The sequence below is a fragment of the Asanoa sp. NPDC049573 genome (assembly GCF_040676615.1).
Lineage (GTDB): Bacteria > Actinomycetota > Actinomycetes > Mycobacteriales > Micromonosporaceae > Asanoa.
Genome location: NZ_JBFAPI010000004.1, coordinates 284,051 through 341,017 on the forward strand (window position 1 = coordinate 284,051; position 56,967 = coordinate 341,017).

Below are 56,967 nucleotides of genomic sequence, written 5' to 3' on the forward strand. Positions count from 1 at the left end.
GGCGTCGACACCCTCGTACTCGAACGGCATCGGCGGCATCGACATGAAGACGTCGTCGGTGAGCAGGCCGACCAGGGCGTCGACGTCGGCCGACTGCCAGGCGGCGACGAACTGGGCCACGACGCGCTCCTCCACGGCCGAGCCCGGTGGCGGCGCCGCCTTTCGCGTGGCGAGGGCGGCGCGGGCCCGTTTCAGGGCGCTCTTCACCGACTCGACACTGCTGTCGAGCATCTCGGCCACCTCGGCGGCGTGGAAGTCGAGCACGTCGCGCAGGATCAGCACCGCGACCTGGCGTGGCGGCAGTGTCTGCAGCGCGGTCACGAACGCGAGCGAGACGGATTCGCCCTGTTCGTACCGCTCCTGCGGATCCAGCAGCGCGTCGGGGATCGGTTCCAGCCAGACCACCTCACCGAGGCGGGTCGGCTCGGGCTGTTCCACGTTGGGCACGTCCCACTCCTTGGCCGGCCGCCGGCTGGCCGACCGGCGGGCGTTGAGGCACCGGTTGGTGGCGACCCGGTAGAGCCAGGTGCGCAGCGAGGCGCGTCCCTCGTACCCGGGCAGTCCCTGCCAGGCGGCCAGCAGCGTCTCCTGCAGGACGTCCTCGGCGTCCTGTATCGAACCGAGCATCCGGTAGCAGTGCACCAGCAATTCCCGCCGGTACGGCTGGGTCAGCTCCCGGAACGCCTCGCCGTTCCCGGCCCGCGCCCGCGCCATCACGTCCTCCATGTCTTCACCCTCTCGCTTCTGCCTGTGTCGACACCGGCCCGGGCTAAAAGGGGGCGCCCCCTTCGCGGTTCGTGCGGTGTCGGTATCGGTGACAGCTACCGACCGTGCGAGGAGAGACCCGCCATGGGAAAGATCATCATCAGCGAGAACATCACGCTCGACGGCGTCGTGCAGGATCCGACCGGCGACGACGGCTTCGACCGCGGCGGCTGGTTCGACCAGATCTCCGACACCGACCGCGGCGCGTGGGCCAAGGTCGAACACGAGGAGGCCCTGGCCGCCTCGGCACTGCTGCTGGGCCGGCGCAGCTACGACTGGTTCGCCACCCGCTGGGCCGCGCGCCCGGGCGAGTGGGCCGACCGCCTGCGCGAACTGCCGAAGTATGTCGTCGGCACGACCCTGGACGACCCGAGGTGGTCCAACACGATGCTGCTGCCCGGCGACGCGCTGACCGCGACCACCGCGCTGAAGAACACGATCGACGGCGAGATCGTCGTGTACGCCAGCCGCCAACTGGTGCACACCCTGATCGAACACGACCTGGTCGACGAGGTACGCCTGATGGTCTACCCGACCGCCCTCGGCACCGGCGACCGTCTCTTCGGCGAGACCACCACCGCGAAGCCGATGCGCCTGGCCGACGCCCGCCCGATCGGCGACAGCCTCGCCTTCCTCACCTATCGAACGACCGCTGTCTAGATTCACCGGATCGCCGGTCCCGCCCGCCCGTTCTGGCGGGGCCGGCGCATGCTCCCCTTCAGCGTCGGCGATCGCGGTAGATCGCCTGGCCTTTCCTGAACATGGCCACCTCGATAGCGTCCGGACGCACCGGCATTCCTTCCGCGGACTCCTTTGCGGCCTCGTCGTGGGCAAATTCGAGCCACCGGCGATACGTGTCAAAATGCCACGGACCAGCTTCAGGCATTTCCCAGTGCTCCACCTCGATCAACGCGATGGCTACGAATCGATCCAGGATAAGAGCGCGCCCGGGCGCGCCGCTGGAAGCGGCATCCGCGGCATACAGGAACTTGGTGTAGAAGGACGGCCCGAGATGAGGGAGGTTGAACCTCCCGCTGCGAGCCAGCGCCTGGTATGCGGCCACCGGCCCGCTGTCGCGCAACACCGCCACTGCCCCGGCAAGCTTGTCGGCAAGAACGTCCGGTCTACTCACAGTGAAGGCACGGGCCCGTCGGCCGACCCGGAACCCGAGATCGCCGGTGCCCCAGGCATAGCAGGCTACGAGCAGGCTAACGATGTCATCCGGGTTATCGGTCCTGGCTCTGAGCAGGTCGGCGCGGGTGACACGGTGGTAGCCCCGGCCCCCGGTCGCGTCCGGAAGGCGATGCAGCGAGGCCGTCCACACGTCGTTCGGGATCCGGGTCCGCCACCAATCGGGCCGGAAGTTGAATCCGTGGTCGAGTACCTCCTCGTCGCTCCAGAACGGATCGCCGCCAAGTTGATTCCTGAGTCGCCCCACCGTCGCCTCCTTTCGTGCGGAGAATCGCCGAACCCTACTGACGAAATCAGGTGCCGCACCTCCCCCACTCGGGTGACGAAGAGACGTCGGCAAGTTGGCTGTTTCGAGGACTGTGTGGAGATTCGATGCTCGCTAACGTGCAGTTAGGTGCGCGGGAAGGAGTCGGAAGTGATCAATCGGCGCTGGGACGCAACGGTTGCCAATGAGCATCTGTTCGTCAGGCGTCGACGATTTCTGCCGTGGTCCAAGCCGGAGGTCAGATCGATACCGCTGGCGGCGATCCGCGACGTCCGCTCCCTCTCCGCATCCGACCAGCGGCAGCTATGCGCTCAGGTCACGATCCACCATCCGGCGCCGCCACATCTGGCCGGGGTCTACAAGGTCCGGTTCACGCCGGAGTCCTGGGCCCAGCTCGCGAACGTCCTGGCCCGCCGCGCCGCGGCAACGGAGCCCCGGCCGCCCGTCGCGGAGCCGACGCGGCCCGCGCCCGTCCCACGGTTGCCCGCATCGACGTCCAGACCCGCGCCGGTGCGCAGCACTCCCGCGCCCATGGGCGAAGGGGCACGTCTTGTGTGGCTCTGGAAGGCGAATGGAAAGATCCATGGTTCCCTGGCGCCGGCGGGCGGGGCATCGCCACGGCGGTTGGATCGCGCCGGGCTTGCCCGCCTCCTGCTCGCAGAACCCACCAGATCATTGCCCGCGATCCGGGCGCTCACCGGTCTCGACGACGACACGCTGGCGTTGGCCCGGATGCGAGGGTGGCAGCGGGCCGACACCAGGGTCGTCGAACTCGGAGCCGCCGACGGCGCCGGACGCCAAACCACACCGCTGCACCGGCCCGCGGCCGTGCACCCTGACGGCAGCATCCGGACGGTCTCCGGAGGCCTCCCGAGCCTGGGCAAGCGACACAGCTGACTTCCACGACGTCGCTTTCTAACGCGAAGCTGGTGACGGCGAGCCCGCGCCATCGAGCGACACGTCGCGCAGCCCGAGCCAGAGGGCCGCGCCCAGCAGGACGCCGGCCACGCTGTCGGTGAGCCAGTGGAAGCCGAGGTAGGTGATCGCCGCCGAGACGATCAGCACCGGTGCGATCAGGATGGTGCGCCGGACAATGGTCGGGAGTGGCCGGCGCAGCGCCCGCTCGACCAGCACCACCAGGACCGGATACCAGATCATCGTGTTGACGGCGTGGCCCGACGGATAGGACCAGCCGGCGTCGTTGGCGAACAGTTCGACCGCGTCGGGCCAGGGTGCGTGCGGTGCGGACCGGTCGGTCGCCACCTTCAGCGGCACCACCGCCACGTAGCTGGTCGCCGCGGTGACCAGGACCAGCAGCACCGGCCGCGCGGTGCGGTCGCGCGCCGCCAGCAGCAGGGCCACGACCAGCAGGATGGCCGCGATCAGGTTGGCCGAGCCGAGAAAGTAGACGGTCTTGGCCACCAGCCGGGCCGGCTCGGGCCGGTGCGCGTCGCTCCAGTCGCGGACCGCGAGGTCGGCGTCGAGGAACGCGCCAGCGGCCAACACCCAGGTCAGCACCGCGAAACCGGCGACCAGCGCCAGTGCCGCACGCCACCCGGGCCGGCCCATTCGAGACAGCGTAGCCATGGACGGCCGTCCACACTGCCCCGTGGCATGACCACCCGGCACGCCGGGTAAAGAGAGGACATGAAGCCGAATTGGACGATTTACCCCATCGTCGCCGCGGCCACCGCGATCCTGCTGGCGATGGTCGTCCGCGACAGCCTCGGCCCGGGCGGCGCCTGGGTGTTCGTCGTCGTCCCCCTGCTCGCGGTGCTCGCGGTCGCCATGGCCGTCCGCACCCGCCGGAGCTAACAGCGCGGCTCCAGCACCTACGACGGCGATCTCGCGGGACCGCAGCGCGGCGTAGGCGAGGCCCTTGTCGATCGTGCGCCAGCGGTTCCAGAGGGGCGCCCGTTCGTCGCCCACAGCAGCCCGCCGGTGGACCTGCCGGGATCCCCGGCGCACGTCGACCCGCGCCGGACCTTGACCTTGTAGGCCATCGCGACCGCCTCCGCGCCTCGGCGTGACCGACCCGCTAGTGGCGCAGGCCCAGCCGTGCGTGCAGGCGGGCCAGGCGCCGCGGCGACCACCAGTTCCAGCGGCCCAGCAGCGTCATCGTCGCGGGCACCAGGACGCAGCGGACCAGGGTCGCGTCGACGGCCACCGCCACGGCCAGGCCCAGGCCGATCTGCTGCACCGTGCCGATCCGGCCGGTCAGGAAGCAGCTGAACACGATGACCATGAGCAGCGCGGCCGAGGTGATGATGCGGCCGGAGCGTTGCAGGCCGCGGCGGACCGCGAGGTCGTTGGGCACGCCCTGGTCGACCTGTTCCTTGATCCGGGCGAGCAGGAACACCTCGTAGTCCATCGACAGGCCGAACGCGAACGCGAACACCGTGACCAGCACGAACGGGCTGATGCCGCCGACCACGTGGGTGTGCAGCAGGCCCGACAGCACGCCGTGCTCGAAGACCGCGCTCAGCACGCCGAAGGTGGCGCCGAGCGAGATCACGTTCATCACGACCGCCTTGACCGGCACGACCAGCGAGCCGGTCATCGCCCACAACAGCACGACCATGGCGACCAGGGTCAACATGATGGCGTACGGGAGCCGGGAGAGCAGCAGTCCGTTGAGGTCGGTGTGGATCGCCGCGATGCCGGTGACCCACGAGTCGACACCGTCCGGCCGGTCGGTCCGTGCGACGTCCACCAGGCGCAGCGCGGCCGGGCCCTCGGCGTCACCGACCGCGTCGATGTCGACGGTCGCCACGCCCGGCGCGATCTGGTCGGCCTGCCGCACGCCGGCGATGTCGGGCGAGTGCAGCGACCGGGCCCACGCCTCCAGCGTGGCGGCGTCGGTGCGGGCGACCACGGTCAGCGCCGGCTGGTCCGGCTGGCCGAACTCGGCGGCCAGCGTGTCGATCACCCGGACCGACTCCAGCGAGCGGGGCAGGCCGTCGAGGTCTTCCACCTTGACCTTCATGGTCAGCAGCGGGAAGCCGGCGGCGATCAGCACCAGCGCGGTCGCCAGCGCGGTGACCAGCGGCCGGCGCTGCACGCCACGGGCCAGTCCCCAGAAGAAGCCGCCGTCGGTGTCGCCCGCGGCGACCTGCCGCTTCGACGGCCGGATCCGCCGCCGGAACAGGCCGACCAGGGCCGCGGTGAAGGTCAGCGACATGAGCAGGGCGACCAGCGCGACGGACACCCCCGCGGCACCCAGCGCGGACAGGCCGGTCACGCCGAAGACCAGCATCCCGGCCAGCGCGGCGGCGGCCGTCAGGGCCGAGAACAGGATGGTGCGGCCGGCCGTCGCCCACGCCGCCGCGATCGCGTCGAGCGGCTCGCGGCCGGCCGCCAGTTCGTCGCGGTAGCGCGCGACCAGCAACAGTCCATAGTCGACGGACAGGCCGAGGCCCATCAGGCTGACCACGGTGACGGCGTTCTGGTCGAGCGTGGTGACGGTGGAGAAGAAGAGCAGCACGGAGAACGAGCCGGCGATGGAGACGATCGCGCCGAGCACCGGGACCACCGCGGCGAGCAGGCCGCCGAACACGAAGACCAGCACGAGCAGGGTGATCGGCAGCGACAGCTGCTCGGCGAACGACAGGTCCTTCTGGGCCTGGGCGTTGGCCTGCTTGTTGACGAGCCGCCCGCCGCCGACCTCGACGGTGGCGTCGGCCTGGCCGGCCGCCACCAGCGCCGGCCCGAGGGTGCGCAACTCGGCCTCGACCGCGTCGGTGGCGGTGCCGAGGGCGTCGCCGTCCAGCTCGCCGAGCCGGGCCTGGACGAGCAGTCCGCGGCCGTCCGTGGCGCGCAGCGCGGCGGCCGCCGGGCTGTCGGCGAACGGCGTGACCACGCCGGTCACCCCGGCGACCGCGGCCACCCGGGCGGCGCCGTCGGTCACGGCCGTGCGTACCGCCGGCGCCGCCGGGTCGATGCCCCGGACCACCGCGACGATCGCACCGGAAGACGTGGACGCGTCGGCGATGACGTCGCTGCCCGCGACCGATTCCAGCGACGACGGGCCCTGGCTGTCGTCGAGGCCGGCGAACACCGGACCGGCGGCGAACCCGCCGGCGACGACGGCGACCAACCAGAGGCCGACCACCGCCCAGCGGTGCCGGAAGCACCAGCGGCCGAGCCGGCCGAGCAGCGGTGTGCGGGCCGGTGCCGGCGCCACCTCGGTGCGGGTCGCCGGAGTCGTCTGCGTCATACCGGAGATCCTGCTACCGGGATCACCGACGCCGCCTCCGGGGTCCGCCCGGACCGGACCCCGAGCCCGAAGTTGGGGGAAATGGTCAGGTCAGCCGGATGGACAGACCCTTGCCGCCGAACTCCGCGCACACGTACGCCGGTTCACGCTCGGTGCCCAGTCCCGGCTCGTGCCGGTAGCCGATGTCGTCGAACTCCCGCAGCTCCTTGGCCCCGGTGGTGACCATCCAGCGGGCGAACGCGCCGCGCGCGATCTTCGCGTGCACGACGACGAACTTCGGCTCGCCCGTCTTCGGGTCGGCGGTCAGGAACTTCGGGGTGACGATCCGCTCCGGGTCGACGAACTTCGTGACGGTCCTGCTGTATTCGGCCGCGGCCAGGTTGACGATCGGCCCGCGGGTGGGCAGCTGTTCGGCGATCGCGCGCCCCCAGAACTGGTAGAGGTTGCCGCTCGGCAGGCGATAACCCATTTCCAGCCGGTACGGGCGGATGCCGTCGAACGGCCGCAGGATCCCGTAGAGGCCGGACAGGATGCGGATGTGCGCGTCGGCGTAGCGGCGCTGCGCGGCGGTGAACGAGTCCACCTGCAGCCCGCTGTAGATGTCGCCGACGAACGACTCGGCGGCCGGCGCCTGCGCGGCGGTGTCGGTGTTCCAGTCCGCGTACTGCTGCCGGGTCTTCTCGGCCAGCTCGGGCGAGACGCTCATGATCTTCGCGAGCTTCGCCGCCGGCACCGCCCGCAGCTCGTCGACCAGCTCGCGGGCCTTGTCGATGAGCACGGGGGTGCCGGTCGGCCTGTGCCCGGTGCTCGGCGCCCGCATCGTCTTCGAGCTGTGCATCAGGATGATCACAAGACCATTTTGCCTGGTACGGCGGCCAGCGCCCCACCCGGGACGCCGGCCGCCGGTGCCTACTCGTTGCGGGCCGTCTCCGGGCCGGTGATCCGTCGGAGCAGCGGCAGGGTGGCCGCGATGATCGCGAGGGACGCGACCAGGCCACCGGCCACGATCACGTAGTAGCTCGCATCCGGCGCGTGCAGCGCGTAGTCGAGTTGCGCCCGCAGGAACAGCGCGGCCGCGAGGAAGCCGGCCCCGATCGCCACCGCGGCGACGACCAGCAGCGGCACGGCGCTCTCCAGGGCGACGACCGCGCGCAGCATCCGGATCCGCACACCGGTCAGCCGCAGCACGCTGAACGGTCGCTTGCGGTCGGTCAGGCCGGCGATCACGCTGACCGCCAGGCTGCACCCGGCGATCGGCAGGCTGGCCAGGATCACCACGGCGGCCAGCCGCTGGAACTGCACGAGAATTCGCGCCGAGTCGGCCTCCCACTCCGCCTCGGTGGACGGGAACCGGCCCCAGGGGTTCATCGTCGCGAGCACCGTCCGCACGCGTTCCTTCGCGGCGGCCGACCCGTCGGTCTGCACCACGACCGAGAGCAGCCGTAGCGAGTCGAGGTCGGTGATGTCGGACGCGGGCCAGACCCGCTGGCCGGGCGATGCGCCCGGTTCGCGCGGGCCGATCAGGTCGTTCCACACCGCCGCCGTGCCGGCGCCGTCGGGGCATCGGCCGAACTCGGGCGTGCGCGCCAGGTCGGTGCAGCTGATCAACCCAGGACCCTGCGGGTTGTCGGGATCGCTGGAGATCTCGCGCAGGTTTTCCCGCACCGGGATCACCGCTTTCACACCCGTGATGGCCGAGAGGCCGGCCGGAATGTCTGCTATGGACGGTGTGGGCGTGCCCGGGACGAGTTCCTCGGGCCAGAAGGTCTGGGACATCGAGGTCGCCGCGACCGAGTCACCGGCCGGTGTCGTGCGCTCGGCCACATACGAGGTGATCGCGCCGCTCGCGGCGGTCGTCACGAACAGCGCCACCACCAGGCCGCTGACCGCCCGGAACGCGGCCATCGGGTCGTCGCTCAGCCGCCGTCCCGCGATCAGCGCGGCGGGGCGCTGGGCGCGGTTGGCCACCAGCCGAGCCGCGCGCATGGTCAGCCACGGCCCGGCGAGCACCAGGCCGGCCACCATCAGCACCGCGCCGGCGATGTAGGCGAACGTCTGGCCGTCGGTGGTCGCCGGCTTGCGGCCGACGAACCAGGCCAACTCGGCGATGCCGGCCATCAGCGGTAACAGCCGCCAGGCACCGGGGGGCTTCGGGGTGACCCGGCGGGTCACGCCGAGCGGCGAGATCCGGACCCGGCGCAGTGCGAGCCGCGCGGCGATCGCGGCGCCGACCGGGATGCCGACCACCACCGCGAGCACGTCGACCAGGGTCAGCGCCAGGTCACTGGGGAAGAACGTGGCGCCGGTGAACGGGATCGTCGCAAGGCCGGGTCGCAGCGCGAAGAAGACGCCGAAGCCGAGCAGCGTGCCGGCGAGTGCCGCCACCGTCGACTCGACGGTGGCCAGCACCGAGACCTGGCGCGGTGTGGCGCCGATCAGCCGCATCGCGGCGAACCGCTGCTCGCGCCGGGCCGCGGAAAGCCGGGTCGCCGTGCCGATGAAGATCAGCACCGGGAAGATCAACGCAGCGGCGATCACCGACAGCGACACGGTGAACATCGTGTTGTCGAGTCCGATGATGCAGCGGTTGCAGTCGGCCGGATCGGTGGTGAGGATCCGGCTGACCTTCGCGGCCGCCGGCTGGGCGGCCAGCACGTCCGCCGGTTGACCGACGACGATCAGCAGGCTGTCGGGCGACGGCAGCGCCGCGGCGCCGATCACCCCGACCTCACGACCGGGGAAGCGGTCGCCGAGCTCGGCGGCCGGCGTCGTGCGCAGGAGGTCGTGCAGGGCGGGCGAGGCGTAGAACTCCCCCGGCCCGGGCAGCGCGGCCAGGCCGGACGGCACCGGTGCGGCCGGGCCGGTCGGGGCGACGTCGACCCGGCCAAGTTGCTCGCCGTGGAAATAGTCTTCGCGGATCAGCCACCAGGCCGGGTCGACGCCGGCCACCGCCGAGGTGGTCGACGGGTCGGCGCCGGTGTTGAGCCAGGCGTAGCGCAGGTTCTGCGTCTTGGTGGCGTTGATGCCGGCCAGCGTGGCGAGCAGCAGCCCGGTGCCGAGTGCGACCGCGGCGGCGACCACGACCAGCCGCACGGCCGCCTCGCGACCACCGGCGACCGCGAGGCGCAGACCGAGCCCGATCACGACGGCACCACGGCGGGGGTGGTGACCTTGCCGTCGCGGACGATGACCTCGCGGTCGGCGTACGCCGCGACCCGGGCCTCGTGGGTGACCACGACAACGGTCGTGCCCTGCTCGCGGGCCGCACCGACCAGCAGGTCCATCACGTGCTCGCCGGTCAGCGAGTCGAGCGAGCCGGTCGGCTCGTCGGCGAACAGCACGCGGGGTCGCGCGACCAGCCCGCGGGCCAGCGCGACCCGCTGCGCCTGGCCGCCGGAGAGCTCACCGGACCGGCGCTCCTGCAGGCCGTCGAGGTCGAGCCGGCCGAACCAGGCGCTCGCTTCGGCGACCGCCGCCCGCCGCCGGGTGCCGGCCAGCAGCAGGGGCAGGGCCACATTTTCGACCGCGGTCAACTCGGGGACGAGCTGGCCGAACTGGAAGACGAAGCCGAACTCGTCGCGGCGCAGGGCACTGCGGGCGCCCTCGTCGAGGGTGTCGACCCGGCGGCCGGCGACGTGGATCTCGCCGGCGTCGGGCACCAGGATGCCGGCCAGGCAGTGCAGCAGGGTCGACTTGCCGGAGCCGCTCGGGCCCATCACCGCGAGCACCTCGCCCTCGGCGATGGTGAGGCTGGCGCCGCGCAGGGCCGGGGTCTCGCCGAACGACAGGGCCACGTCGCGCGCGTCGATCATCATTTGGTCACCGCCGAGGCCAGGGCGTCGAGCCGGGCGACGGTGGTGTCGATCCAGCGCAGGTCGGCCTCGAGGTGGAACAGGCCGTGGTCGGCCAGCAGCGCGTCGACCAGGTTGCCGCCCCGCTTGACCTCGGTCAGCTCGCGCATCCGGGCCAGGTGGGCCCGCCGCTGGGTGTCGAGGTATTCCTCCGCCGGCCGGCCCAGCATCAGCGCCAGGACCACCTTGGCGAACAGCACCGTCTGCAGGTGCGGCTCGGGCTCGAGCGGCTCGACGAGCCAGGCGTCGACCTCGGAGGCGCCGGTCTCGGTGATGACATAGCGCTTGCGCTCCGGCCCGTCGCCGGGCTCGACGGCGATCACCACCTTGCCGTCGCGGGCCAGCCGCGAGAGCGTCGCGTAGACCTGCCCGAACGGCAGCGGCTTGCCCCGGCCGAAGAACGTGTCGTAGTCGCGCTTGAGGTCGTAGCCGTGGCTGGGCTCGCGCTCCAGCAGGCCGAGCAGCGTGAGAGGAACACTCATGCGGAGCACCATACACCACATGTATACGCTGAGCGTATACGCCGAGGGTGCATAGTCGGATGACACCTCACGGCAAGCTCGCGGACACCCGGACCCGCCAGAATCCCCAGCGTGCGGGCGTTCGGTGAGCTGGAGGCGGCGGTCATGGACCGGCTGTGGGCGCGCGACGCGCCCGCGTCGGTGCGGGAGGTCTGGACCGACCTGCGGCCCGAGCGCGAGCTGGCCTACAACACCGTGCTGACCGTCGTCGACAACCTGCACCGCAAGGGCTGGTTGGGGCGCGAGCGCGACGGCCGGGCCTTCCGCTACACGCCGCTGTCGAGCCGTGGCGACTACGGCGCCCGGCTGATGCGCGACGCGATGGCCGAGAGCGGTGACCCGGCGTCCGCGCTGGCCGGCTTCGTCCGGCAGCTCAGCCCCGAGGAAGGTGCCGAGCTGCTCCGGATGCTGCGCGAGTCGGCGTGATCGCCGCCAACCTGCTGGCGCTCACCCTGCTGATCGGCTTCGCCGGCGGGCGCTGGCTGCCGGCGGCGGGCTGGGTTCGGCGCGCGCCGCGGCTGGCCATCGCCGCCTGGTGCGTGCTGCTCGGCACGGTCGGTTCGGGCATCCTGGCGGCCGGCGTCGCGGTGCTGCTGCCGAGACCGCCGGTGGTCTGCGCGCTGCTGGTCTGGTGCGTCCACCCGGACTCCCCCGCCGCGGCCCTCGCGCTGCGGGTCGCCGGTGACACGGTCGCGATCGGCGTGGCCGGCACGCTGCTGCCCGCGCTGGTGCGGGCCGGCTGGGTGCTGCGCGCGCAGGTCCGCTCCCGGCGCCGGCACCGCGCGATGCTCACCCTGGCCGGCCGGCCCGACGCCGGCCTCGGCGGCACGGTCATCGAGCACCCGCGGGCGGCGGCCTACCTGGCGCCCGACCGCCGGGTCGTGGTCACCAGCGGCGCGCTCGCCGAGCTGACCCCGGCGCAACTCGGCGCGGTGCTGGCTCACGAACACGCGCACGCCGGTGGCCGGCACCAGCTGCTGCTCGACGCGGTGCGGCTGGCCGCGCGGGCACTGCCCGGGCTCCGCCTGACCCGGGTCGCGCAGCAACAGATCGGCCGGCTGGTCGAGTTGCGGGCCGACGACGTCGCGGCCCGGGCGCACGGCCGGCGGGCGCTGGCGGCGGCGCTGGTCACCATGGCGGCGGGCGGCACTGCGTCCGGTCTGGTCGCGGCACACGGTGGTGACGTGGCCGAACGGCTGCGCCGGCTGCTCGTACCCCCGAAGCGGCTCGGTCCGTGGCGGGCGGCCGGGATCGGCGCCGCGTTGCTGGTCATCGCCGTGCTGCCGGTGGTCGGCCTGGCGCTGGACGGCTGGTGGCCGGGCGTCGTGCGGTGCGTCTGGCTCGGCTGAGTCTCTATCTCCTATCGAGGTTAGGAGTTCGCCGCGGGTGCGCGGCGCGTTCACCACCGGTTCATGGCGGCCTCCGAGGCTCAGTGGCGCACGCCGAGCAGTGAAATATGGAAGGGCCTCACCATGTCCAATGCTGAATCCGGCTACTCGCGCCGGCAGCTCGTCAAGTACGCCGGGGTCGGCGCGACCATCGTCGCCGCCGCCCCGCTGATCGGCGGCACCGCCGCGCAGGCCGCTTCGAAGGAATCGGGCTCCTCGACCGCCCGGGCGTGGCGCGCCGGCGACCACCACATCCACTCGGAATACAGTGGCGAGTTCGACACCTCGACCAACCCGCCGACCTTCCACAAGGGAGCGGACGCGGTATACCCGATCGTCACCAACGCCATCATGGCGAAGAACTTCGGCCTCACCTGGGCGATGTGCACCGACCACGGCGGACCGACGCACTCGAAGGTGAACCTGGAGCAGGCCTACCCCGACCTGCTGCGCTCGCGCAAGCTGGTCCCCGAGGTGCTGCAGTTCTGGGGGATGGAGTTCGACACCCCGCAGATGGACCACCACACGCTGATGATCCCGCGGCACGACGACGAGGCGAAGCTGCTCTTCGAGCTGGAGAGCCGGTTCAACAAGTTCGACGCGTTCCCGACCGACCCGTCGCGGGACACCGAGGCCAAGTTCGTCGAGTTCCTGAAGAGCGCGGCGTCGCACCGGCAGAAGCCGATCGTCATCGCACACCACGCCGCCCGTTCGGCCAGCGGTCTCGGCGTCTACGGCCAGGACACCCCGCGCGAGTTCCGCGCCGGCAACAACGCGGCGCCGGATGTCTACATCGGGTTCGAGGGCGCGCCGGGCCACCAGGCCGGCCCGCTCAACGGCGGCGCCCGCGGCGGTTACGGCAGCCACCCGACCTACGGCGGCTTCGACCAGATGACCGCCCGCGTCGGCGGCCTGTGGGACTCCCTGCTCGGCGAGGGCCGCAAGTGGTGGATCACCGCCACCTCGGACTCGCACGTGCACTGGACCCGCGGCGGCTCGGACTTCTGGCCGGGTGAGTACAGCAAGACCTACGTGTACGCCCGCCAGGACTACGCCGACATCATGGACGCGCTGCGCAACGGCCGGATCTGGGTCGTCACCGGCGACCTGATCAGCGCGCTCGACGTCACCGCGCGCAGCGGCGGCAAGTCGGCCAACGTCGGTGAGGAGATCACCGTCAGCCGCAAGAACCGCAACGACGTGGAGATCGAGATCCGCTTCCGCGAGCTCCAGGGCGTCAACGGCAACGGCGACCGCCCGGCGGTCCGCCGCGTCGACCTGATCGTCGGCAGGATCACCGGCCTGGCCGCCGACGTCAACTCCGACACGAACAAGACGACGAAGGTGGTCGCCCGCTTCGGCCGGTCCGACTGGCACCGCGACGGCAAGGACTTCGTCGTCAAGCACACGATCAAGAACGTCGAGGGCGACCTGTACGCGCGGGTCCGCGGCACCAGCACCGACGAGCTGGAGCCGGCCGCCGACGGCCTCGAAAGCCCCTGGGACGACCTGTGGTTCTACTCGAACCCGGTGTTCGTCAGCGTGCGCTGACCGCGCTCCCCTGACAGGCGTGCCGCCTGGCCGGCCCGTCACCCGTTCCCGGGTGGCGGGCCGGCGTCATGCCGGCCGCAGGCCCGTGTAGCTGGCGATCTCCCGGCCGGCCGGGTCGTAGGCGACCAGCCGCCCGTGGGCCAGGCTCGCCGACCGGAACGAGAACACCCGACCGTCCTGGTACGCCGACAGCAACGGGATCTCCCGTGGGCGGCCGCCCGGGCCGGAGCGGTATTCGAGGCGGGCCACGGCCGGGCCGACCACGCCGTTGACGCGGACCTTGGTCTTCTCCGCGACCACGCCGAAGCGGATCGACCGGTCGCCGATGAAGGCCGCGCAGCTCGCCTGGTCGCGGCAGACGTAGAAGTAGCGCGGGTTGGCGGTGTCGGCGATCCGGTAGGCCTTGAACGTCGGGTCGGCCGAGGCCGGCAGCGGCTGCACCGCGACGACGGCGACCGCCGCCACGGCCGCACCGGCCAGGGTCCAGCGGCGGGCGGCGCGGCGGGCGGTGCGGTGCGCGGTCACCGCGGCCGCGCCGAAGCCCAGCGCGCAGATGCCGACGGTGCCCAGCGCACGGGCGTTCTCCAGCACGAACTGCACGCCGGGGGTGAACGAGACGCCGGCCAGCACCACGCCGAGCGAGAGCACCATGGCGGTGAGCAGGGCGGCGCCGGCCGCCCGGTGCACGGCGCCGCGGGTGCCGATGAGCAGCATCGCGGCCAGCACCGGCCAGAGCTGGTGGTGGGTCCAGGACACCGGTGACGCCGCGACCGTGGCACAGCCGACCAGCACGGCGGCCTTGGTCGGGTGCCCTTCGAGCGCGAGCCGGCGGGCGCGCAGCAACGCCACCACGCAGAGCAGCGCGACCAGGGCCGCCCAGACCAGTGGGAGGGCGGTGGTCGGCAGGCCGACGCGCAGCAGCATGCCCTGCACCGACTGGTTGCCGAGGGAGGCGAGATTGCCGATCCTCGCGGTCTCGAACATCGTGCCGGTCCAGTAGGTCCAGCTCGCCGACGGCAGCACCAGCGCGCCGACCGCGGCGGCGGCCACGAACGCGCCGGCCGCGCGGCCGGCGTCGCGGTAACGGCCGGCGGCCAGGAAGTAGACGACGAACAGCAGCGGGGTGAGCTTCACCGCCGCGGCCAGGCCGACCAGGCAGCCGCGGTAGCGGGCCGGGGTCAGGCCGAGCGCGTCGACCAGCGCCAGCAGCACGACGAACACGCTCACCTGACCGAAGCGCAGGTTGCTCTGGGCCGGTGCGGACAGCAACAGTCCACACGCGACGGCGGCGGCCAGCTCCGGCCGGCCCCGCCCCACGGCGGCGGCGATGGCGGCCAGCGCGCCGACGGTGGCGACGAGCCACAGGATCTGCAGCAGCCCTTCCGGGACGAACCCGATCGGCCCGAGCGCCAGCGCCGCGAACGGCGGGTAGGTGAACGGCCCGCCGTTCTCGGCGACGTAGTCGTAGAGCGGCCGCCCGGCCCGCAGGTGCGTGATGGCGCCGTAGTAGATGTGCAGGTCGGAAAGGCGGTCCGGCCGTCTCCACACCAGCGCGCAGGAGACCACGGCGACGACCCCGAACAGGGACCAGAGCAGCACCGCCCGGCGGCCGGCAGTTCCCATACCGGCAATCTAGCGGGTCGATGCCTTCCTGCGAGGTTTGTCATCGGAGATCACCACCGTACGAGGGGGAAGGCCGGACGGTCACCCGGTCGCCGTCGCATGATGGGTGGATACGGCTGGCGCGCACCGGTGACCGATACCGATCAGGAATCGAGAAGACCGATGGCGGAACCCTTCTATGCCTCCAAGACCGAGTACGTCGACCGCGCCCTGTTGGGGTACGCGCGGGACCAGGCCGGCGTGGTCGAGTTGAACACCGATCCGATCTACGTGCGGGCCGTCGATCCTGACCCGCGGCGGCAGGTCGGGTTGCTCTCCGGCGGCGGATCCGGGCACGAGCCGATGCACACCGGGCTGGTCGGGCGCGGGATGCTCGACGCGGCCGCGCCCGGGCGGGTGTTCTCCTCGCCGCACAACCGGCAGGTCTACGAGGGCAGTCGCGCCGTCGCCGGGCCCGGTGGCGTGCTGCACATCGTCAAGAACTACACCGGCGACCGGATCAACTTCGGCATCGCTGCCGAGCGGTTGCGGCATGACGGCATCCCCGTGGCCCGCGTGCTGGTCGACGACGACGTCGCCACCGAGAGCCAGCAGACGGCTACCGGGCGGCGTGGGACCGGCGCGACGGTGTTGACCGAGAAGTTGCTCGGCGCCGCCGCCGACCAGGGCGCCGGGCTCGACGAACTGGTCGCCCTCGGCGAGACCATCGTCGGGCGGTCGCGCAGCATCGCGGTCGCCTCGCTGGCGCAGACGTCGCCGGTCACCGGCGAGCCGGGCTTCGCCCTCGAACAGGGCGAACTCGAGTACGGCGTCGGCATCCACGGCGAACGGGCCCAGCACACGATCCCGCGGCCGCCCCTGGAGGAACTGGTCGGCCGGATGGTCGACGACGTGGTCAACCACCTGCCCGCCGGCACCGCGGTGCTGCTGTTCGTCAACGGCCTGGGCGGCACCACCTACATCGAGCTCTACAACGTGTTCGCGGAGGCGGTCGACGCGCTGGCCCTCCGCGACATCACGGTGGAGCGCAGCCTGGTCGGCCCGTACACGCCGGCACTGGATATGAAGGGCTTCTCGATCACGATGACGATGCTGGAGCCCTCCATGGAGGCCCATCCGTCCGGCGGCTGGACCGCGCTGTTCGACGCGCCCGCCTGGACCGCCGGATACCGGAAGTGAGGCCGGCCATGTTGATGAACCTCTACCTGGAGGCGGCCGACCAGGCGTACGGCGAACTGACCCGCCTCGACCAGGTTGCCGGCGACGGCGACTACGGCGACAACCTGCGCGAGGGCCTGCGCGGCGCGGTCACCCGCATCCCGGTCGACGCCGACCTGGCCACCGAGTTCGAGGTGACCGCCACCTACTTCCTCGACGAGGTCGGCGGCACCAGCGGACCGCTGATCGGCCTGCTGTTCAACGACGTCGGCAGCAGCCTCGACGGCGCCGCCGACGAGGACACCGCGCTGGTCGCCGGCCTCGACGCGGGTACGGCCGCGGTGTCGCGGGTCGGCGAGGCCAAGGTCGGCGACCGGACCATGCTGGACTGCCTCGGCCCGACGCTCGGCGACGTTCACGCGGCCCGCCCGCCGCTGGACTGGACGATGGTCGCCAACCAGGCGTTCGACCACGCGCGGGCGACCGCCGACCTGACACCGCGGATGGGCCGCGCCTCCTACGTCGGAGAACGCGCCGTGGGTACGCCCGACGCCGGCGCGATGGGCATGGCGCTGCTGTTCTGGGCGTTGGCCGTCTACCGCGACCCGGGCAGCCGCGGCCAGTTGCCCGACCCAGCGCACCTGGTGTGACGCACCGCGGCCGCCCGGCGCTCTCCTGGCGTGGGGTGCGGCGCACAACCGACATCGACCTGGCGGCCACGCGCCGCCGGGGCCGGGTTGTGCGCCGGCCACGCGGGTGGAAAGGTCAGCAGGCGACCGGCGTCCACCCGTGGAGGATCCTTCCGTGCCCGACCAGCACTGCCAGGGTGTGCCGTGGTCATGACGTCCAGGCGGCCGCCGCACCCGGGTGACGACCGCTGGGCCGCGCACCCGGGCGACGACCCGCTGCCCGCCGCGCTGGCCGGCGACGAGACGGCGTTCCGGTCGCTCTACCGGCTGGTCCATCCGGGCCTGCTGCGCTACCTGCGGCTCCTGGTCGGCACCGATGCCGACGACGTCGCCTCCGAGACCTGGCTACAGGTCTGCCGCGACCTCCCGTCGTTCAGCGGCGACCTGGCCGGTTTCCGGGGCTGGTGCGCGACGGTCGGGCGGCACCGCGCGCTCGACCACCTGCGCCGCACCCGGCGCCGCCCGGAGACGGTGGCGGCCGAGGAGCGGCTGGCCAGTCTGGCCGGCGTCGCCGACACGGCGGCGGCGGCCAGCGACGCGCTGGCCACCGAACGGGCGCTGGCACTGATCGCGACCCTCCCCCGCGACCAGGCCGAGGCGGTGCTGCTGCGGGTCGTGGTCGGCCTCGACGCCGCGACCGCCGGGCGGGTGCTGGGCAAGCGCGCCGGCGCGGTGCGCACGGCTTGCTACCGCGGGCTGCGCAAGCTCGCCGAGACCCTGGACCACGACCATGCCTGACCGTTTCGGCCCAGCCGAACCCGCCCGCGACCCGAACCGCGACCCCGACCGCGACCTCAGGCCCGACCTCAACCGCGACCCCGACCGCGACCTCAGGCCCGACCTCAACCGCGACCCCGACCGCGACCTCAGGCCCGGCCTCAACCGCGACCCCGACCGCGACCTCAGGCCCGGCCTCAACCGCGACCCCGACCGCGACCACGATTCCGACCGCGAGTCCGGCCTCGATCCGGACGTCCGGTTCGAACTCGAGCTCGACAAGATGTTGGACGGCGGCCCGCCGCCGGCCGGGCTGGCGGCGCTGGCCGCGCTGCGCGCCCCCGCCCACCCCGCCGAGTTGCGCGGCGAGGACGCCGCGGTCGCCGCCTTCCGGGCGGCTCGGGGAGCGGAGCGGGCACAGCCGGCGGCACCCGCGCCACCGCGGAACCGTCGGCGGGTCCGGGCGATCGGCCGGGCACTGACCGTCGCGATCGCCGGCACGGTGCTGGCCGGCGGCGGTCTCGCGGTGGCCGCCGCGACCGGCACCCTGCCCGGCCGCGCGCCGGCGCCGCCGGCGGCCAGCGATCCGGCCGGGCCGGCCGGCCCGGAGCACGACCGCCCGACCCAGGCGCCGCACCCGGCACCGGCGCCGCCGCAGACGGTGGGGCCGCAGACGGTGGGGCCGCGGACCGTGGGGCCGCCGGTACCGACGGACGCCGTCCCCGGCAACGGGAACGGGAACGGGAACGGGAACGGCTGGGGCCGCGACCACGGCACCGGCAAGCCCTCGAAGGAGCCGAAGCCGTCGAAAACATCGAAAAGCCCGCAGGACAAGCCGCCGAGGCCGCCGAAGTAGCGACCGCCCGGGGCGCCGCCGGGCGCCCCGCGACGGGCCGCGCTGGCCATACTGGTCGGGTGAGTGAGACCGGACGGACCGAGGCGTTCAGTGACGGCGTGCTGGCGATCGCGATCACGCTGCTGGTGCTCGACCTGCGGGTGCCGGTGCGCGACGCGCTGGAGGGCTCGCTCGCCGACGCGCTCGGGCACGAGTGGCCCAGCTACGCCGCGTACGTCACGAGCTTTCTGCTCATCGGCATCATCTGGGTCAACCACCACGCGGTGTTCGAGTTGCTCGGCGCGATCGACCGGGTCGCGCTCTTCCTCAACCTGCTGCTGCTGATGACCGTCGCCGCGATCCCGTTCGCCACCTCGTTGTTCGCCGAATATCTCACCGCCGGCGGTTCCGCCGCCCGCACCGCCGCGCTGGTCTACTCCGGACTGTTCCTGGCCATGTCTTTGGCTTTCACGCTGCTCTACCGCTACGTGGCCGGGCGGCCCGCACTGCTCGCCGCCGGCGTCGACCCGGTCGCGCTGCGCCGGTCGGTGGTCCGGTTCAGCACCGTCGGGCTGGTCCTCTACGCGCTGACCATGGTGATCGCGGTGTTCAGCGCGCAGGCCACCCTGGCGGCGCACTTCGTCATCGCGCTCTACTACTGCTTCCGGCAGACGGGGTCGCGACCGCGCGCGGCGAGCTGAGGATCTCGCCGTGCACCATCGAGAACCAGCCGTCGTCGGCGGCGGCCCATTCGCGCCAGGCGTCGGCCATCCGGGTCAGGTCGGCGCGGTCGGCCAGGCCCAGCGCGACGGCCCGGTCGGCGATGGCCGACCCGGTCACCCGGTCGGCCCACGACCCGCCCCACCACGCGCGGTCCTCCGGCGTCGCGAAGCACCAGGACGACGTCGTCGCGACCGGGTCGAGCCCGGCGGCGCGGGCCCAGGAGAACAGCCGGCGGCCGGCGTCGGGCTCGCCGCCGTTGGCCCGGGCGACCGCGCGGTAGAGGTCGCGGAACTCGACCAGCGCCGGTAGCTCCGGCCACCAGGTGAACGTCTCGTAGTCGCCGTCGCGGGCCGCGATCACCCCGCCGGGGCGGCACACCCGGGCCATCTCGCGCAGCGCGGTGACCGGGTCGGTGACGTGCTGGAGCACCTGGTGCGCGTGCACCACGTCGAAGCTGTCGTCGGCGAAGCTCAGCGCGTGCACGTCTTCGACCGCGAACTCGATACGCACCCCGCGCTCGGCGGCCTCCGCTCGGGCCAGGTCGAGGGCCGCGGGCGCGTTCTCCACCGCCGTCACCGAGCCGACCCGGGCGGCCAGGTCGGCGGTGATGGTGCCCGGCCCGCAGCCGACGTCGAGCAGCGTGGCCGACGGTGTCAGCGACGGCAGCAGGTAGGCGGCGGAGTTCTCGGCGGTGCGCCAGCGGTGGGTGCGCAGCACCGACTCGTGGTGCCCGTGTGTGTAGACGACCATGCGGTCGACCGTACGCCGGCTATCCCGGGATCCGGGAGGGCTCTCCTACTTCCTGGGACAGTGCCTCGACCAGCGCGCGGGTCAGCGGGTCGCGCGAGCGGCGCCGCGCGGTGGCCACGCCGATGCGCCGGGACGGGCGCGGCGGCTCCAGCGGCACCATCGCGAGCCCGTTGGCGTCGGCGATGAGCGCGGTGCCCGGCACCAGGCTGACCCCGACGCCGACCCGCACCAGCGCCTGCGCGAACACGTAGTCGGTGCCCCGGCAGGCGACCTCGATCTGGAAGCCGGCCAGCGCGGCGTAGTGGTCGATCATGTCGGTGGCCGACAGGCAGCCCTGCACCCAGCGCTCGCCGGCGAGGTCGGGCAATGCGACCGACTCGCGGCCGGCCAGGCGGTGGCCGGCCGGCAGCACTATCCACATCGGATCGTCGAGCAGCGGGGTCCAGGTCAGCCCGGAGCGGTCGTCGGGCGCGACCGGCGGCGGCCCGTCGAAGTGGTACGTCAGCGCCAGGTCGGCGGCGCCGGAACGCACCTGCAGCAGGCTCTCGTCCGGCTCGGCCTCCAGCACGGTGAGCGTCACCTCCGGGTGCGCCGCGGAGAACCTGATCAGCGCCCCGGGCAGCAGGCGCTGGCCGCCGCTGGCGAACGTCGCGATCGTCAGCCGCGGACCGGCCGCGCCGAGCCGCGCGATCTCGCGCTCGGCGCAGTCGAGTTCGGCGGCGATCGTGTCGGTCGCGTCGACCAGCACCCGACCGGCGTCGGTGATCTCGATCCCGCGGGTGCTGCGGCAGACCACGGCCGTGCCCAGCGACCGCTCCAGCGCGCTGATCTGCTGCGAGACGGCCGACGGGGTGAGCCGCAGCGCGGCCGCGGCGCGGTTGAAGCTGCCCTGGCGGGCGACCTCGCGGAAGACCCGGAGACGCTGCACGTCGATCATCAGTTTTCCTTAACACGAGCATCGCAAATCACAACTACCGCTAATCACGGTACGGCGTCAGGCTCGTCCTGTGAATCGTCGAGCCTGGATCCTCTTCGCCCTGGTCGCCGTGCTCTGGGGCATCCCGTACCTGCTGATCAAGATCGCCATCGACGACCTGTCACCGATGGTCGTGGTCGCCGGCCGGGTCGCCATCGCCGCAGCGATGCTGGTCCCGGTGGCCGCCGTCCAGGGCACGCTGTCCGCGTTGCGCCGCCACCTCGGCGCGGTGGTCTTCCTGGGCGTGGTGCACATCGTCGGCCCGTTCCTGCTGATCACCTACGGCGAGCAGCACATCAGTTCGTCGTTGACCGGCCTGCTGATCGCGATCGAGCCGGTGCTGATCGCCCTGCTGATGGTGCGGGCCGAACCGCTGACGCCCGTTCGGATCGCCGGCCTGGCGCTCGGCCTGGTCGGCGTCGGCGTGCTGGTCGGGCTCGACGTCTCCGGCGACCGCTGGGGCCTGCTCGGTGCCGGCATGATCCTGCTGGCGACGCTGCTCTACGCGGTGGCGACGGTGTTTGTGCAACGGCGCGCGTCGGACATCCCGCCGACCGCGCTGGTCGCCGGCACGACCACGGTCAGCACCGTGCTGCTGGCCCCGTTCGCGGCGTTCGCGCTGCCGGCCGCGCCGGTCAGCGGCGGCGCCTGGGCCTCGCTGGTCGCCCTCGGCCTGCTCTGCACCGCGGCCGCCCTGCTCGCGTTCTACCGGCTGATCGGCGAGGCCGGACCGAGCCGCGCCGGCCTGGTCACCTACGCCAACCCGGTGGTGGCGGTGCTGCTCGGCGTCGCGATCCTCGACGAACCGCTGCGGGTCAGCACCGTGTTCGGCTTCCTGCTGATCGTCGCCGGCTGCTGGTTGTCCACCCGCCCGAGCACCCCGGCGCCGGCGCCCGCCGTCGACACCCCGGCGGCCGCGCACTAGGTTCACGATCATGCGAGCCCCGACCCGCCGCGACGCCGGCTTCACCGCGCTCTTCCTCGGGTTCTTCGCGTCGGCCTGGTTCGGCTGGGCCCAGGCCGGCGCCGAGTCCGGCTGGCTGACCGCCGGCAGCTTCGTCTCGGTGCTGGTCGCCGCCGTCGGCCTGGTCACCGGCCTGCGCGCACCCGCCGACGGCTCGGCGATGAAGGACCGGGCGGCCAGCCGGCGCTACGGGATCATCGTCGGCATCGAGTTCGCCGTGATCTTCGTCGGCGCGATCGTCCTGGGCCGGCTGGGCCAGCCGGACCACATCCCGGTCTGGGTCGCGTTCGTCGTCGGCGTGCACTTCGTGCCGCTGGCCCCGGTGCTCGGCGACCCGCTGCTGCGCCCGCTGGCCGCGGCGACCTGTCTCGTCGCGCTGGCCGGCCTGATCACCGGGCTGGCCTCGTCGGTCAACTCGGCGCTGGTGGTCGGCCTGGCCGAGGGCCTGCTGCTGCTCGGATACTCCCTGCAGGCCCTGGCCCGTGGCGCACGCCGGCCGGCACAATCGTCCGTGTGACCACATGGGAGTACGCCCGGCTCGAATACCGGGCCGCCGGCACCTACGGCGCCGACGAGTTCATGGACTGGAACGCCACCTTCCACCACCCGGGCGGCGCCCAGCGGTGGGGCACCGACGAGCGCTTCAACGACATGCGCCACCTCAACCGGGCGGGAGCGGCGGGGTGGCAGGCCTACCATCGCAGCGCGACCTACTACCCCAACGAGCCGCACCGCCTCTACGGCGTCACCTACTCCCTGCGCCGGCCCGTCGAATAGTCAGCGGTCACCACGTCGCGAAGACCCGGGCCTGGCCGCCGGAGCCGCCTTCGTAGGGGATCAGGCCCGCCATCACCGTCGCGCCGTGCCGGGGCAGGCGGTCGAGGTTGGCCACGTTCTCCACGCCGTAGCGGTCGGCGCCGAGCAGGGCGAGGTGGGTGTCGAAGGTGGTCGAGACGCCCGGATCGATGCTGAGCGTGTCGACGCCGAGCGAGCCGATCCCACGCCGGCGCAGCAGCCACTCGCAGGCGTCGACGCCGAAGCCCGGGAAATGCAGGGTGCCGGCCGCGTCCGTGCCGCGGTAGGCGTCCGGGTCGCCGACCTTGGCGCCCCAGCCGGAATACATCAGCACGGCCGCGCCGCGGGGGATGCGGTCATAGCGGCGTTCGTAGGCCAGCAGGTCGTCGACGGTGACCGTGGTGTCGGGGTCGCGCGCCGCGCGGCGGGCGATGTCGATCACGACGGCCGGCGAGACCAGTTCGTCGATCCGGATCTCGGTCGACAGCCGGCCGCCCTCGATGAAGTGGCCCGGCGCGTCGACGTGGGTGCCGTAGTGTTCGAGGATCCGCCACTCCTGCATGTAGTAGCCGGCGTCGGGGATCGTGACGAAGGTCCGGCGGGCCGGCTCCTCGCCCGGCGTGAACGCCGGGAACGTGGTGGTCAGCGGGTAGGTCAGGTCGGCCAGCCCGCGCCCGTGCCGGGGTGCGGCCTGGGCCGGCGAGGCGGCGGCGAACGTCGCGCCGGCGGCGGCCAGCGCGCCGCCGATCAGGGCCGCCCTGCGGGTGACGGCCGGTGTGGTCTGTCGTGGACACTCAGGCGTCGTACACATGCCGCCCATCACATCATTGACACGGGCCGATCGCACGTGTGAACCTCGGCGGCGAGGCCGAGTGCGGGAAGCCGGGCCGGTGCGGCGCCAGGGCAGGGGTGCGCCGCGCGTTCGTTCCGCTCCCGCGCGCCCGCCGGCTGTCAGCGGCCTCCTCCGCTGTGCGCGACGACGCACACCGAGAGGCAGAACCATGCGCTCATCCCGCACCTGGGTGCCGGCCCTGGCCGCGACCGTGTTGGCCGCGGCGGCCGCCCTCACCTTCGTCGCGCCACGGCCGGCACTGGTGCCGACCGCGGCCGCGACCGACGCGTACGCCTGGAAGAATGTCCGGATCGACGGGGGCGGATTCGTCTCCGGGATCGTGTTCAACCCAGGTCAGCGCGACCTGATCTACGCGCGCACCGACATCGGCGGCGCCTACCGCTGGAACGCCGCCGGCGGCGCCTGGGTGCCGCTGCTCGACTGGGTCGGCTGGGACCGCTGGGGCTGGAACGGCGTGCTCAGCATGGCCGCCGACCCGGTGCAGACCAACCGGGTCTACGCCGCCGTGGGCATGTATACCAACAGTTGGGACCCCAACACCGGCGCGATCCTGCGCTCCACCGACCGGGGCGCCTCCTGGCAGGCGTTCAACCTGCCGTTCAAGGTGGGCGGCAACATGCCCGGCCGGGGGCAGGGCGAGCGGCTCGCGGTCGACCCCAACGACAGCCGGATCGTCTACTTCGGCGCCGAAGGGGGCAACGGGCTCTGGCGGAGCACGGACTACGGCGCCACCTGGGCCCGGGTGGCCGCGTTTCCCAACACCGGCAACTACGCGCAGGACCCGTCCGACCCCACCGGCTACCTGACCGGCAACCAGGGCGTCACCTGGGTCGACTTCGACCAGTCGACCGGCACCATGGGCAGCGCGACGCGGACCATCTACGTCGGGGTGGCCGACAAGCAGAATCCGGTCTACCGCAGCACCGACGCGGGTGTGACCTGGCAACGGATCCCCGACCAGCCGACCGGTTTCCTGGCGCACAAGGCGGTGGTCGACCCGGCCGGCGGCTTCCTCTACATCGCGACCAGCGACACCGGCGGCCCGTACGACGGCGGCAAGGGCGACGTCTGGAAGCTGTCCCGGTCGACGGGAGCGTGGACCCGGATCAGCCCGGTGCCGTCGACCAGCTCCGACGACTACTTCGGCTACAGTGGACTGACCATCGACAGGCAGCACCCCGGCACGCTGGTGGTGGCCACGCAGATCTCCTGGTGGCCCGACGTGATCTTCTTCCGCACCCGCGACGGCGGTGCCACCTGGTCCCGGGTATGGGACTTCAACGGCTATCCCGCCCGGGTCAACCGCTACACGATGGACATCTCCGCCAACCCCTGGCTCGACTTCAACACCGCGCCCGCGCAGCCCGAGCAGACGCCGAAGCTGGGCTGGATGACCGAGTCGCTGGAGATCGACCCGTTCGACCCCGACCGGCTTCTGTACGGCACTGGTGCCACGCTGTACGCCACCACCAACCTGACCGCCTGGGACAGCGCGAGCGGCACGTTCACGGTCCGGCCGATGGCCCGTGGCATCGAGGAGACCGCCGTGCTCGACCTGGCCAGCCCGCCGTCCGGCGCGCCGCTGGTCAGCGCGCTCGGCGACATCGGCGGCTTCCGGCACGACGACCTGGCCACCGTGCCGGCCAGCTTCCACGACACGCCCAACCTGGGCAGCAACACCAGCCTGGACTTCGCCGAGGCCAACCCGTCGGTGATGGTCCGGGTCGGCAACGGCGACCGCGCGGCCAACCCCAACCTCAACCGGATCGGCGTCTCCACCGACGGCGGCCGCACCTGGTACCAGGGCCAGGAGCCGGCCAGCGTCACCGGCGGCGGCACGGTGGCGATCGCGACCGACGCGAGCGCGGTGGTGTGGAGCCCGCAGGGCACCGGCGTGCAGGTCTCGACCACCCGGGGCAGTTCCTGGGCCGCGTCGTCGGGCATCCCGGCCGGCGCGCTGGTCGAGGCGAGCAGGACCAACCCACAACGCTTCTTCGGGTACGCGGCCGGCCGCGTCTACGCCAGCGCCGACGGCGGGCGGACGTTCACCGCCGGTGCGTCCGGGTTGCCCGACGGCGGCAAGCTGAAGACGGTCGGCGGTGACGTCTGGGTGGCCGGCAGCGCCGGGCTCTACCGCTCGACCGACAACGGCGCGACGTTCGCCCGGGTGTCCACCGTGTCCGCGGCGGTCAACGTCGGCTTCGGCAAGGCGGCGCCGGGCCGCTCCTATCCGGCGGTCTTCCTGGTCGGCACCGTCGACGGCGTGGCCGGCGTGTTCCGCTCCGACGACACCGGCGGCTCGTGGGTGCGGATCAACGACGCGCAACACCAGTACGGCAACGCGGGCGAGGCGCTCACCGGCGACCCGCGCGTCTTCGGCCGGGTCTACCTGGGCACCAACGGCCGCGGCATCCTGGTCGCCGACCGCACTGGCCCGGAGCCGACCGCGAGCCCGACGGCCAGCCCGACAGCGACACCGACCGCGACACCGACGCCGACCGCGACACCGACGCCCACCGCGACGCCGACGACGGGGCCGACACCGACAGCGACCGCCGGGCCCGGCGGGTGCGCGGCCACCTACCGGGTGACCGGCTCGTGGCCGGGCGGGTTCCAGGGTGAGGTGGCGGTCCGCAACACCGGCAACACGCCGACCTCGGCCTGGACGGTGACCTGGACATATCCGAGCGGCACCCAGATCACCCAACTCTGGGGCGGCGACTACACCGCGTCGGGCCCGGCCGTGACCGTGCGCAACACCACGTGGAACGGCACGCTGGCGCCCGACGGCAGCACCACGTTCGGCTTCCTCGGCACCGGCACCGCGGCCATCCCGGCCACGGTGACCTGCCAGCGGAGCTGACGGCCGCGCTACCGCGCCGCTCCCGGGCGGCGCGGTAGCGCCACAACAGATCATCCGCCGGGCCCGGGTCGGGCCGCCAGCGGCAGCACGCTTGACGTCCAGTACCACGTCTTGACCGACCACGTCGCTTGAAAGCGTCTCATGTGGTCGGCACCCCGCCCCACTGAAGAGGATGCGTGCGACGATCGGGAAGACGGCGTGCTGCCGGTTCGGCGTGCGCCACAACGGCCGGCGGCGCACCCCGGTGTCGTCAAGAACGCTCGGTGTGGACGCCCGGGCGGCCCTCCTCCACGACGAAGCTGGCGATCGTCGAGACCGCGGCGTCCGGTGTGGACACCTGGGGCACGGCGCGGTAGTCGCTGCGCCAGGTGTGGTTGTCGACCGTGCAGCGGACGTAGCCGCGGCGGGCGTCGTAGAACTTCATGTGCGGGTTCGAGGCCAGCCACTCGGTGCCCCGGGTGTCCATCGGAGCGCCGTCGCCGCCCGAGGTCACCGAGGTGCCGAGGAACTCGACGCCGACCGTACGCGATGCCGGGTCGTCGAAGTTCTGCTTGAGGTCGGCGACCATGCTGCAGTGCGCGTCGCCGGTGATGACGACCATGTTCTCCACCCGGCGCTCGACCACGCCGTCGAAGAGGCGCTGGCGGGCCGGCTCGTAGCCGTTCCAGTTGTCGTTGGGCAGCAGTTCGCCCGGCCCCGGATCGCGGTCGGCCTTGGCCATCACCGTCTGCTGGGCCACGATGTTCCAGGTGCCGGCCGAGTGGCTCAGCCCGTCGATCAGCCAGCGCTCCTGCTCCGCACCGAGCATCGAGCGGGCCGGGTCGTCGAGCGCGGCCTGGTCGGTGACCTGGTCGCTGCGGTACTGCCGGCCGTCGAGCAGGTTGAACTCGGCCAGCCGGCCGTAGCGCAGGCGGCGGTAGATGCGCATGTCGGCACCGCGCGGCACGGCCGACCGGCGCAGCGGCATGTGCTCGTAGTAGGCCTGGTAGGCGGCGGCCCGGCGGCGCAGGAACGACTCCGGGTCCTGCGCGGGGTCCTCGGAGAACTCGTCGGCGTAGTTGTTCTCCACCTCGTGGTCGTCCCAGGTCACCGCCCACGGGAACCGGGCGTGCGCGAGCTGCAGGTCGGCGTCGGTCTTGTACTGCGCGTGCCGGATCCGGTAGTCGGCCAGCGAGAAGGTCTCCGTGGCCGGCAGGTGGGCCCGGCCGAGCGTGCCGGCCGCCGGGCCCTCGTAGAGGTAGTCGCCGAGGTGCACGACCAGGTCCAGCTCCTCGGCCGCCAGGTGCCGGTAGGCGGTGAAGTAGCCGGTCGGGTAGTTGGCGCAGGAGACGAACGCGAACGCCAGCTCGCGCGGGCGGGCGCTGGCCGCGGGCGCGGTGCGGGTGCGGCCGACCGGGCTGACCGCGTTGCCGGTGCGGAAGCGGTAGAAGTATTCGCGGCCGGCGCGCAGGCCGTGCACCTCGGCGTGCACGGCGTGGCCGAGCTCCGGGGTGGCCCGCTCGACGCCGCGCCTGACCACGTGGCGGAACCGGGTGTCCTCGGCGACCTCCCACGTCACCGGGACGACGTGTGGCGGCATCCCACCGAGGCCGTCGGCGGCCACCGGGTCCGGCGCGAGCCGGGTCCAGAGCACGACACCGTCGGGCAGCGGGTCGCCCGAGGCGACGCCCAGGGTGAACGGGTCGACGTGGTGCGTAGCGTTCGCCAGGGCCGGAGCCGAGCTGACGCCAGCGACGGTGGCGGCGAGTCCGACGCCGGTGGCACCGGCAAGACTGAGGAGTTGACGACGGTCGATACGGGGTTGCATGGCAGGCTTCGCCCTCCGATGGACAACGCGTACCCCATTGATGATCACGATTTAGGTGTGTGCCGGGTTGCGGCGGGTTGAGCGCAGGTTGACGGTTTGCCGGCGCGCCGTCGTGGGGCGCGGGGGCGGGGGCGCCCGTACCCTGGCGCTTTGTGTCGACCGTGTGGGCCGTGCTGCTGCTGGCCGTCGTGCTGGCGTTCGCGGTGGTCCGCCCGCGCGGGCTGCCGGAGGCGACCGCCGCGGTGCCGGCCGCCGCGATCGCGATCGGTGGCGGCCTGGTGCCGTGGGCGGCCGCGCGGGACGAGATGATCATGCTGGGCCCGACGGTCGGTTTCCTCGCGGCGATCCTGGTGCTGGCCCATCTGGCCGACGCGTGGGGCGTGTTCGCGTTCGCCGGCGGGCTCGCGGCCCGGGCGTCCCGGGGCAGCCCGACCCGGTTGCTGACCGTGGTCTTCGCAATCGCCGCCGCCGTCACCGCGGTCCTCAGCCTGGACGCCACCGTCGTGCTGCTCACCCCGGTGGTGTTCGCGACCGCCGCGGCGGCCGGCGTGCGGGCCCGGCCGCAGGTCTACGCCTGCACCCACCTGGCCAACGCGGGCTCGCTGCTGCTGCCGGTGGCCAACCTGACCAACCTGCTGGCCTTCGGCGCGACCGGCCTGACCTTCCTCGGCTTCGCCGGGATGATGGCGCTGCCCTGGCTCGCCGTGCTCGCGGTCGAGTACGCGGTGTTCCGCTGGTTCTTCGCCGGCGACCTCGCCACGCCGGCCCGGCCGGCACCGGTCGAGCCCGCGCCGGCGCCGCGCTTCGCGCTGGCGGTGCTGGCGCTGACCCTGGCCGGCTTCGCCGCCGCCGAGCCGATGGGAGTGGCGCCGGCCTGGATCGCCGCCGCCGGCGCCGTCGTCCTGGCCGTGCCTCTGGTGGTACGCGCACCCGACCGCCGCCGCACCGCGTGGGAGGTCGCCCGCGCGACCAACCCGCTGTTCTGCTTCTTCGTCTTCGGCCTCGGCGTGGTGGTGCTGGCGCTGCGCCGGCACGGCCTGGACGACCTGATCACCTCGCTCACTCCCGGCCACGCCGACCTGCTCGGCCTCCTGGCGGTGGCCGGCCTGGCCGCGCTGCTGGCCAACCTCGTCAACAACGTGCCGGCCACGCTCGTGCTGGTGCCGGTCGTGGCGCACTCCCCCGGCCTGGTGCTGGCCGCGCTGATCGGGGTCAACGTCGGCCCCAACCTGACCTACGTCGGCTCGCTGGCCACCCTTCTCTGGCGGCGGATCCTGCACGCCCGCGACCAACCGCCGGCAACGAGCGCCTTCCTGCGCCTCGGCGCGATCTCGGTGCCGGCGTGTCTGCTCGCGGCGGTTGTCGCGCTATGGGTGGCTCTGAAACTATCCACAGTGTTATGAAGGTGGTCGTCTGGTTGGCCGAGGGCACCTGGCAGGCGTGCGTCGACGCCGCCGCCGAGGTGGCGCCGCCGTCCGCGTCGATCGCGCTGCTGCACGTCATCGACCCGGCGCTGGCCTCCGACGTGTCCGACGCGTTCGCCGGCCTGGTCGGGCGCGGTACCCGCGGCGACCCCGGTGCCGCCGTCGGCGCGGCCGCGGCCCGGGCCGCCGAGCAGTTGCTGGCCGCCGCGGCGGCGCGGCTCGACCGGCCGTCGTCGCCGGTGCGGCGGACGGGGCGGCTGGAGCGCGAGGTGGTGGCCGCGGCCGAGGGCGCCGACCTGCTCGTGGTGGCCCGCGACGGCCCGGTCAGCCGGCTGGGGCCGCGCAGCCTCAACCCGCCGACCCGCTTCGTCGTCGACCACGCTCCGTGCGCGGTGCTGCTGGTCTGGCCGACCGCGCCACCCGCGGTCGACACCATCCCGCCGCCACCGCCGCACAAGGCGACGCCACCCCACAAGGCGGCACCACCCAAGAAGGCGGCACCGCCGCACAAGGCCGCACCGCCGCCGCCACCGCACTGACTTATCGGTCGCGCCGATGTCGGCTTATGGTTTCGGTCGTTGCCGGCGAGCCGGTGCGGTGTTCCCTGGCGGCATGCCGAGCGCGGGGCCCCGTGGCGCCCACCGCCGCCGCCGCCTGCCAGCTTCGCCCGCTGCCGCTCGACGCCGTGCGGATCACCGACGGTGACGATCTTTCGGGATTCGTACCCGGGCGATCTGTGATTGCGAAGATCAACCGATGGACTGCCCGTCCGTGGGGCGGCGAGGCTCAGTCAACGCGCCGGCTCGGAAGGGACGGGAGCCATGACCAGAAATCTCACCCGCCGACAGCTGCTCGCGGTCGCCGGACTCGGTGCGACCGCGGCGCTCACCGGATGCTCCACGGTCGCCGGTGGCCTGACCACCTCGCGGGAGACGGGAACGCTCGACTTCTGGAACCTGTTCGGCGGCGGCGACGGCGTACGCATGCAGCAGATGCTCGACGGTTTTCGGGCCGAACACACCGACATCGAGCTCGCCGCGGTCACGCTCGCCTGGGGCAACCCCTACTACACCAAGCTGTCCCTGGCCACCCTCGGTGACCGCCCGCCCGAGGTGGCCATCTCCCACCTGACCCGGATGAAGAACCTGGTCCGCGCCGACCTGCTCGAGGAGTTGCGCCCCGAGGACCTGGCCCGGCACGGGATGACACCCGACAAGTTCAACCAGCGGGCCTGGGAGGCGGCGCTGGTCGACGGCAAGGCCTACTGCATCCCGATCGACACGCACCCGTTCGTGATGTTCTACAACACCGACATCTGCCAGAAGGCCGGCCTGCTCGACGCGGCCGGCAAGCTGACCCCGTTGGACAGCACGGAAGCGTTCACCGACGCCATGCGCAAGGCGAAGGAGGTGACCGGTGCCTATGGCGGCGCGCTCGCCTTCGTCTCCGAGACCTCCACGCCGTGGCGGATGTTCCAGTCGTTCTACTCGCAGCTCGGCGGCCAGATGCTCGCCGAGAGCGGCACCAAGGTGGTGATCGACGATGCGAAGGCCACCCAGGTGCTCGAGTTCATGAAGAAGCTCACAGGCGACGGGCTGTTCCCGAGCCCGATCGACTACCAGGGCTCGATCGCGATGTTCGCCAACGGGCAGAGCGGCTTCCTCTTCCAGGGCGAGTGGGAGATCACCACCTTCCAGACCGCGAAGCTGCCGTTCAGCATGACGCTGTTCCCGAACGTCTTCGGCGGCGGCGGCAACTACGCCGTGCAGGCCGACTCGCACACGTTCGTGCTGCCCCGCCAGCCCAACCGCGACGCGGCCCGGCTCGACCGGTCGCTGACCTTCGTACGGTCCATGTTGGACCAGAGCAAGACCTGGACGGAGGGCGGCCACGTGCCGCTGTGGCTGCCGTTCGCGGAAAGCTCCGACTACGCCCGGATGAGCCCGCAGTCCAACTACGCGTCGGCAGCGGACGCGGCCGCTTACGACGCCGAGGGCTGGTATTCCGGGTCGGGCTCGAACTTCGAGATCATCACCGGTTCGGCCATCGGCGACGTGCTGTCCGGCGCCGCCACACCGCAACAGGCCATCGCCCAGATGCGCGGCAACCTCGAGCAGCTCGCCGGCACCCCGTCACCGTTGTAGCACCTGCGTCGTGGGAGGCACCCCGTGTCCACGCAGACATCAGCACAGACCGACGCCGATGCCCGCCGGGGCATCGCGCCGACCGCTCCGCGTCCGAGCGCCGCACCGCGGCAGGGTCGGCCGGCCGCGGCGTTCCTCGCCCCGTTCGCCGTCCTCTACCTGCTGTTCGTCATCGGGCCCGCGCTCTACGGCCTGGTGCTCAGCTTCACCGACGCGAGCCTCGTCAAGCCCGGGCTCAACGGGTCCGCCGGCTTCGGCAACTACGCGGAAGCGTTGGGCAGCGCCGACTTCTGGTCGTCGCTGTGGCACACGCTGTGGTTCACGATCCTGACCACTCCGCCGCTGGTGATCCTCGGCTTCGTGCTCGCCCTGCTGGCCAACCGGATGACCCGGGGCACGTGGTTCTACCGCCTGGCCTTCTTCGCGCCTTACATCCTGCCGTCCGCCGTGGTGGCCCTCATCTGGATGTGGCTCTACACACCGGCGCTCGGCCTGTTCGACACGGCACTGACCAAACTGGGCATGACCGCGCCGAGCTGGCTCGGTGACGCCGCCTGGGCGATGCCGTCGCTGGCCATCACCACCGTCTGGTGGACGCTCGGCTTCAACTTCGTGCTCTATCTCGCGGGCCTTCAGGAGATACCGCGCGACCTCTACGAGGCGGCCGCGATCGACGGCGCCGGCCCCTGGCAGCAGATCCGCGGCATCACCATCCCGATGCTCGGCCGCACCACCACGCTGGTCGCCGTACTGCAGGTGATCGCGTCCCTCAAGGTCTTCGACCAGATGTATCTGATGACCAGCGGCGGCCCGAACTTCGCCTCGCGCTCGATCCTGCAGTACGTCTACGACCAGGGCTTCACCAACTACCGCGTCGGTTACGCGGCCGCGGTCTCGATGCTGTTCTTCCTCGTGGTCCTCGCGGTGTCGGCGGTGTGGTTCACGCTCGTCCGCCGGCAGGAAAGGGTGGTGTGACGATGGTGACCGCCGAACTGACCATGGACCGGATCCATCGCCGCGAGAAGCTGTTCAACCGGATCTGCGCCGGCGTGCTGATCGCCTTCGCGCTGCTCTGGCTGATCCCGTTGCTGTGGGCGGTCGACACGGCCGTCAAGCCGAACGCCGAGACCACGCGGACGACGTGGCTGATCGACAACCCCACGTTCGACGCGTTCACCCGCACCCTGCGCGAAACCGACATGTGGAGCTGGTACGGCGCCTCGTTCATCGTCTCCAGCCTCGCCGCGCTCGGCACCGTGGTCGTCGCCAGCATGGCCGCGTTCGCGCTGTCCCGGATGCGGTTCCGCCACAAGAACATCGTGTTCTGGGCGATCCTGGCCGGCATCATGATCCCGGGCCAGGTGCTGATCGTGCCGTGGTTCCGCGAGTTCGACGCGCTGCGGCTGCTCAACACCTACTGGGCCGTGATCCTGCCGCAGATCCCGGCCGCCATCGCGGTGTTCATCTTCAAGCAGTTCTTCGACGGGCTGCCCCGCGACCTCGAGGAGGCGGCCCGGATGGACGGCGCCAGCTTCTTCCGCGTCTACCGCCGGATCGTGCTGCCGCTGGCCCGCCCGGCGGTCGCGGCCGTCGCCATCTTCACGTTCGTGACCACCTGGAACGACCTGCTCTGGCCGTTGCTCGTGCTGAGCAACCCCGATCTGATGACGGTGCCGGTCGGCCTCGCGACGGTCCAGGGCGCCTTCGGCATCCGGTACGCGGACACCATGGCATCGGCGATCCTCGGCGCGATCCCGCTGGTGGCCGTGTTCCTGCTCTTCCAGCGCCAGATCGTGCAGGGCATCGCCGGTTCGGGTCTCAAGGGCTGACATCTTCTCTGGGGGTTCGTTTCGTGCACTTCGCATCGCTCACCGTCGACCCGGCCTTCCGCGTCGGGGAGGTCGACCCGCGGCTCTACGGCAGCTTCGTCGAGCACCTCGGCAGATGCGTCTACGAGGGTATCCACGAGCCGGGCCATCCCGACGCCGACCAGCACGGGTTCCGGCGCGACGTGGCCGCGCTGACCCGCGAGCTGGGTGTGCCGATCGTGCGCTATCCCGGCGGCAACTTCGTCTCCGGCTATCACTGGGAAGACGGCATCGGGCCGGTGGCCGAGCGGCCGACGCGGATCGACCTGGCGTGGCGCACGATCGAGCCCAACCAGGTGGGTGTCGACGAGTTCCAGCGGTGGGCGGATTCGGTGGGTGCGGCCACCATGATGGCGGTCAACCTGGGTACCCGCGGCATCGACGCGGCCCGCGGCCTCGTCGAGTACTGCAACCATCCGTCCGGCACCTCCTGGTCCGACCGCCGGCGGGCCAACGGTGCGGCCGACCCGTACGCCATCAAGGTCTGGTGTCTGGGCAACGAGATGGACGGCCCGTGGCAGATCGGCCACAAGACCGCCGTCGATTATGGACGGTTGGCGGCGGAGACCGGCAAGGCGATGCGGCTGGTCGACCCGTCGATCGAGTTGGTCGCGTGCGGCAGTTCGTCGCGGGCGATGCCGACGTTCGGTTCGTGGGAGGCGACGGTCCTGGCGGAGACCTACGAGGTGGCCGACTACGTCTCGATGCACGCCTACTATCAGGAGCGCGACGGCGACCGCGACAGCTTCCTGGCGTCGGCGGTCGACATGGACGCGTTCATCGACGCCGTGGTGGCGACGGCCGACCACGTCCGGGCCGTCGGCCGGCACCGCAAGCGGATCAACATCTCGTTCGACGAGTGGAACGTCTGGTACCAGAGCCGGTTCGCGGGCGAGAGGAACCTGTCGATCCAGCGGACCCCGCGCCTGATCGAAGACGTCTACTCGGTGACCGACGCGGTGGTCGTCGGCAACCTGCTGATCAGCCTGCTCCGGCACGCCGACCGGGTGAAGATCGCGTGCCAGGCCCAGTTGGTCAACGTGATCGGCTTGATCATGACGGAGCCGGGCGGCCCGGCGTGGCGGCAGAGCAGCTACCACCCGTTCGCGCTGACGTCGCGCCACGGCCGCGGCACGGTGTTGCGGGTCGAACCAAACAGTCCCGTGTACGAGACCGCGATCCACGGCCCGGTGCCGGTGTTGGACGCCGTGGCGGTGCAGTCCCCCGACGGCGTCGTCCTCTTCGCGGTGAACCGCGACCAGCGGCAGGAGTTGACGCTGGACGTGGACCTGCGCGCCCTGCCGTCGCTGACGGTGGCCGACCACGTGGCGCTGTTCGACGACGACCCCGACGCGGTCAACGACGCGACCGACCCGGACCGGGTCACACCGCGCCGTCTCGATCCACCCAAGGTCGACGGTGCCGGCGTCCAGGCCGTGTTGCCGCCGCTGTCCTGGAACATGATCCGGCTGACTACAGCGCCATGAGGCCCGCCGAGGTCGGGGAGAACCCGCAGGATTCCAGGTAGAACGCGCGCAAGCCGGGCTCGAAGTCGACGTGCAGCCAGGTGCACCCGGCGGCCCGGGCCCCGTCGGCGGCGGCCGCGACCAGGCCCGCGCCGATCCCCTGCCGCCGGGCGACCGCCGCGACGACGGTGTCCAGGACGAACGCGTGCGTGCCACCGTCCCAGGCGACGTTGACGAAGCCGACCAGCGCGCCCTCGGCACGAGCACAGACCCACCCGAGACTGTGCCGATCGACCCGCCCCCGCCAGTCGACCGGGGCGGGCGGATGGCCGAAGCCCTGCGCGTGCAACGCGCCGATCTCGGGGTTGTCGAACTCACCGCGCCAGCGGTAGGTGACCGTCACCCCGGTCAGCCTGCCAGGTCGACGTCGGGCTCGCGCGGCTCGCACCAGCACCGCGCGGCCGCGGTGCGGTCAGCTCGCCAGGTCGACGCGGGGCTCGCGCGGGTCGCGCCAGCCACCGCGGATGGCGAGTTCGCGGGCGGTGGCGACCATTGCCAGTGCCTCGCGCGAAGGGTGCTCCGCACGCCACAGGATCGACCACGGGTAGCGCGGGACGGCGGGGGCCAAGGGGCGCCAGCGGGCCGGCGCGGCGAGGTCGGCGGTCGAGGCGGGTACGCACATCACGCAGGCGCCGCCCGCCACCAGGTCGACGGCCGCGCGCAGGTTCTGGACGCTGCCGCGGTGTGCGGTGGGCACGAAGCCCGCCGTGCGGCAGATCTCGGCCACGAACTCGGCCAGTTCGGGTGCGCGGGACTCGTCGGGCATCAGCAGGGTCTCGCCGGCCAGCGCGGACACCGGCACGGCCGGCAAGCGGGCGAGGCGGTGACCCTCCGGGACCAGGACGCCGAGCGGGTCGAGGCGGAACAGCTCCGACGCGATCTGCGGCGGCGCAGCGCAACTGCGGCCCACCCCGACGTCGAGGCGGCCGTCGGCGAGCATCCGGCACTGCTCGGGGACGCCGGCCTGGACCTGGTGGATCTCCAGGTCGGGGTGGCGGGCGCGGAGCGCCCGCAGCACCGGGCGGGCGGCCTCGTAGCCCTCGTCGAGCAGGCCGACCCGCAGCGCCGGCGGCGCCGAGGTCAGGCCCTGGGCCAGGCCGGCGGCCCGGTCGACGTGCTCGATGATCTGGCGCGCCTCCAGCAGGAAGCGCGCGCCGGCCGGGCTCAGCTCGATGTGCCGGGTGGTGCGGTGCACCAGCTCGACGCCGAGGGTGCGTTCGAGCCTCTGGACCTGCTGGCTGAGGGCCGATTGGACGATGTGCTCGCGGGCGGCCGCGCGCCCGAAGTGGAGCTCCTCGGCCAGCGAGATGAAGTAGCGCAGCTGGCGCAGCTCGATGCGCGCCGCGGCGACGGCGTCCGGGACGCCGGAGGTCGGTCGGTTGACGATTCGGCGAGGGAAGGCGGGGGATGCGCCCAACTCGGCCATGTCGGCGCGCCTCTCTCTTCAATGCACATGAATGTTAGCGCTAACATTCATCGAATGAACGTGAGATGTCAAGCGTGTGACCTGGCGATTATGAAACGGTTCAGCGGGTCGAGCTCTGCCGGACCACCAGCTCGGCCGGCATGACCGCCCGCCGCTGGATCGGGTGCACCGGCCGCCCACGTGCCGCGCAACGGCCGGTGCACCGGTGCGCCCGCGCGGCGCGACTCGGCCCGCTAGCCGAGGACCCGCTCCTTGCCCTCGACCCGGTCACCCGGGCAGGCGACGTACCACACCATGGACACGCCTGGTTGAGTAGGTGCCGGATGATCCGATGGGCGCCGTCTTGCTGGTCGACGCTGACCGAACCCAGCCCGGGCACCGCACGGCAGCTCGCCGGCCAGCGCGGCGGGGTCCTCGATGGCCTTGAGCACCCGGGCCCGGGTGTCGGGACGCACCAGCGGGTGGTCGTTGAGCGCGCGGGAGACGGTCTGGTGGGACGGGCCGACCGTGCGCGCGACATCGGCCATCGTGGCAGGCCCTTCGGCGGTTCCCGGCACTGGTCACCTGCTACCGATCACGGCCGATGGGCGGAATCGACATTCAGCGCGGGTCGATGCCGATGGGCGCGAGCAGATCGGCCGTGCGGTCGAGCAGTTCGCGCTGGACCGCCGGGTCCTCGGCCGTGGGACTGGGCCGGGTCGGTTCGCGCTCGTCGAAGTAGCGGCCGTTGATCGAGCCTGGCAGGCGTGCGACGTGCAGGATGTTGGCCGCACCGCGCTCCGGTGGGGCGCCCTCGATCGAGAACATCTGCGACAGCAGGCGCGACCGGATGACGCCCGGATGCATGCTGGCCACCTGCGCCCTCTCGCCGTCGAGCCGGCCGGCGAGCCAGCAGGAGTAGGTGACGATCGCTAGCTTCGACCGGGCGTACGCGGTGACCGCGGAGTAGCCGCCGCTGGCCAGGCCCAGGTCGTCGAGGCCGAGGTCGACGGTCAGGTGGGTCGCGCTGGCGATGTTGAGCACCCGGCCGACGAAGTTCCGCAGCGTCGTGCACAGCACCACCGTCGACAGGTAGTTGGTCTGCAGGGTCGCCTCGATGCCGTCGGCCGTACGCTCGCGCTGCGGGGCGCCGGGCCGGGCGGCGTTGTTGATCAGCAGGTCGACCCGGCCGGTCGCCGCCACCTTGACGTCGGCCGCGAGGCCCGCCACCTGGTCGAGGTGGCAGTAGTCGGCCTGCAGGTAGGTGACCCGGCCGGCGAGACCGTCGAGGAGCCCGGCCACGTCGCCCCGGGGCTGCGGGCCATGCAGGATCAGGTGGCCGACCCGGCCCGCGAGTTGGAGCGCGGTGGCGCGGCCGATGCCGTCGGTGGCACCGGTCAACACGACGGTGCGATCGGTCAGGTCCATCAACGGTCAACGCTAGCGCGCGGGGTCCTTGCCGTTCCGGCAAAGGAGATTGCCGCCTGGTCGCGGCGGCCGCGCACCACACCGGCACGTCCGGGCGTGTCCGCGATATCCTGCTGCGCGCACAACCGCCTACGGTGAGAGAGACCGGCGATGACCCTGCCCGACCTGTCGACCCTGCGGTCCCGCCGCCCGCCCGCCGACCGGCCCCGTGGTCCCGAACTGGCCCGGGTCGACGACAGCGAGGGACCCGGCGGGCTGCGGCTGCGCCACTACCGGCCGCACGCGCAGGCCCGGCCGCTGGTGGTGTTCGCACACGGTGGCGGTTTCGTGATGTGCGACCTCGACACCCATGACCGCACCTGCCGCCGGATCGCCGACGCGTGCGACGTGGAGGTGCTGGCCGTCGACTACCGGCGCGCGCCCGAGCACCCCTACCCCGCGGCCATCGACGACGTGGCCGCGGTGCTGCGCTGGGCCGCGCCGGTCGCGGTGGCCGGCGACAGCGCCGGCGGCTACCTGGCCACGATGGCCTGCCTGCGGCTGCGCGACGCGGGCGAGCGGCTGCCGGCCGCGCAGATCCTGATCTGCCCCAACACCGACCTGACGCTGGCCCGGCCCAGCGTCGTCGAGAAGGGCACCGGCTTCGGGCTCGACGCCGACTTCCTGGAGTGGGTGGTCGCGCAGTGGACGCCCGAACCCGCGGACCGGGCCGCGGCCAGCCCGCTGTTCGCCGGCGACCTGCGGGGCATGCCGGACACCCTGATCGTGACCGCCGAACACGACGCGCTCCGCGACGAAGGCGACGCCTACGCGGAACGGTTGGCAGCGGCGGGGGTACGCGTGCTGCACCGCCAGGAGCCCGGCCTCGTGCACGGCTTCATCCAGAACATGGACCTCACCTCGCCCGCGGCGGCGGCCGCGCACGATCGACTGTTCGCCGACATCCGGACCTTGACAACGGGGCGGGTCTAGAGTGGACGATGCGGCGTGCGGATTCTGGTGGTCGGTGGCAGTGGTCTGATCGGCGCCCATGTCGTCGACGTGTTGCGCGAGCGCGGGCACCGGGTGACCACGGTGGCGCGCACCGCCCGACCCGGCGTCGACCACGCCATCGACCTCGCGTCAGGGTCCGACCTGCGGCCGTTGCTCGCGGGCCACGACGGTGTCGTCCACGCCACCCGCACCGAGGAGCAGCGGCCGGTGGCGACGCCGATCCATCCACGGTTCCGGCGGGACATGGTCGAGCCCGTGGAGCGGCTGTTCGGCGCCGCCCGCGCGGAAGGCCTGACCCGCGGGGTGGTGATGGGCTCCTACTACACCTACTTCGACCGGCTCCATCCACAGTGGCGGCTGGCCGAGCGGCACACCTACGTCCGGTGCCGGGTCGAGCAGGCCGCGGCGGCGCGGGCCGCGGGCCTGCCGGTGGCCGTGGTCGAGTTGCCGTTCGTCTTCGGCCGGGCCGGCGATCGGCTGCCGAACTGGTCGCCGCCGCTGGAGCGCTGGGCCCGGTCGCGCACGCCGCTGCTCGCACCCGTCGGCGGGAGTGCCGCGGTCTCCGCGCGCAGCGTCGCCGAGATCGCCGTCGGCGCGCTCGAACGGGCCAGCGACGACGACCTTCCGGTCGCCGACGAGAACCTCACCTGGCACGAGATGCTGACCCGGATCGCCGCGGCGGTCGGCCGGCCGCGCCGGGTGCGTCGCCTGCCCGCGGCCGTGGTCCGCACCGCGTTGGCTTCCGGCGGCCTGCTCCAGGCCCTGGCCCGCAAGGAGTCCGGCATCAACCACCGCTACCTGGCCGACCTGATGCTCGCCGACCTGTTCGTCGAGCCGACGACAGGCCGCGCGCTGGAGCCCGCACTGCGCGAGACGTTCGACGGAGCGCGCTGACTCGTGCCCTGGCGATCACCGTGAGCCGAGGCTGGCGCGCACCTCGGCCAGCAGCGTCAGGGTGGTCGCGAGGGCGGCCGGGTCGAGGGTCCGCTCCAGGTCGCGGGCCCAGGCCGCCCGGCGCGGCTCGATCTCGGCCAGCGCGGCCCGGCCGGCGCCGGTCAGGGTGAACAGCGGTGCCCGCGCGTCGGCCGGGTTCGGTGAGCGGGCGACCAGGCCGGCGCGCTCCAGCCGTTCCATCCCCTCCCGGGCGCTCTGCCGGCGCAGGCCCCGGCGGCGGGCCACGGCCGCGATGGTCGCCGGCCCGTCCTGCAACGCGCCGAGCAGCAGCCAGCGGGCGGCGGTCAGGCCCAGGTCGGCGACCAGCGCGTCGCCCTGTGCGGTGAAACCGCCGGAGACCGCGACCACGGCGTCGACCAGCCGGGTGACCGCGTCGCCCGGCCGCGGGTCAGCATCCATCGACCATGCGGTGCCCCCGTCGCCCGGCCGCGGGTCAGCATCCATCGACCATGCGGTGACCCCGTCGGCCGGCCGCGGGTCAGCATCCATCGACCATGCGGTGACCTCGTCGGCCGGTCGCGGGTCAGCTTCCATCGACCAGGCAGACCAGGTGGCCGTCGGGGTCGCGGACCACGGCCATCCGCTCGCCCCAGGGCTGCGCGGCCGGCGGGTCGACGACCGCTCCCCCGCTGCCCTGCCAGCGGGCGACGATGGCGTCGAGACCGGGCACCACGAACGAGGCGGCGACCGAGGTGTCGCTGGGGGCGGTCGGGCGTTCGTGCAGCAGCACCGAGACGCCCTCGCCGGCCGCCAGCGTGGCCAGGCCGGCGCCGGACGCGGCCACCGGGAGATCGAGCAGGTCGCCGTAGAAGGTCAGCGCCCGGGGCAGTGAGCCGGTCGAGATCACGACGCGGGAGAGGTGGGTCATGCTCCCACCATAACGACAGGTGCCTGTCAAAGCTAGGTCTCGACGGTCAGGATGCCGTTCTCCAGCACCGCCGGGGTCAGGTGGCGGTAGCCGATCGTGTCGAAGGCGACCGTCAACTCGTGGTCGTCGCGGGACAGCAGGGTGCCCTCGCCCCACAGCTTGTGCCGGACCCGGACGGCGTCGTGCTCGGGCTCGTGCCGGCGGCCGACCTGCGCCTTCGACGGTTCGGGGGCCCGCTCGTCGTTGTCGCACGCGCCGCACGGGGGTTCGTAGTGCTCGCCGAAATAACCCAGCAGGTCGGCGCGGCGGCAGCGGACCGTCTCGGCGTACTCCCGGGCAGCCTCGATCCGGGACTTCAGGATCGACTGTTGCCGGCCGCCTTCGCGCGACACCAGGGCGAACGCGTCGGGCGGCAGCCGGTCGGGCTTGACCATGCCGTCACTGCCGTCGGGCTCCAGGAAGCCGAGTTCCTCGAGTTCCTCGACCACCCGGAGCACCTGCTGGCGGCTGACCTTGCTGGCGCCGACCACGTCGGCGACGGCGACCCGGCCGGGCGCGGCCTCGATCGCGTCGATCACCTTGTGCAGCGTGGTCGGCGACATCCGGGACCGGGCGGCGAGCAGGCGCGGAATGCGGATCGTCCGCTCGTCGTAGACCACCACCGCGCGGGCCGGTTGCCCGTCGCGGCCGGCCCGGCCGATCTCCTGGTAGTACTCGTCAAGGCTGCCGGGCACGCCGGCGTGCACCACCGTGCGGACGTCCGGCTTGTCGATGCCCATCCCGAACGCGCTGGTCGCCACCACGACGTCGATCCGGCCGGCCAGGAAGTCGTCCTGCACCTTCGCGCGCCGGGCCGCCGGCAGCCCGGCGTGGTAGGGCGCGGCCTGGTAGGCGTCCAGGCTCAGCCGCTCGGCCAGCGCCTCACAGCGCGCGTGGGTGAGCGCGTAGACGAGGGCCGGCGCGTCGTTGGCCAGCACCACCTCGACCGTGCGGTCGTCGATCGCCCGATCCTCCGGCAGGCCGTGCCGGGTGCGCCGGACCGCGAGGTGGATGTTGGGCCGGTCGAAATCGGTGACCACGATCTTCGGCGTACGCATCTTCAGTTCGCGGGTGATGTCGGCCTGCACCGGCGGCGCGGCGGTGGCGGTCAGTGCCAGCACCGGCGGGCCGTCGAGCGACTCGACGATCGACGGGAGCCGCAGGTACTCCGGGCGGAAGTCGCGGCCCCACTGGCTGACCAGGTGGGCCTCGTCGACGGTGAAGAGCGTGACGCCCGAGATCGCGCCGATCGACTCCTCGTTGGCCAGTTGCTCGGGGCCGAGCATCACGAAGTCGACCCGCCGCTCGCGCAGGCCCTCGAGCGCCGCCCGCCGCTCGCCCACGTGCTGCGACGAGTTGAGCATGACCACGCGTACCGGATCGCCGGACGGCTTCTTCTTCTTGGCCAGGCCGGCGAGTTGGTCGCGCTGCAGCGCGATCAGCGGCGAGACCACCACCGTCAGCCCGCCCAGCACCAGCCCGCACACCTGGTAGATCGCGCTCTTGCCGCTGCCGGTGGGCAGCACGGCCAGGGTGTCGCGGCCCGCGGCGACCGACTCGGCGGCGGCCCGCTGGCCCGGCCGCAGGTCGAACCCGAACACGGCCCGGGCCACGCGGTCGATCTCTTCCATCAGACCGAGGCTACGTCAGCCCGTCGCCGGCCGAGCCCGTTAGCGGCTCAGCCCAACAAGGGATACGGGATGAACGTGCTGCGGTTCTCGTCAAGATCGAGCCGGCGGCCGATCGGGGCGGCGGCGCGCTGCGGGCAGGTCAGCCGCTCGCAGGTGCGGCAGCCCGGCCCGATCGGGGTGGCGCCGTCGACCGCGTCGAGATCGACCCCGGCCGAGTAGACCAGCCGGCCGGCGTGCCGGATCTCGCAGCCGAGGCCGATCGCGAACGCCTTGCCCGGCTGGCCGTAGCCGGCGTGCTGGTGGATGACCGTGCGGGCGATCCACAGGTAGCGCTGGCCGTCGGGCATCGCCGCGACCTGAGTGATCACCCGGCCGGGCGCGTTGAACGCCTCGTAGACGTTCCAGAGTGGACACGTGCCGCCGGACCGGGAGAACGGGAACCCGGTCGCCGACTGGCGCTTGGACATGTTGCCGGCGCGGTCGACCCGGACGAACGAGAACGGCACCCCGCGCGCCTTGGGCCGCTGCAGGGTCGACAGGCGGTGGCAGACGCTCTCCCAGCCCATCCCGAAGTGCTCGGTCAGCAGGCCGATGTCGTAGCGCATCCGCTCGGCCGTCGCGAGGAACACCCCGTAGGGCAGGATCAGCGCGGCGGCGAAATAGTTGGCCAGCCCGACCCGGGTGAGAATCTGCGTCTGGATGTCGTCGAACTTCTCTTCCTCGATGATTTCGTCGATCGTGTCGGCGAACTCCAGCATGCCGATCTGCGCACCGAGGCGAATCGCCTGTTGACCCGGTCGCAATGACATCGACAAATGCAATGTGCGGGTCTGCGGATAATAGCGGTGCAGGTCGCCGCCGAGCTTGTCGTGGTCTTCGCGGACGATCCGCACGCCGTGCACGTCGGCCAGCCGGGCGCGCAGCGTCTCGATCGTCTCGCCGCGCCGCACGCCGATCCGGCCGGCCAGCTCCTCGGCCGCCTCGTCGAGCGCGGGCACGTAGTTCTGCCGCCGGTAGAAGAAGTCACTGACCTGGTCGTGGGGGCTGCGACCGGCCACCACGTCACGGTCGCCGGCGACCTCGGCGAGCTGCTCGTCGGTCTGCCGGTAGCGCCGGTAGAGGTCGATCACCGCCTCGGCGACCTCGGGCAGCTTGGTGGCCAGCTCGGTCAGGTCGTGCAGGCTGGCCCGGGCCGGCAGCGCCTCGCGCAGGTCGGCGATCAGCCGCGGCGTGTCGTGCGGCGCGAAGAAGGCCGGGTCGACGCCGAACACCTCGGTGATCCGCATCAGCACCGGGACGGTCAGCGGGCGGGTGTCGTGCTCGATCTGGTTGAGATAGCTCGGCGAGATGCCGAGTTGCCGCGCGAGATCGATCTGGGAGACCGCCCGATCCTCGCGGAGCCGGCGCAGCCGGGCACCCGCAAAGGTCTTGCCCACTCTCCCTCCCCTCGGGTTTGCGCCGCGAGGCGCGTATTGACCGCAGGCCTCACCTCCACCATCTGGCGCGATGTTAGCACGTTGCTAAAGGGGCATTCGCAACTTCGCAAAATCGCGCCTGGACTTTTCAATAATTGGCTCGTTCCGTGCCTCGCGAGTCCTTTTGGAACTGTGCGACGGTGACCGCCAGAGGCTTTTCGACGTAAGGAGTCGGCGATGACCATATCGGCGGAGCAGTTGCGGCAGGAGTGGGCGACCGCGCCGCGCTGGCGCGGTGTGGAGCGCACCTACAGCGCGGACGACGTGGTCCGGCTGCGCGGTGCGGTCCAGGAAGAGCACACGCTGGCCCGCCGGGGTGCCGAACGACTCTGGTCCCTGCTGCACGACGAGGACTACGTCAACGCGCTCGGCGCGCTCACCGGCAACCAGGCGGTGCAGATGGTGCGGGCGGGGCTCAAGGCCATCTACCTGTCCGGCTGGCAGGTCGCGGCGGACGCCAACCTGGCCGGCCAGACCTACCCGGACCAGAGCCTCTACCCGGCCAACTCGGTGCCCGCCGTGGTCCGCCGGATCAACAACGCGCTGCTGCGGGCCGCGCAGATCACCACTGCCGAGGGCGACACGGAAACGGAGTGGCTGGCGCCGATCGTGGCCGACGCCGAGGCCGGGTTCGGTGGCGTGCTCAACGCGTACGAGCTGATGTCCGCGATGATCACCGCAGGCGCGGCCGGCGTGCACTGGGAGGACCAGCTCGCGTCCGAGAAGAAGTGCGGCCACCTGGGCGGCAAGGTGCTGATCCCGACCGGGCACCACATCCGCACGCTGCAGGCGGCCCGGCTCGCGGCCGACGTCGCCGGGGTGCCGAGCCTGATCGTGGCGCGCACCGACGCGCACGCCGCGAACCTGCTCACCACCGACATCGACGAGCGCGACCAGCGGTTCCTGACCGGTGAGCGCACCGCCGAGGGCTTCTACCGGGTGCACGCGGGCATCGAGCCGTGCATCGCGCGCGGGCTGGCGTACGCCCCGCACAGCGATCTGATCTGGATGGAGACCAGCACGCCCGACCTGGAGGAGGCGCGGTCGTTCGCCGAGGCGATCAAGTCGCGCTATCCCGACCAGTTGCTGGCCTACAACTGCTCGCCATCGTTCAACTGGCGCAAGCACCTCGACGACGCGACGATCGCCAAGTTCCAGCGGGAGCTGGGCCACATGGGGTACGCGTTCCAGTTCATCACCCTGGCCGGCTTCCACGCGCTCAACTACTCGATGTTCGACCTGGCGCGTGGCTACGCGGCCGACGGCATGCCGGCCTACGTCGAGCTCCAGGAGAAGGAGTTCGCTGCCGAGGAGCACGGCTACACCGCCGCCAAGCACCAGCGGGAGGTCGGCACCGGCTACTTCGACCTGATCAGCACGGTGCTCAACCCGACCGGCGAGACGACCGCCCTACGCGGTTCAACTGAGGAGGCGCAGTTCTGATGAGGATCGAGGTCCAGGGCAACGGGTACGACGAGATCCTTGACCCGAAGGCGCTCGACTTCCTGGTCGCGTTGGATAGCGAGTTCGCCGGCCGCCGGGTGGCGCTCCTGGACACCCGGCGGGCCCGGCGGGCCCGGTACGCCGCCGGCCAGCTCCCGGGCTTCCTGCCCGAGACGGCGCGGATCCGCGACGACGACAGTTGGCGGGTGGCCCCGCCGGCGCCGGGTCTGGTCGACCGGCGGGTGGAGATCACCGGCCCGCCGGACCGGAAGATGACGGTCAACGCGCTCAACTCCGGTGCCCGGGTGTGGCTCGCCGACTTCGAGGACGCGCTGGCACCGACCTGGGACAACCTGATGGGCGGCCAGGCCAACCTGATCGCGGCGCTCGACGGTGAGCTCGACTTCACCGACCCGTCGTCGGGCAAGCGCTACGCCGTCGGCCCCGATCCGGCCACCATCGTGGTGCGGCCCCGCGGCTGGCACCTGGCGGAGAAGCACATCGTGGTCGACGGCCGGCCGATCTCGGCGAGCCTGGTCGACTTCGGGCTCTACTTCTTCCACTGCGCGCAGCGGCAGATCGACGCGGGCAAGGGGCCCTACTTCTACCTGCCCAAGCTGGAGAACCACCGCGAGGCTCGGCTCTGGAACGACGTGTTCACCTTCGCGCAGAACTATCTGGGCATTCCGCAGGGCACCATCCGGGCGACCGTGCTGATCGAGACGATCACCGCGGCGTTCGAGATGGAGGAGATCCTCTACGAACTGCGCGAGCACGCGGCGGGGCTCAACGCGGGTCGCTGGGACTACATCTTCAGCATCATCAAGCAGTTCGGCCAGCGGTCCGACTTCGTGCTGCCCGACCGCGCCGACGTGACGATGACGGTGCCGTTCCTGCGGTCCTACACCGAGCTGCTGGTGAAGACCTGCCACAAGCGCGGCGCGCACGCGATCGGCGGGATGGCGGCGTTCATCCCGAGCCGTGACCCGGCCGTCAACGAGGTGGCGTTCGCCAAGGTGCGGGCCGACAAGGACCGTGAGGCCGGCGACGGCTTCGACGGCTCCTGGGTGGCCCACCCGGGCCTGGTGCCGACCTGCGCCGAGGTGTTCGACGGCGTGCTCGGCGATCGGCCGCACCAGCTTGACCGGCGCCGCGACGAGGTCGCGGTCAACGCCGACGACCTGCTCGCCGTCGACCTGACGCCGGGCGCGGTCACCGCCGCCGGCCTGCGGTCCAATGTGGCTGTCGCGCTGCGCTATTTCGACAGCTGGCTGCGCGGCACCGGAGCCGCCGCCATCTTCGACCTGATGGAGGACGCGGCGACCGCCGAGATCGCGCGCTGTCAGGTGTGGCAGTGGGTGCACCACCGCACCCCGCTGGCCGGCGGCGACGTGGTCACCGAGGACCTGGTCCGGTCCATCGTGGACGAGGAAGAGGCCGGCCTGCGACCGGCGGCCGCACGGATCTTCCTGGAGACCGCGCTCGCCGAGGAACTGCCGGCGTTCTTCACGCCCGACGCGTACGCCCGTTATCTGGTGTGACGCTTGCCGGTGATCCCGGCGGCAGTGGCCTCGGCGGGTAAGGCAGCCGCCGGGGCCGCTGCCCGTCAGGCGGCCTGACCCGGCAGCGCGGCGAGCACCGCTTCGTCGATCTCGCTCGGGTCGAGCCAGCGGTCGAACCGGGCGACCGCCGCGCCGTGGTCGGCGACCCGCACGTAGACGGTGGTGGCGGCGCCCTTCCCGGCGGACCAGACGACGGCGAGCTCGTGGTGCTCGTGCCGGCCCTCGACCACGGCCAGCGACAGCCTCGCCGCGGGCAGCCAGTCGACGCCGTCGGTGCCCGGGTGCAGCCGCCAGCCGGCGCCGTCGGCCCAGCCGCGCAGCGCGGCCCAGCGCCGTGCCGCGGAGCCCTTGCGCCAGGCCGCCACCGCGACACTCGCCGCAACGGCCGCCACCAGGGCGATCAGGGCAAAAGCCACCACCCGAGGGTACGCCGCGCGGCTCGCCGTAGGGTGTGACCGGTGACCGAACTCGCGGCCGCCGCCGGCATTTTCGCCGGCACCAACGTTGACGACCTGCTCGTGCTGACGGTGCTGTTCCTGGCCGCCGCCCGCTCCGGCCGGCCGCGGCCGTGGCAGATCTGGGCCGGCCAGTACGCCGGCATCGCACTGCTGGTCGCGATCTCCGGCGCCGCCGCCCTCGGGCTGACGCTGCTGCCCGATCGCTGGGTCGGGCTGCTCGGGCTGGTGCCGCTGGCCCTCGGCCTGCGCGGCCTGGTATCGGCGTTCCGGGACCGCGGAGCCGACCCGCCGGCGGTCGCGACCGGGTTGGTCTCGGTGACCGCGGTGACCGTCGCCAACGGCGCCGACAACATCGCGGTCTACACGCCCGTGTTCCGCACCGCGGGCATCGGCGGCAGCCTGGTCACGATCGCGGTGTTCGCGGTGCTGACGGCCCTCTGGTGCGCCGCCGCCGGCTGGCTCGGCGGGCACCGGCGGGTGGTCGAGGTGATCGGTCGCTGGGGGCACTGGCTGGTGCCACTGGTGTTCGTCGCGATCGGCCTGACCATCCTGGCCGGCCTGCTGTGACGCCTAGGCCGTGTCCTGTCGGTCATCGTGAGCCGAGACGGAGGCCAGCTGTCGTCTGGTGGTGGCTCGGGGTTGCCGGGATACCGGTGTTGTATCTCGGTGATCCCGAGACGCCGCCAGGCGGCATCTGGGCCCGTCGCAGGCCGCGATGATCGGCAGGACACGGCCTAGGACCAGGGCAGTGCGGAGCGGTGCCGCCAGTAGTCGTCGGGGGTCTCCGCCGCCGGCAGGTTTCCCGAGTCGGTGATCTCCAGCGCCCGCAGGTTGCTGGCGAGTTGGGCGGTGGTGGCGGCGCCGGAGAGCACGACGTCGACCCACGGCTGGGCCAGGGCGTTGGCCAGCACCTCGGCGTCGCGGTCGGCCAGCCGCCCGTTCGCGACCGCCTCCTTGATGATCACGTGCCGGCCCGCGGCGTGCGCCTCCTCCAGCGCCGGGCCGGCCGACGGTTCGAGGGGGTTCCAGGTGGCCTGGACGGCGTTGAACAGCGGCGCCCCGTCGACCTCGACGGCCAGCGCGGTGCGGATCGCCTCGGCCTGCCGCGCACCGCTGGTCGAGATCCCGATCGTCACGCCGCGGGACGCCAGGTCGGCGAGGTGGCGGTGCAGGACCGGGTCGGTGAGCGCGGAACTGTCCGGCGTGACGGAGTGGATCTGGTAGAGGTCGAGCCGCTCACCGAAGAGGGCCCGACTCTCGGCGACCTGCCGCTCGAACGTGGCGACGCCGTGGTCCTTGGTCTCGTGGACCTTCGCGTCGACCCGCCACCCGGCGACGTAGGTGTAGCCCCACTTCGACCCGACCACCACGTCGGGCCGGTCGTCGAGCCAGCTGGCCAGGAACTCCTCGGCCCGGCCGTAGGAGCGGGCGGCGTCGAAGTAGCGCATCCCGCTGGCGTACGCCGCGTCGAGCACGTCGTGGGTGCGCCGCCGCATGGCCTCGACGGTGCGCTCGGCCGGCAGGTCCCGGTCGCGCCCGAGGTTGATGTAGCCCGGCCGCCCCAGGGCGGCGAGCCCCAGCCCGATCCGGTGCGCCGGCACGCTCAGATCCAGTCGATCAAATCCCACCCGGACAGCATGCACCCCGCGGTGACGGCAGCCCGGCAACGGCGGGCAAAGTCACGGTCGCTTCGGCCCCGCGAACGTGAAGGAGACTCGCGGACGTGGGCTGCTCGGTAGCCTATGTGGAGTTTGTCACCGTTGGACGGGGGGCGTATGGCCGCGATCAGACGTGCTCGTTTCCGGCTCCGCACGGCTTCGGCCGTGGCGGCCGCCGGCCTCTTGGCGCTGTCCGTGGGGGCCCGGGGGGCGGCGGCGTCGGACGGCCCACCCGACGAGGAGGGCGGCATCGCCTGGACGGCCTGCGACGGGCTGGACGAGCGCTTCGAGTGCGCCCGGGTGCGGGTCCCGCTCGACTGGAACCAGCCCGACGGCGAGCAGATCGAGCTCGCGGTGATGAAGCACCTCGCGAGCCGGCCCGAGGAGCGGATCGGCTCGATGTTCGTCAATCCCGGCGGGCCCGGCCAGAGCGGCGTCGGCCTCGTCCGCGACAGCGGCGACGACATCGACGCGTGGGGCGGCGGCCGCTTCGACCTGGTCGGCTGGGACCCGCGCGGCACCAACGACAGCACCCCGGTGCGCTGCTTCACCAGCGACGCCGAGCGCGACGAGTTCTGGGCCGGCGTGTCCGTCCCAGACACGCCGGCGGAATCGGCCGCGTACGAGCAGAAGACCCTCGATCTCGCCAAGCGCTGCGGTGAGGTGAGCGGCGACCTGCTCTCGCACATCACCACCGCGGACACCGCGCGCGACCTCGAGCGGCTGCGCGGCCTCGTCGGAGACGAGCGGCTCACCTACCTCGGCCTGTCCTACGGCACCTTCATCGGGCAGACCTACGCCAACCTGTTCCCCGGCCGGGTGCGTGCGATGCTGCTGGACGGCCTGATCGACCCGGTCGACTCCAGCACCAGCGAAGAAGCCAACATCGCCAACGGCGTCTCGTCCGCCGACGAGGTCTTCGAGCAGTTCATGATCGCCTGCCAGAACGCCTCCCCCGGCGAATGCGCGCTCGCCGGGCACGACGAGCCGGTCAAGGACCGGGTCGCGGCGCTGTTCGAGCGGGCCCGCCAGACGCCCATCCCGGCACCGGGAGCCGACCCGCCCGGCGAGCTGAGCTACGGCGACCTGCAGGTCTCGACCTTCAACCCGCTGCGGCTCCCGCTCACCTGGCCCCAGTTCGCGGAAGACCTCGACGCCGCCGCCGAGGGCGACGCGTCGGCGCTGTTGACGGCCGCGCGGGCACTCCAGTCACCGGTCGGCATGATCGCCTCGACCACCTCGGCGGCGATCTCCTGCGCCGACGCCCCGGCCCGGGTCCCGGTGTCGGAGTGGCCCGAGCAGATCGCCCGGTTCACCGACGCGGGCAAGCTGTGGGGCTCGGTGCTGGGCTGGTGGCTGTGGGCGCCGTGCGCGTCGAACTGGCCGGCCCAGGCGCCCGGCCGCTACACGGGCCCGTGGAACGCCACGACCGAGAACCCGATCCTGCTGATGGGCGCCCGCTACGACCCCGGCACCCCCTACCGGAACGCCGTCTCGGCCGAGCAGCGCCTGGGCAACGCGGTCCTGGTCACCCTGAACGGGTACGGCCACCCGAGCTACCAGGTGCCCAGCACGTGCCTGGACGAGATCCGCGAGCACTACCTGGTCGACCTGGTCACCCCGGCCAAGGGCACGGTCTGCCAGCCCGACGAGGCGCCGTTCTCCTGACCGCGTCGACATCGCGCATCCGCCGCCGGTCAGCCCGGCAACGGGTGCGCGATGTCGTTCGCGTGGTCGGTGACCGACGCGCCGGTCACCGTCGCGCGCAGGGGCAGGATTTCCAGACAGCGGCGTACGGCCGCGCCCATCAGCGGGTTCGGCACCCGGAGCGAGACGGTGCAGTGCGGGATCCAGCGGCCCGGCCGGTATTGGTCCCAGACCTCGACGCCGCCCGCCGCGAGGCGGTCGTGCACCGCCCGGTGCCGGTCGAGCAGCGCGGCCGTCGGTGTGACGCCGAGCCAGAGCACCCGCCCGACGAACTGGCCGACGAAGTCGAGGTCGAGCGCCAGGCCGCGGCCGACCGGGGCATCGCCGAGCGCCGCCGCCACCGCGTCCGGCGACAACCGGCTCGCCGCCGCCAGCGAGACGTGCGGGCGGTGTTTCGAGTCCTGCAGAGACGCCAGCGTCGGGATGCCCTCGGCCTCCAGCGCCTGCCACAGTGCCCGCAACCGCCGGGTGGCATCGGTGTCGAGGTAGAGCTCGAGCGCGGCGACCAAGGTCAGCGGGCCGCCCTGATCCGGACCAGGGTGCCGGCCGGGCCGCTCTCGATGTGCAGGTCGTGGCTCGTCTGCTGGGCGATCCACAGGCCCATGCCGCCAGTCGGCGACGGGGTCGGGCGCTCCTGACGGGTCAGGTAGTCGGCGGCCGGGAAGCCGGTGCCGCGGTCGCGGACCTCGCAGACCAGGTCGTCACCGGCGGAGATGACGCGGAGCCGGCCGGCGCCGCCGCCGTGCCGGATCGCGTTGGTCATCACCTCGTTGACGGCCGCGATGAAGTCGTCGGCGGTCTCTTCGGCCATGCCGTGGCGCGCCGACTCGTCGGCGACCCGGCGGCGCAGCGCCGCCACCCCCGCCCGGTCGAAACCGGTGTCGACGAGCACCACCGGCTCGGGCGGCGCCGGCGGGCCGAGCCGGCGGATCGCCAGCAGCGCGGTGTCGTCGCTGGGCCGCTCCTCCCCCACGGTCAGCATCAGCGCGGTGCAGACCTCGTCGGGCTCCCCGGGCCAGACGGTGGCGCGCAGCCGCTCGAGGCCGACGTCGATCGACTCGCTGCGGCGCTCGATCAGGCCGTCGGTGTAGCAGACCAGCAGCGCGCCGGGCGGGAAGTCGACCACGGTGGTGCGTCGTCCGGTGGCCGGCCGGCCCATGCCGAGCGGGACGTCGGTCGGTGCCGGCAGCAACTCGGCGTTGCCGGCCGAAGACACCAGCACCGGCAAGGGATGCCCGGCCACCGAGAGGTGGATCCGGTCGCGCTCCGGCGGGATCATCGCGTAGACCACGGTGGCCAGGTTGCCGGTCTCGAAGTGGTGCACCTTCGCGTCGAGGTGCTGCAGCGCGTCGGCAGGGTCGGCACAGACCAGGGCGTAGGCCCGCAGCGCGCTGCGCAGCCGGCCCATCACCACCGCCGACTGGAGGCCGTGGCCGGAGACGTCGCCGACCACCACGCCGAGCCAGCCGGACGGGAGGGTGAACACGTCATACCAGTCGCCGCCGACGCCGGAGTCGTGGCCGGGCAGGTAGCGGGCCGCCATCTCCACGCCGGCCACCTCGGCCAGCGCGGTCGGCAGCAGGCTGCGCTGGAGCGCGAGGGCGGTGGTGCGGTCGATGTTGCCGGCGCGGCTGTGTGTGGCCACGCTGGCCCGGTCGGCGACCATCTCCAGCAGGCGCACGTCCTCGGAGGTGAACGCGCGCGGAGCGTTGCTGCCGACGTGGAGCACACCGGCGAGCTCGCCGCCGCCGAAGATCGGGACGCCGAGGACCGAACGGACCTCGCGGCCCCGCACCAGCGGGCTGGTGTCGCCGTCGAGGGTGACGTCGTCGATCACCATCGGCCGCCGGTCGCGGGCGATCCGGCCGGCGAAGCCCCGCCCGATCGGCAGCCGCAGCCCTTCCTGGAAGTCGTCGCCGAGCCCCATGGCGGCGGTGGCGACCAGTTGCCGGGCGTGGGCGTCGAGCAGCAGGATCACCGCGGTGTCGACCCCGAGCAGGTCACGGACGCGGTCGAGCAGCTCGGCCAGCAGGTCGTCGACGTCGAGCCGGGAGAGGGCGGCGTCGGTGACGGCCTCGAGCCGCCGGAGCCGCTCATCGCTGTCGGTTGCCGCATCGATCACCCGAACAGCGTAAACCCGGAGGCGGTGGGGAGTGCCAGCCCGGCACTCCCCACCAGGTCGGTCAGCTTCCGAACACTTCCAGGTTGAACAGGGAGTAGCCGTACGCCGTACCCCGCGCGGTGCCGTTGATCCGCACGTAGCGGCCGCTGGCGTCGAGCCCGGTGTTGTCGTCCTCGCCGCCGTTGCCACCGGTCACGGACCGCACGGTGGTCCAGGTGGTGCCGTTCGGCGAGGTCTGTATCTGGTACGCCGATCCGTAGGCGGCCTCCCAGAGCAGCCGGACCCGGCTGATCGAGTAGGTCTGCCCCAGGTCGACCTGGATCCACTGCGGGTCGCCGAACGCGCTCGACCAGCGGGTCGTGGTCGACGCGTCCACCGCCAGCGAGGCCGGGAACGCCGCGCTCTCCACGCTCGAGGCCGTCGCCGGCTTGCCCTGCGCCACGTTGGTCGCCGCCGGCGGCTGGCCGCCACCGCCGTAGACCTCGAAGGAGAACAGCGAGTAGCCCCAGGCCGTGCCGCGCGCGGTGCCGTAGATCCGGACGTACCGGCCACTGGCATTCAGACCGGTGTTGTCGTCCTCGCCACCGTTGCCACCGGTGATCGTCCGCGCGACGGTCCAGGTGGTGCCGTTGGTCGAGGTCTCGATCCGGTAGGCGGACCCGTACGCGGCCTCCCACTGGAGCCGCACGCGGTCGATCGCGTACGTCTGCCCGAGGTCGACCTGGATCCACTGCGGGTCGGCGAACGCGCTGGCCCAGCGGGTGGTGGCCGAGGCGTCCACGGCCGCCGACGCCGGGTAGGCGTCGGCCTCGACGCTCGACGCCGTCGCCGGCTTGTTGAGCGCCAGGTTCGTGCCGGTCGGCGGGGTGCCGCCGGAGGTGAAGGTGAACGAGTCGACGTTGAACAACGCCGCTCCGCCACCGCCGGTGAACACCAGGAACAGCGGCCCGGACCCGCTGGGCGCGGTGATCGTGCCGGACACGTCGGCGAACGTGTCGAACGATCCGGTCGCCGCCACCGTGGCCGTGCCGACCACCGCGCCGGTGGCCGAGCCGGACCGGATGGTGATCGTGCCCCCACCGCCGGCCGGTGCCGACACCCGGGCGGTGAACCCGGTCGCGAGCCCCGACAGGTAGTACGGATTGAAGGAGATCCAGTCACCGTTGCCGATGTTGCCGACCGCGCTGCCACCCTGGGCCGCCGCCGACGTCACGATGCTGACGCCCTGCTGGTTGCCGAAGTGCTCGGCCTGGCGCTGCCTGGGTTGCAGGACCACTGGGGTCGCGTTGATCGCCGTCGTCGATCCCGGCGGCGTGTAGGCGGCGTTGATGATCCCGAAGATGTTCGACGAGGCGTCGTGCTCGCCGTCGACGGTTGTCTGGATGGAACCGGTGCAACCGGTCCCGTTCGTGATCGGGTGGCCGTGCGAGTCGTGCCCGAGCACGTAGGTCACCGTGACCCGGGAACAGTCGATGGTCGGGTTGGCCGGGTCGGTGACGTTGACCGTGAACGGCACCTGGTCACCGAAGCTGAACAGCCGGCCGGGTTGCGGCAACGAGACGCTGATCGTCGGTCCGCCGACGCCGATCACCACGCTGGCCGTCGCGGTCGCGCCGGACGGGTCGCGCACGGTCAACGTGGCCGTGTACTGCCCGTTGGCGGTGTAGGTGAACGACGGGTTGGCCGCCGTCGAGTCGACCGAGCCGTTCGTCTGGAAGTCCCAGGCATAGGTCAGCGGGTTCCCGTCGGGGTCGGTGGAGCCGGCCGACGAGAACTGCACGGTCAGTGGCGCGGTGCCACCGGTCGGGCTGCCCGACGCCACCGCCACGGGCGGCCGGTTGCCGCCGGTGACCTGGTATTCGATCCGGTAGACGGCCGAGTTGGCGTCGCCGCCGAACCAGCCGGTGCCGTAGTCGAGCACGTAGAGCGCGCCGTCGGGCCCGAACTCGTAGTCCATCACCTGGGTCCCGGTCCACGGGAAGTTGGTGATGGTGCCCGGCGTGCCGTTCGCGTTGATGTTGATCGTCTTGATGAACCGGCGGCCGAACTCCGTGGCGAAGAACTTCCCGTCGTACGAGGGCGGGAACTTCACCGACGAGTTGAGCCCGGCGTTGTAGCGGTAGACCGCGCCACCCATCGGCGAGAGGCTGCCGCAGCAGATGCCCGGCGGATCCTGCCCGCCGCCGTAGGGCAGCCAACCCGCCCGCGACGCCGGCAGGGTGGTCAGCCCGGTGTTGTTGCGCGAGTTGTTGGTCGGCCCCCCGGTGCAGTTGTAGGGCCCGGCCGACGGTCCACTGGGGAACGTGTACTCCTGGTAGGGGGTGTTGTAGTTGGAGCAGTACGGCCAGCCGTAGTTGCCGGGCTGGGTGATCCGCTCGTAGGCGACGGTGCCGGCCGGCCCCCGGTTGGGGTCGGCGGTGCCCGCGTCCGGCCCGTAATCACCGAGGTAGACGATGCCGGTGGCCTTGTCGACGCTCATCCGGAACGGGTTCCGGAAGCCCATCGCGTACACCTCGGGCCTGGTGTTGGGGGTGCCCGGCGCGAACATGTTGCCGGCCGGGATCGTGTAGCCCCCGCCCGCCGACGGCTTGATCCGGAGCACCTTGCCGCGCAGGTCGTTGGTGTTGCCCGCGGAGCGCTGCGCGTCGAAGGCCGGGTTACGGTCGGCCCGCTCGTCGATCGGCGCGTAGCCGCCCGAGTCGAACGGGTTGGTGTCGTCACCGGTCGACAGGTAGAGGTTGCCGGCCGCGTCGAAGTCGATGTCGCCACCGACGTGGCAGCACTGGCCACGGCTGGTCGGCACCTCGAGCACGGTCACCGCCGAGGCCGGGTCGATCGTGTTGTCGGCCCGCACGGTGAACCGGGCCAACCGGTTGACACCGTTGAAGGGCGCGAACTGCGCCGCCGTGCCGGTGGTCGGCGAGTCACCGGCCGGAGTGGACAGTGGTGGCGCGAAATAGAGATAGACCCAGCGGTTGGTCGCGAACGCCGGGTCGGCCTTGATGCTCTGCAGGCCCTCTTCGTCGTGCGTGTAGACCGGCAGGGTCAGGGCCACCTTGGTGTTGCCGGCCGCGTCGGTGTAGCGCACGACGCCGTCGCGCGAGGTGTGCAGCACGCCCCGGTCGGGCAACACGGTCAGGCCCATCGGCTCGCCGGTCTCGGCGACGCCCTTGGCCAGCGTCACCTGTGCGAAGCTGCCCGGCGGGTCGACCGGTCCGGAGCCGACCGAACAGTTGCCGGTGCCCTGAGCCGCGTACCGGATGCCGCCCAGCAGGTGGGTCCGGAAGTTGGCCTCGGTGTAGCTCTCCTGGGTGTGTCCCAGGCCCGAATACCAGGTGCGGCCGCCGTCGTAGGCCCGGCACCAGGCGATCGGGTGGTCGCCCATGCCGCCGCCGGTGTAGGTCGACTCGTCGAGGTTGGCCAGCACGTGCACGTTGGGGCGGGGGTTGGTGCGATAGCTGTAGAGCTCGTCGGTGCGCACCCAGTTGGTCGGCAGTTCGGCCGTCGACGGGTGGCTGCCGTCTTCGATCCGGACGGTCACCTGCTGGATCGCCGGGTGCTGCAGGAAGTAGGCGCCGACCAGGTTCCCGTACCAGGGCCAGTCGTATTCGGTGTCGGCCGCCGCGTGGATGCCCGCGTAGCCGCCGCCGGCACGGACGTATCCCTCGAAAGCGGTCTGCTGTGCGGCGTTGAGCACGTCGCCGGTGGTGGACAGGAAGATGACGGCCTGGAAGCGGGCCAGGTTGGCGGTCGTGAACTGG

53 protein-coding genes (2 of these 53 only partly in view) are annotated in these 56,967 nt (G+C 72.3%); 27 read left to right on the top strand and 26 right to left on the bottom strand.

Going from position 1 to position 56,967, the window contains the following annotated elements:
• A protein-coding gene (locus tag AB0J74_RS11385) for an RNA polymerase subunit sigma-70 (RefSeq protein ID WP_363447140.1) crosses the window boundary here: on the bottom strand, positions 1-726 show its 5' portion. Its footprint begins 225 nt before the window's first position; only the first 726 of its 951 coding nucleotides appear in the window; the start codon lies at positions 724-726; its stop codon lies off the left edge, out of view.
• A gap of 123 nt (positions 727-849) precedes the next feature.
• Here AB0J74_RS11385 and AB0J74_RS11390 point away from each other — a divergent pair, with 123 nt between their 5' ends.
• Positions 850-1,425, top strand: a complete 576-nt coding sequence (locus AB0J74_RS11390) for a dihydrofolate reductase family protein (protein ID WP_363447143.1) — start codon at positions 850-852, stop codon at positions 1,423-1,425.
• A gap of 58 nt (positions 1,426-1,483) precedes the next feature.
• Here AB0J74_RS11390 and AB0J74_RS11395 read toward each other — a convergent pair whose 3' ends face one another.
• The gene (locus tag AB0J74_RS11395; protein WP_363447146.1) at positions 1,484-2,203 is read right to left on the bottom strand and encodes a hypothetical protein; all 720 of its coding nucleotides are present in this window, start codon (positions 2,201-2,203) and stop codon (positions 1,484-1,486) included.
• A 168-nt stretch (positions 2,204-2,371) separates the two neighbouring features.
• Between AB0J74_RS11395 and AB0J74_RS11400 the strand changes: the two genes are divergently transcribed.
• Positions 2,372-3,118, top strand: coding sequence for a hypothetical protein (locus tag AB0J74_RS11400; protein WP_363447148.1), 747 nt, complete (start codon positions 2,372-2,374; stop codon positions 3,116-3,118).
• Between the two features lie 18 nt (positions 3,119-3,136).
• Here AB0J74_RS11400 and AB0J74_RS11405 read toward each other — a convergent pair whose 3' ends face one another.
• Complete coding sequence (locus AB0J74_RS11405) at positions 3,137-3,790, bottom strand: phosphatase PAP2 family protein (protein ID WP_363447149.1); 654 nt, start codon at positions 3,788-3,790, stop codon at positions 3,137-3,139.
• A 78-nt stretch (positions 3,791-3,868) separates the two neighbouring features.
• Between AB0J74_RS11405 and AB0J74_RS11410 the strand changes: the two genes are divergently transcribed.
• Positions 3,869-4,036 carry a hypothetical protein gene (locus AB0J74_RS11410; protein WP_363447152.1) on the top strand — a complete coding sequence of 56 codons (168 nt, stop codon included), beginning with the start codon at positions 3,869-3,871 and terminating at the stop codon, positions 4,034-4,036.
• Positions 4,037-4,259: 223 nt separating this feature from the next.
• On the opposite strand, the gene AB0J74_RS11415 is transcribed toward AB0J74_RS11410, so the two are convergent.
• The 5 genes from AB0J74_RS11415 to AB0J74_RS11435 form a co-directional block, all read right to left on the bottom strand.
• Complete coding sequence (locus AB0J74_RS11415; RefSeq protein WP_363447154.1) at positions 4,260-6,437, bottom strand: MMPL family transporter; 2,178 nt, start codon at positions 6,435-6,437, stop codon at positions 4,260-4,262.
• Between the two features lie 85 nt (positions 6,438-6,522).
• A complete protein-coding gene (locus tag AB0J74_RS11420) occupies positions 6,523-7,287 on the bottom strand; it encodes a YaaA family protein (protein ID WP_363447156.1) in 765 nt (254 codons plus the stop codon).
• Between the two features lie 59 nt (positions 7,288-7,346).
• On the bottom strand, positions 7,347-9,581 hold the full coding sequence (locus AB0J74_RS11425) for an FtsX-like permease family protein (RefSeq protein WP_363447158.1): 2,235 nt from the start codon (positions 9,579-9,581) through the stop codon (positions 7,347-7,349).
• The gene (locus AB0J74_RS11430; RefSeq protein ID WP_363447160.1) at positions 9,578-10,252 is read right to left on the bottom strand and encodes an ABC transporter ATP-binding protein; all 675 of its coding nucleotides are present in this window, start codon (positions 10,250-10,252) and stop codon (positions 9,578-9,580) included. The genes AB0J74_RS11425 and AB0J74_RS11430 overlap by 4 nt, the downstream gene beginning before the upstream one ends.
• Positions 10,249-10,770, bottom strand: a complete 522-nt coding sequence (locus tag AB0J74_RS11435) for a PadR family transcriptional regulator (RefSeq protein ID WP_363447161.1) — start codon at positions 10,768-10,770, stop codon at positions 10,249-10,251. Before AB0J74_RS11435 ends, AB0J74_RS11430 begins: the two co-directional genes overlap by 4 nt.
• Before the next feature lie 111 nt (positions 10,771-10,881).
• Between AB0J74_RS11435 and AB0J74_RS11440 the strand changes: the two genes are divergently transcribed.
• The 3 genes from AB0J74_RS11440 to AB0J74_RS11450 all read left to right on the top strand — a co-directional run bounded on the left by AB0J74_RS11440 (position 10,882) and on the right by AB0J74_RS11450 (position 13,748).
• Positions 10,882-11,235: a BlaI/MecI/CopY family transcriptional regulator gene (locus tag AB0J74_RS11440; RefSeq protein ID WP_363447162.1), complete on the top strand. Its 354-nt coding sequence runs from the start codon at positions 10,882-10,884 to the stop codon at positions 11,233-11,235.
• On the top strand, positions 11,232-12,158 hold the full coding sequence (locus AB0J74_RS11445; RefSeq protein WP_363447164.1) for a M56 family metallopeptidase: 927 nt from the start codon (positions 11,232-11,234) through the stop codon (positions 12,156-12,158). The genes AB0J74_RS11440 and AB0J74_RS11445 overlap by 4 nt, the downstream gene beginning before the upstream one ends.
• Before the next feature lie 123 nt (positions 12,159-12,281).
• Complete coding sequence (locus AB0J74_RS11450; protein WP_363447166.1) at positions 12,282-13,748, top strand: phosphoesterase; 1,467 nt, start codon at positions 12,282-12,284, stop codon at positions 13,746-13,748.
• Positions 13,749-13,814: 66 nt separating this feature from the next.
• On the opposite strand, the gene AB0J74_RS11455 is transcribed toward AB0J74_RS11450, so the two are convergent.
• A complete protein-coding gene (locus tag AB0J74_RS11455; RefSeq protein WP_363447167.1) occupies positions 13,815-15,371 on the bottom strand; it encodes a glycosyltransferase 87 family protein in 1,557 nt (518 codons plus the stop codon).
• 162 nt (positions 15,372-15,533) lie between these two features.
• Between AB0J74_RS11455 and AB0J74_RS11460 the strand changes: the two genes are divergently transcribed.
• From AB0J74_RS11460 to AB0J74_RS11480, 5 genes are all read left to right on the top strand, one after another.
• Positions 15,534-16,550 (top strand): dihydroxyacetone kinase subunit DhaK, encoded by a 1,017-nt coding sequence (locus AB0J74_RS11460; RefSeq protein ID WP_363447170.1) that lies wholly within the window; start codon positions 15,534-15,536, stop codon positions 16,548-16,550.
• 8 nt (positions 16,551-16,558) lie between these two features.
• On the top strand, positions 16,559-17,179 hold the full coding sequence (locus AB0J74_RS11465; protein ID WP_363447173.1) for a DAK2 domain-containing protein: 621 nt from the start codon (positions 16,559-16,561) through the stop codon (positions 17,177-17,179).
• 189 nt (positions 17,180-17,368) lie between these two features.
• Entirely contained in the window at positions 17,369-17,956 is a 588-nt protein-coding gene (locus AB0J74_RS11470; protein WP_363447176.1) for an RNA polymerase sigma factor, read from the top strand.
• Positions 17,949-18,791, top strand: coding sequence for a hypothetical protein (locus AB0J74_RS11475; RefSeq protein ID WP_363447179.1), 843 nt, complete (start codon positions 17,949-17,951; stop codon positions 18,789-18,791). The genes AB0J74_RS11470 and AB0J74_RS11475 overlap by 8 nt, the downstream gene beginning before the upstream one ends.
• Positions 18,792-18,850: 59 nt before the next feature.
• Positions 18,851-19,471: a TMEM175 family protein gene (locus tag AB0J74_RS11480; protein WP_363447181.1), complete on the top strand. Its 621-nt coding sequence runs from the start codon at positions 18,851-18,853 to the stop codon at positions 19,469-19,471.
• Here AB0J74_RS11480 and AB0J74_RS11485 read toward each other — a convergent pair.
• Entirely contained in the window at positions 19,413-20,243 is an 831-nt protein-coding gene (locus tag AB0J74_RS11485) for a methyltransferase domain-containing protein (protein ID WP_363447184.1), read from the bottom strand. The two genes, AB0J74_RS11480 and AB0J74_RS11485, sit on opposite strands and share 59 nt — an antisense overlap.
• 19 nt (positions 20,244-20,262) lie before the next feature.
• Positions 20,263-21,180: a LysR substrate-binding domain-containing protein gene (locus AB0J74_RS11490; protein ID WP_363447187.1), complete on the bottom strand. Its 918-nt coding sequence runs from the start codon at positions 21,178-21,180 to the stop codon at positions 20,263-20,265.
• 70 nt (positions 21,181-21,250) lie between these two features.
• On the opposite strand from AB0J74_RS11490, the gene AB0J74_RS11495 reads away from it, so the two are divergent.
• From AB0J74_RS11495 to AB0J74_RS11505, 3 genes are read left to right on the top strand one after another with little or no spacing between them, the layout of a single operon-like run.
• A complete protein-coding gene (locus tag AB0J74_RS11495; protein ID WP_363447190.1) occupies positions 21,251-22,144 on the top strand; it encodes a DMT family transporter in 894 nt (297 codons plus the stop codon).
• 10 nt (positions 22,145-22,154) lie between these two features.
• Positions 22,155-22,700 carry a hypothetical protein gene (locus AB0J74_RS11500; RefSeq protein ID WP_363447192.1) on the top strand — a complete coding sequence of 182 codons (546 nt, stop codon included), beginning with the start codon at positions 22,155-22,157 and terminating at the stop codon, positions 22,698-22,700.
• A complete protein-coding gene (locus tag AB0J74_RS11505; protein ID WP_363447193.1) occupies positions 22,697-22,960 on the top strand; it encodes a hypothetical protein in 264 nt (87 codons plus the stop codon). Before AB0J74_RS11500 ends, AB0J74_RS11505 begins: the two co-directional genes overlap by 4 nt.
• A gap of 7 nt (positions 22,961-22,967) precedes the next feature.
• Here the strand turns inward: AB0J74_RS11505 and AB0J74_RS11510 are convergent, their stop codons facing one another.
• Positions 22,968-23,789: a cyclase family protein gene (locus AB0J74_RS11510; RefSeq protein WP_363447195.1), complete on the bottom strand. Its 822-nt coding sequence runs from the start codon at positions 23,787-23,789 to the stop codon at positions 22,968-22,970.
• 190 nt (positions 23,790-23,979) lie between these two features.
• Between AB0J74_RS11510 and AB0J74_RS11515 the strand changes: the two genes are divergently transcribed.
• Positions 23,980-26,694, top strand: coding sequence for a cellulose binding domain-containing protein (locus AB0J74_RS11515; RefSeq protein ID WP_363447197.1), 2,715 nt, complete (start codon positions 23,980-23,982; stop codon positions 26,692-26,694).
• A 250-nt stretch (positions 26,695-26,944) separates the two neighbouring features.
• On the opposite strand, the gene AB0J74_RS11520 is transcribed toward AB0J74_RS11515, so the two are convergent.
• A complete protein-coding gene (locus AB0J74_RS11520; protein ID WP_363447199.1) occupies positions 26,945-28,501 on the bottom strand; it encodes an alkaline phosphatase D family protein in 1,557 nt (518 codons plus the stop codon).
• 152 nt (positions 28,502-28,653) lie between these two features.
• On the opposite strand from AB0J74_RS11520, the gene AB0J74_RS11525 reads away from it, so the two are divergent.
• From AB0J74_RS11525 to AB0J74_RS11550, 6 genes are all read left to right on the top strand, one after another.
• The gene (locus tag AB0J74_RS11525) at positions 28,654-29,904 is read left to right on the top strand and encodes an ArsB/NhaD family transporter (protein WP_363447201.1); all 1,251 of its coding nucleotides are present in this window, start codon (positions 28,654-28,656) and stop codon (positions 29,902-29,904) included.
• Complete coding sequence (locus tag AB0J74_RS11530; RefSeq protein WP_363447203.1) at positions 29,901-30,464, top strand: universal stress protein; 564 nt, start codon at positions 29,901-29,903, stop codon at positions 30,462-30,464. The genes AB0J74_RS11525 and AB0J74_RS11530 overlap by 4 nt, the downstream gene beginning before the upstream one ends.
• A 282-nt stretch (positions 30,465-30,746) precedes the next feature.
• Positions 30,747-32,069 carry an extracellular solute-binding protein gene (locus AB0J74_RS11535; protein WP_363447205.1) on the top strand — a complete coding sequence of 441 codons (1,323 nt, stop codon included), beginning with the start codon at positions 30,747-30,749 and terminating at the stop codon, positions 32,067-32,069.
• Positions 32,070-32,093: 24 nt separating this feature from the next.
• Entirely contained in the window at positions 32,094-33,044 is a 951-nt protein-coding gene (locus AB0J74_RS11540) for a sugar ABC transporter permease (RefSeq protein WP_363447207.1), read from the top strand.
• Between the two features lie 2 nt (positions 33,045-33,046).
• Positions 33,047-33,898 carry a carbohydrate ABC transporter permease gene (locus tag AB0J74_RS11545; protein WP_363447209.1) on the top strand — a complete coding sequence of 284 codons (852 nt, stop codon included), beginning with the start codon at positions 33,047-33,049 and terminating at the stop codon, positions 33,896-33,898.
• 23 nt (positions 33,899-33,921) lie between these two features.
• Positions 33,922-35,424: an alpha-N-arabinofuranosidase gene (locus AB0J74_RS11550; RefSeq protein ID WP_363447212.1), complete on the top strand. Its 1,503-nt coding sequence runs from the start codon at positions 33,922-33,924 to the stop codon at positions 35,422-35,424.
• On the opposite strand, the gene AB0J74_RS11555 is transcribed toward AB0J74_RS11550, so the two are convergent.
• The 4 genes from AB0J74_RS11555 to AB0J74_RS11570 form a co-directional block, all read right to left on the bottom strand.
• The gene (locus AB0J74_RS11555) at positions 35,411-35,806 is read right to left on the bottom strand and encodes a GNAT family N-acetyltransferase (RefSeq protein WP_363447213.1); all 396 of its coding nucleotides are present in this window, start codon (positions 35,804-35,806) and stop codon (positions 35,411-35,413) included. The two genes, AB0J74_RS11550 and AB0J74_RS11555, sit on opposite strands and share 14 nt — an antisense overlap.
• A gap of 69 nt (positions 35,807-35,875) precedes the next feature.
• Positions 35,876-36,889 (bottom strand): LysR substrate-binding domain-containing protein, encoded by a 1,014-nt coding sequence (locus AB0J74_RS11560; protein ID WP_363447214.1) that lies wholly within the window; start codon positions 36,887-36,889, stop codon positions 35,876-35,878.
• 233 nt (positions 36,890-37,122) lie between these two features.
• Positions 37,123-37,416 carry a helix-turn-helix domain-containing protein gene (locus AB0J74_RS11565; protein WP_363447216.1) on the bottom strand — a complete coding sequence of 98 codons (294 nt, stop codon included), beginning with the start codon at positions 37,414-37,416 and terminating at the stop codon, positions 37,123-37,125.
• Between the two features lie 73 nt (positions 37,417-37,489).
• Positions 37,490-38,296 (bottom strand): SDR family NAD(P)-dependent oxidoreductase, encoded by an 807-nt coding sequence (locus AB0J74_RS11570; RefSeq protein ID WP_363447218.1) that lies wholly within the window; start codon positions 38,294-38,296, stop codon positions 37,490-37,492.
• 150 nt (positions 38,297-38,446) lie between these two features.
• On the opposite strand from AB0J74_RS11570, the gene AB0J74_RS11575 reads away from it, so the two are divergent.
• Both AB0J74_RS11575 and AB0J74_RS11580 read left to right on the top strand, forming a co-directional pair.
• Positions 38,447-39,268, top strand: a complete 822-nt coding sequence (locus AB0J74_RS11575; protein WP_363447220.1) for an alpha/beta hydrolase — start codon at positions 38,447-38,449, stop codon at positions 39,266-39,268.
• Positions 39,269-39,283: 15 nt separating this feature from the next.
• Positions 39,284-40,183, top strand: a complete 900-nt coding sequence (locus tag AB0J74_RS11580; RefSeq protein WP_363447222.1) for an NAD-dependent epimerase/dehydratase family protein — start codon at positions 39,284-39,286, stop codon at positions 40,181-40,183.
• A 15-nt stretch (positions 40,184-40,198) separates the two neighbouring features.
• Here AB0J74_RS11580 and AB0J74_RS11585 read toward each other — a convergent pair whose 3' ends face one another.
• From AB0J74_RS11585 to AB0J74_RS11600, 4 genes are read right to left on the bottom strand one after another with little or no spacing between them, the layout of a single operon-like run.
• Positions 40,199-40,732: a MarR family winged helix-turn-helix transcriptional regulator gene (locus AB0J74_RS11585; RefSeq protein ID WP_363447224.1), complete on the bottom strand. Its 534-nt coding sequence runs from the start codon at positions 40,730-40,732 to the stop codon at positions 40,199-40,201.
• A gap of 34 nt (positions 40,733-40,766) precedes the next feature.
• A complete protein-coding gene (locus tag AB0J74_RS11590) occupies positions 40,767-41,111 on the bottom strand; it encodes a VOC family protein (RefSeq protein ID WP_363447226.1) in 345 nt (114 codons plus the stop codon).
• A gap of 32 nt (positions 41,112-41,143) precedes the next feature.
• Positions 41,144-42,781 (bottom strand): RecQ family ATP-dependent DNA helicase, encoded by a 1,638-nt coding sequence (locus tag AB0J74_RS11595; protein WP_363447228.1) that lies wholly within the window; start codon positions 42,779-42,781, stop codon positions 41,144-41,146.
• Between the two features lie 47 nt (positions 42,782-42,828).
• On the bottom strand, positions 42,829-44,217 hold the full coding sequence (locus AB0J74_RS11600) for a short-chain fatty acyl-CoA regulator family protein (RefSeq protein WP_363447230.1): 1,389 nt from the start codon (positions 44,215-44,217) through the stop codon (positions 42,829-42,831).
• A gap of 216 nt (positions 44,218-44,433) precedes the next feature.
• Between AB0J74_RS11600 and aceA the strand changes: the two genes are divergently transcribed.
• A complete protein-coding gene (aceA, locus tag AB0J74_RS11605; protein WP_363447233.1) occupies positions 44,434-45,699 on the top strand; it encodes an isocitrate lyase in 1,266 nt (421 codons plus the stop codon).
• On the top strand, positions 45,699-47,240 hold the full coding sequence (gene aceB / locus AB0J74_RS11610; protein WP_363447235.1) for a malate synthase A: 1,542 nt from the start codon (positions 45,699-45,701) through the stop codon (positions 47,238-47,240). The genes aceA and aceB overlap by 1 nt, the downstream gene beginning before the upstream one ends.
• Positions 47,241-47,305: 65 nt before the next feature.
• On the opposite strand, the gene AB0J74_RS11615 is transcribed toward aceB, so the two are convergent.
• Positions 47,306-47,677 carry a hypothetical protein gene (locus tag AB0J74_RS11615; RefSeq protein WP_363447237.1) on the bottom strand — a complete coding sequence of 124 codons (372 nt, stop codon included), beginning with the start codon at positions 47,675-47,677 and terminating at the stop codon, positions 47,306-47,308.
• A gap of 42 nt (positions 47,678-47,719) precedes the next feature.
• Here AB0J74_RS11615 and AB0J74_RS11620 point away from each other — a divergent pair, with 42 nt between their 5' ends.
• Positions 47,720-48,286, top strand: coding sequence for a cadmium resistance transporter (locus AB0J74_RS11620; RefSeq protein WP_363447240.1), 567 nt, complete (start codon positions 47,720-47,722; stop codon positions 48,284-48,286).
• 167 nt (positions 48,287-48,453) lie between these two features.
• Here the strand turns inward: AB0J74_RS11620 and AB0J74_RS11625 are convergent, their stop codons facing one another.
• The gene (locus tag AB0J74_RS11625; RefSeq protein ID WP_363447241.1) at positions 48,454-49,347 is read right to left on the bottom strand and encodes an aldo/keto reductase; all 894 of its coding nucleotides are present in this window, start codon (positions 49,345-49,347) and stop codon (positions 48,454-48,456) included.
• A 225-nt stretch (positions 49,348-49,572) separates the two neighbouring features.
• Between AB0J74_RS11625 and AB0J74_RS11630 the strand changes: the two genes are divergently transcribed.
• Positions 49,573-51,045 (top strand): alpha/beta hydrolase, encoded by a 1,473-nt coding sequence (locus tag AB0J74_RS11630; protein ID WP_363447243.1) that lies wholly within the window; start codon positions 49,573-49,575, stop codon positions 51,043-51,045.
• 29 nt (positions 51,046-51,074) lie between these two features.
• Here the strand turns inward: AB0J74_RS11630 and AB0J74_RS11635 are convergent, their stop codons facing one another.
• The 3 genes from AB0J74_RS11635 to AB0J74_RS11645 form a co-directional block, all read right to left on the bottom strand.
• Positions 51,075-51,593 carry a 2'-5' RNA ligase family protein gene (locus tag AB0J74_RS11635; RefSeq protein ID WP_363447245.1) on the bottom strand — a complete coding sequence of 173 codons (519 nt, stop codon included), beginning with the start codon at positions 51,591-51,593 and terminating at the stop codon, positions 51,075-51,077.
• A gap of 2 nt (positions 51,594-51,595) precedes the next feature.
• A complete protein-coding gene (locus tag AB0J74_RS11640) occupies positions 51,596-53,206 on the bottom strand; it encodes a SpoIIE family protein phosphatase (protein WP_363447247.1) in 1,611 nt (536 codons plus the stop codon).
• 61 nt (positions 53,207-53,267) lie between these two features.
• Positions 53,268-56,967: the 3' portion of a ThuA domain-containing protein gene (locus AB0J74_RS11645; RefSeq protein ID WP_363447250.1), read on the bottom strand. 209 nt of this gene lie beyond the right edge of the window; only the last 3,700 of its 3,909 coding nucleotides appear in the window; its start codon lies off the right edge, out of view; it ends in the stop codon at positions 53,268-53,270.

Coding starts and splice junctions, on each gene's coding strand:
- AB0J74_RS11595 (WP_363447228.1), bottom strand. CDS start 42,781: ATGGAAGAGATCGACCGCGTGGCCCGGGCCGTGTTCGGGTTCGACCTG.
- AB0J74_RS11510 (WP_363447195.1), bottom strand. CDS start 23,789: ATGTGTACGACGCCTGAGTGTCCACGACAGACCACACCGGCCGTCACC.
- AB0J74_RS11460 (WP_363447170.1), top strand. CDS start 15,534: ATGGCGGAACCCTTCTATGCCTCCAAGACCGAGTACGTCGACCGCGCC.
- AB0J74_RS11520 (WP_363447199.1), bottom strand. CDS start 28,501: ATGCAACCCCGTATCGACCGTCGTCAACTCCTCAGTCTTGCCGGTGCC.
- AB0J74_RS11455 (WP_363447167.1), bottom strand. CDS start 15,371: ATGGGAACTGCCGGCCGCCGGGCGGTGCTGCTCTGGTCCCTGTTCGGG.
- AB0J74_RS11465 (WP_363447173.1), top strand. CDS start 16,559: ATGTTGATGAACCTCTACCTGGAGGCGGCCGACCAGGCGTACGGCGAA.
- AB0J74_RS11405 (WP_363447149.1), bottom strand. CDS start 3,790: ATGGGCCGGCCCGGGTGGCGTGCGGCACTGGCGCTGGTCGCCGGTTTC.
- AB0J74_RS11535 (WP_363447205.1), top strand. CDS start 30,747: ATGACCAGAAATCTCACCCGCCGACAGCTGCTCGCGGTCGCCGGACTC.
- AB0J74_RS11545 (WP_363447209.1), top strand. CDS start 33,047: ATGGTGACCGCCGAACTGACCATGGACCGGATCCATCGCCGCGAGAAG.
- aceB (WP_363447235.1), top strand. CDS start 45,699: ATGAGGATCGAGGTCCAGGGCAACGGGTACGACGAGATCCTTGACCCG.
- AB0J74_RS11435 (WP_363447161.1), bottom strand. CDS start 10,770: ATGAGTGTTCCTCTCACGCTGCTCGGCCTGCTGGAGCGCGAGCCCAGC.
- AB0J74_RS11430 (WP_363447160.1), bottom strand. CDS start 10,252: ATGATGATCGACGCGCGCGACGTGGCCCTGTCGTTCGGCGAGACCCCG.
- AB0J74_RS11415 (WP_363447154.1), bottom strand. CDS start 6,437: ATGACGCAGACGACTCCGGCGACCCGCACCGAGGTGGCGCCGGCACCG.
- AB0J74_RS11515 (WP_363447197.1), top strand. CDS start 23,980: ATGCGCTCATCCCGCACCTGGGTGCCGGCCCTGGCCGCGACCGTGTTG.
- AB0J74_RS11575 (WP_363447220.1), top strand. CDS start 38,447: ATGACCCTGCCCGACCTGTCGACCCTGCGGTCCCGCCGCCCGCCCGCC.
- AB0J74_RS11390 (WP_363447143.1), top strand. CDS start 850: ATGGGAAAGATCATCATCAGCGAGAACATCACGCTCGACGGCGTCGTG.
- AB0J74_RS11565 (WP_363447216.1), bottom strand. CDS start 37,416: ATGGCCGATGTCGCGCGCACGGTCGGCCCGTCCCACCAGACCGTCTCC.
- AB0J74_RS11470 (WP_363447176.1), top strand. CDS start 17,369: ATGACGTCCAGGCGGCCGCCGCACCCGGGTGACGACCGCTGGGCCGCG.
- AB0J74_RS11485 (WP_363447184.1), bottom strand. CDS start 20,243: ATGGTCGTCTACACACACGGGCACCACGAGTCGGTGCTGCGCACCCAC.
- AB0J74_RS11490 (WP_363447187.1), bottom strand. CDS start 21,180: ATGATCGACGTGCAGCGTCTCCGGGTCTTCCGCGAGGTCGCCCGCCAG.
- AB0J74_RS11475 (WP_363447179.1), top strand. CDS start 17,949: ATGCCTGACCGTTTCGGCCCAGCCGAACCCGCCCGCGACCCGAACCGC.
- aceA (WP_363447233.1), top strand. CDS start 44,434: ATGACCATATCGGCGGAGCAGTTGCGGCAGGAGTGGGCGACCGCGCCG.
- AB0J74_RS11560 (WP_363447214.1), bottom strand. CDS start 36,889: ATGGCCGAGTTGGGCGCATCCCCCGCCTTCCCTCGCCGAATCGTCAAC.
- AB0J74_RS11590 (WP_363447226.1), bottom strand. CDS start 41,111: ATGACCCACCTCTCCCGCGTCGTGATCTCGACCGGCTCACTGCCCCGG.
- AB0J74_RS11500 (WP_363447192.1), top strand. CDS start 22,155: ATGCGAGCCCCGACCCGCCGCGACGCCGGCTTCACCGCGCTCTTCCTC.
- AB0J74_RS11585 (WP_363447224.1), bottom strand. CDS start 40,732: ATGGATGCTGACCCGCGGCCGGCCGACGGGGTCACCGCATGGTCGATG.
- AB0J74_RS11570 (WP_363447218.1), bottom strand. CDS start 38,296: ATGGACCTGACCGATCGCACCGTCGTGTTGACCGGTGCCACCGACGGC.
- AB0J74_RS11450 (WP_363447166.1), top strand. CDS start 12,282: ATGTCCAATGCTGAATCCGGCTACTCGCGCCGGCAGCTCGTCAAGTAC.
- AB0J74_RS11530 (WP_363447203.1), top strand. CDS start 29,901: ATGAAGGTGGTCGTCTGGTTGGCCGAGGGCACCTGGCAGGCGTGCGTC.
- AB0J74_RS11410 (WP_363447152.1), top strand. CDS start 3,869: ATGAAGCCGAATTGGACGATTTACCCCATCGTCGCCGCGGCCACCGCG.